The sequence below is a fragment of the Collinsella sp. wc0583 genome (genome assembly GCF_046116915.1).
Taxonomy (GTDB): Bacteria; Actinomycetota; Coriobacteriia; order Coriobacteriales; family Coriobacteriaceae; genus Collinsella.
In genome coordinates this window covers 114712-172382 of sequence record NZ_JBJXBN010000001.1, presented here as the reverse complement: position 1 = coordinate 172382, position 57671 = coordinate 114712, and the positions used below count along the sequence as shown (strand labels likewise).

Below are 57671 nucleotides of genomic sequence, written 5' to 3'. Positions count from 1 at the left end.
TGGGCGACTTTGCCGTCACCGCTGCGCGCACCCACAAGGATGCCGCCGAGCAGGAGCTCATGCGCGTGTCCTCGGGCGCCAACGACGCCGTGATGTCCGACGCCATCAAGCTCGTCCGCGAGGGCGTAACGGAGCGCGAAATTGCCGACCAGATGCTCGGCTTATATCGCAAGCACGGCTGCGAGGGCTTTAGCTTTCCGCCCATCGTGAGCTTTGGCGCCAACGCCGGAGACCCGCATCACGAGCCCGACGACACCGTGCTCAAACGCGGCGACGTGGTGCTGTTCGACATTGGCGGACGCCGCTGCAACTACTGCTCGGACATGACGCGCACGTTCTTTTGGGGCGAGCCGGACGAAGAGACGGCGCGCATCTACGACATCGTGCGCCGTGCCAACGAGGCCGCCGAGGCTCTCATCGCACCGGGCGTGCGCATGTGCGACCTGGACCGCGCCGCACGCGACGTGATTGAGGAGGCGGGCTATGGGCAGTACTTTACGCATCGCCTGGGACACTCGATCGGTCTGCAGGACCACGAGCCGGGCGACGTCTCGCTCGCCAACGAGCAAGTCGTAGAGCCCGGCATGACGTTCTCCATTGAGCCGGGCATCTACCTCCCCGGCCGCACCGGCGTCCGTATCGAAGACCTGGCCCTGGTCACCGAGTCCGGCGTCGAGATCCTCAACGCCTACCCCCACGACCCAGTCCGCCTAGACTAGCCTGGTCCCCAAGCCCCCAAACTAAGTTGCGGTGGAATAGTTCCCAGATTAACCCACAGAGGCATAATCCAGGAACTATTTCACCGCAACTGCTAAAGGGCCAAGTCGACCAATTTGACAGTCTAGAGATGCGCCACGAAAAAGGGCTATCTACTACGTTTAACCCGCATGGGTCAACCATGCGGGTCTTTTTTGAAAATTGGCAAGCCATCTACCTGCGGTTTTGATTTCGCAATTCTCGGCGTGGTCGAGGGCAACCGGTCAAACGTAGTAAATAGGCCCATTTCGTGGCGAGCAGGGCAACCAGCTGCCCTACAGAAAGGCTCTAGCGCAGCAGGCCGGCCACTTCGCCGGCTAGGGTGATGGTGCCGGCTGCTACGAAGGGCTCGCCCGCGGCATCGAGGGCCGCGAGGGCTTCGGATACGCTGGGATACACACCCGCGAGCTTATCGGCGTCCACCAGGGCAGCGAGCTCATCTGCCGGCAGGGCGCGATCGGAATCGGTCTGGGTCACGACCACGCGCGGGAAGGCCGGAATCAGCACATCGACGATGCCCGCCACGTCCTTGTCGGCCAGCGCAGCACACAGCAGCGTGGGGCGATTCTCTACGCACGTATCGATCTCGTCCAGTGCGCTCACAAAGTTCTCGCAGCTCTGGGGGTTATGGCAAGCGTCGATCAGTTTGAGCGGATCGGTTCCCAGCACGTCAAAACGACCCGGCGTGGGGCAGCCCATAAGCGAAGCGTCGAGCGCATCGTGGTCGAGCTCGCGACCCAGATAGCCCTCGCACAGCATAATCGCGCACGCAGCATTCTGCGGCTGATACGCCGGCTTGACCATCCTCGACGTATAGATCGCGCGCGGTGTGGTGCAGCTAAACTCCACCGTGTCGCCCACATGCGCCGGCACCTTAGTCGTGACATGATTCACCACGAGCGGCACAACACCGCACTCGCGGCAACGGGCATCCATCACACGCTGAACGCTCGCCTCATGCGTGCCCTCGCCCAAAACAACCAAACGCCCAGGCTTAATAACCGCAGCCTTCTCCCCCGCAATAGCCTCAAGCGTGTCGCCAAGGACCTTCGTATGGTCGAGTCCAATGCCCGTAATGGCGACGGCCACGGGATCGGTCGCACTCGTAGCATCCCATCGTCCGCCCATGCCAACCTCAAGCACGGCCACGTCCACGCAAGCCTCGGCAAACATAGTCAAACCAGCCACGGACAAAAGATCGAAGGGCGTAATAGAACGGAGCTCCTCGCCCGCCGCCTCACGACGTGCGTTGAGACGACGACCCGCCTCATACGCCGCAGAGACACCATGGGCAAAGACCTCGTCTGAGACGACCTTTCCGTCAATCTCCATACGCTCGGGATAGCGCACCAGATGAGGCGACGTAAAGAGTGCCGTCTTAAGGCCCTCACCACGAAGAATGGCAGCCGAGAATCGCGTCGTCGAGGTCTTTCCATTGGTACCCGCTATCTGGACGCAATCGTAGAACTCGTCAGGACGACCAAGCTCATCGAGCATCTCGACGACGGTCTCGAGCAGCGGCGTGGAATAACGCGCAATCTTGCCCGTATCGGCCGCAAGTGCAACAGCCTCATCAAAAGAAAGCTCCGGAACCTCAAACGGCACCGAATACAACCCAGAACGCTTTGCCATAGCCAAAGTCTCCTCAACATAAAAAGAGGCCCGTAAGCAACAACGAGCCCCTCCCATTCAAAATATCAGCCAAACAACGCTTTACAGCAGAATCAAGGCCACAACCCAGTGGCCCTAACGCGCCAGATGCAAACAACCACGTAAACGAACTAGGAGCGGCCCGACGCTTTGCTCGATACAAGTTCCGCACGCAAAGGACAGCACTTAATGTGCTGTCCGTCTTGCGCAGGACTGTCCGCAGTAGCGAGCAAAGCCCCAAACCGCGCCCCTCAGTACCGCCTACGAGAAGTCAGCAACCTGAGCAGTCAGTGCCGTCACGATCTCCTTGAGCTCAGCTGCACGGTCCCTCTTCTTCTGGACCACCGCGGGCGCGGCCTTGGCCACAAAGCCCTCGTTGGCAAGGGTCTTCTCGCAGCCGGCGAGCTCCTTCTGGGCCGCGGCAATTTCCTTCTCCAGGCGCGCCTTCTCGGCCGAAAGGTCAACCTTGCCCTCGAGCACCACAAAGACCTCGACGCCGCTATCGACCACGGCAATACTCGCGGCAGGCTTCTCAACATCGGTGCCCATGACCAGCGAGGCGGTATTCGCCAGCGGCTCGATGGTCGAGCGCAGGCTCTCGAGCTTCTCAATGTCCTCGGCACCGGCGCGCACGACCACGTCGAGCTCGGCCTTGGGGCTCAAGCGGTAACGCGAACGCGTGGCGCGGGCGGCAGACACGACGGCGCGGCACAGCTCAAACGCACGCTCGGCGTCCTCGTCAACATACTTGGCGTAGTCGGCGGGCTCGGGCCACTTGGCAATCATAAGTGCCTCGGCGCGGTCCACGTTGCCCTCGGCGTCCAGGTCGAGCACGCTCGCCGGCATGTTGTCCCAGATCTCCTCGGTGACAAACGGCATGAGCGGGTGCATCAGGCGAATGGAGGTGTCGAGCACAAAGATCAGGTTGCGCTGCGCCTGCAGACGGCCCTCGCCCTTCAGGTGGGCTTTGGTGACCTCGACGTACCAGTCGCAGACCTCGTTCCAGAAGAACTGCTGCACGCCGCGGGCCATGTCGCCAAAGGTGTAATTCTCAATGCCCTCGGTGACCATCTTCACGGCCTTGGCCAGGCGGCTAAACATCCAGGCGTCGGCCGGCGTCTCAACGACAGGCTCGCCGGGCGTGTAGCCCTCCATGTTCATGAGCAGGAAGCGGCTAGCGTTCCAGATCTTGGTCACAAACGACTTGGCCTGGTCGGTGCGCGGGCTGTCGATAAGCTTCTTGGTCTTCTTGTCGATGTTCGCGTCGAACTTGACGTCCTGGTTGTTAGTGCACAGCGTGAGCAGGTTGAAGCGCATGGCGTCGGCGCCGTACATACCGATGAGGTCCATGGGGTCAACGCCGTTGCCCTTGGACTTGGACATGCGGCTGCCGTCCTTGGCCAGAATCGTCGGGTAGATGACGACGTCCTTAAACGGCACCTCGTCCAGGAAGTACAGCGAGCTCATGACCATGCGGGCGACCCACAGCGCGATGATGTCGCGCGCAGTGACGAGCGCCGTCGTGGGGTGATGACCCTCGAGCAGCTCGGGCTTTTGCGGCCAACCCTGCGTGGCGAAGGTCCACAGCTGCGAGCTGAACCAGGTGTCCAGCACGTTCTCGTCCTGATGCACGTGATGGCCGCCGCACTTGGGGCACACGTCGGTGTCCTCGGTAAGGGCGTCCTCCCAGCCGCAGTCCTCGCAGTAGAACACGGGGATGCGGTGGCCCCACCACAGCTGGCGCGAGATGCACCAGTCCTTAAGGTTCTCCATCCAGGTGGTGTAGGTCTGCGTCCAGCGCGCGGGGTGGAAGGTGACCTTGCCGGAGTTGACGGCGTCGAGCGCCGGCCCCTTGAGCTTGTCGACGGCGACGAACCACTGCTCGGACAGCCACGGCTCCAGCGCGGAGTCGCAACGGTAGCAGTGCATGACGGAGTGATCGAGGTCCTCGACGTGATCGAGCAGGTCGTGCTCCTCGAACCACTTAATGACGGCCTCGCGGCACTCGTCGCGGTTCATGCCGGTGAACTCACCGTAGCCCTCAACGACCACCGCGTGCTCGTCGAAGATGTTGATCTGCGGCAGGTCGTGGGCCTGGCCCATGGCGTAATCGTTGGGGTCGTGGGCCGGGGTGACCTTGACAAAGCCGGAGCCAAAGTTGGCGTCGACGTGCCAATCCTCAAAGATAGGGATCTCGCGGTCCACGATGGGGAGCTTGACGGTCTTACCCACAAAGGCGGCCTTCTCGGGGTCCTTCGGGGAGACGGCGACGCCCGTGTCGCCGAGCATGGTCTCGGGGCGCGTGGTGGCGACGACGATGTAGTCCTGGCCGTTGACCGGCTCGGTCAGCGGGTAGCGCAGGTGCCACAGGTGGCCCTTCTCGTCCTTGTACTCGGCCTCGTCGTCCGAGATGGCGGTAGTGCAGTTGGGGCACCAGTTGACGATTCGCTTGCCGCGATAGATCAGACCGTCATGGTACCAGTCGCAGAACACCTTGCGCACGGCCTGGGCGTAGTCCTCGTCCATGGTGAAGCGCTCGTTGTCAAAGTCGACGGAGCAGCCCATACGCTTGATCTGCTCGACGATGATGCCGCCGTACTCGTGGGTCCAATCCCAGCAGGCGTCGACAAACTTATCGCGGCCGATCTCCAGACGGCTGATGCCCTCGCTCTTGAGCTTCTTGTCGACCTTGGTCTGCGTGGCAATACCGGCGTGATCGGTGCCGAGCACCCAGCGCGTGGACTTGCCGCGCATGCGGGCCATGCGGATGATGGCGTCCTGGATGGAGTCGTCGGTGGCGTGACCCATGTGGAGCTTGCCGGTCACGTTGGGAGGCGGAATGGTGACGGTGCAGTCGCCCACGCCCTCACGGCGCTTGTAGTAGCCGCCGTCGAGCCACTTCTGCAGGATCGCCGGCTCGTTGGTCGACGGATCGTAGTTCTTGGGCATTTCTTCCATATATCTCTCCCTGTCCCGCCGGGGAGGAATGTAGGCCCGATTTTCGCTCGGTCAGGTCCTGGGCTCGCTCGAAGACCACATTACGTGGTCTTCGGCTCGTGCGGAATCTACGAAAATCGGGCCTACATTCCTCCCCTTAGGTGTCGATTACTTCAGTCTGAAGGTACTAACTTGACAATCTCACAGAATAGCACAGGCATACCTGCCGAAAAGGGACAGGTTTATTTTGGCAGGTTTTATCAGGGGAAACGACATTTGCCCATATAAAAACGACCAAGATAAACCTGTCCCTAAAAGGCAGGCCCCGCGGTAGTTGCCGCGGGGCCTGCATTCAAGCTATTTCCCGTAGATGCGTTGGGGCTGTTCTTCGCCCTTTACGGAGGCTTCGGTCACGATGACCTTGGTGACGCCCTCCTCGCTGGGCAGGTCGAACATCGTCTGCTGCAGCACGTCCTCGCAGATGGAGCGCAGGCCGCGGGCGCCGGTCTTGCGGGCAAGTGCCATGCGGGCGATCTCGTGCAGGGCGGCATCCTCAAACTCAAGCTCAACGTCCTCGAGCTGGAACATCTTGCGGTACTGACGCACCACAGCGTTCTTGGGCTCGGTCAGGATCGACACCAGGTCGTCCTCGTCGAGCGCCTGCGTCTGGGTGACGACGGGCGTACGTCCCACAAACTCGGGGATCATGCCAAAGGCGTTGAGGTCCTGCGGGAGCACCTGGCGCAGCAGATCGTTCTCGTCGACCGAGGTGGGGCCGGCGATCTCGGAGTTAAAGCCCACGCCCTTGTTGCCCACGCGATCGGCGATGATCTTGTCCAGACCCACAAAGGCACCGCCGCAGATAAACAGAATGTTGGTCGTGTCGATCTGCAGCAGCTCCTGTTGGGGATGCTTGCGGCCGCCGGTGGGTGGAACGCTTGCCACCGTGCCCTCAAGGATCTTAAGCAGCGCCTGCTGAACTCCCTCGCCCGAAACGTCGCGGGTGATGGAGAGGTTCTCGGCCTTGCGGGCGATTTTGTCGATCTCGTCCACGTAGATGATGCCCACCTGTGCGCGCTCAATATCGCCGTCGGCGGCATTGATGAGCTTAAGCAGGATGTTCTCCACGTCCTCGCCGACGTAACCGGCCTCGGTGAGCGCGGTGGCGTCGGCGATGGCAAACGGCACCTCGAGGATGCGCGCGAGCGTCTGGGCGAGCAGGGTCTTACCGGTGCCGGTGGGACCGAGCAGCAAAATGTTGGACTTGGCGAGCTCCACCTCGTCCATATCATCGTCAAGCTGCGAGTCCAAGCCATCGTCAAAGGCCGAAAGCGCAGCACCGCCCTCGATCACGCGGCGGTAATGGTTGTACACGGCAACCGACATGGCGCGCTTGGCGTCCTCCTGGCCCATGACATAGGCCGAAAGCTCGTCATAGATCTCGTGCGGCGTCGGCACGTGCGTGATGACCTGACGGTCGTCCTCGAGCTCAAAACCCTCGGTCTCGGGGTCCACGGCGGGCTGGGATGCAGCCTGACCGTGGTCGTTGAGGAAGCCCGGTAGCTTGCCGTTGCGTGCGGCGTCCATAAAGTCCGAAGCCAGCGACTCCTCCAGGATCTCGGAGCAGGCGGCAACGCACTCGTCGCAGATAAAGATATTGGTCGGGCCCTTCACCAGGCGGCGAACCTGACCCTGCTCTTTTCCGCAGAAGGAGCAGCGGATGGGGTTGCCGTTCTCGTCGAAGCCGTCCTGCATGTTACCGGCCATCCTAGGCGTCCTTCGCGGCGAGGTCGCGCGAGGTGACAATACGGTCGATCAGGCCGTAGTCGAGGGCCTCGGCAGCCGTGAGGTAGTTATCGCGCTCGGTGTCGGCCTGAACCTTCTCGATGGGCTGGCCCGAGGCGTCGGACAGGATCTGGTTGAGCTCACGGCGGGTCTTCTTGATCTCCTCGGCCACGATCTCGATCTCGGTCTGCTGGCCCTGTGCACCGCCGCTGGGCTGGTGAATCATGACCTTGGAGTGCGGCAGGCAGAAGCGCTTGCCCTTGGCGCCGGCCGAAAGCAGCACAGCGGCCATAGACGCGGCCATGCCGACGCAAATGGTGGAGACCTGCGGCTTAATGAAGTTCATGGTGTCAAGAATCGCCAGGCCGGAGTAGACCTCGCCGCCGGGCGAATTGATGTAGAGCGAGATATCCTTCTCGGCATCCTGGCTCTCAAGATGCAGCAACTGGGCAACGACCAGGTTGGCGCTGACGGAGTTGATCTCCTCGCCCAAGAAGATGATGCGGTCGTTGAGCAGGCGCGAATAGATATCGTAGCTGCGCTCGCCGCGCGGCGTCTGCTCGATAACGTATGGCACGAGGGCGGAATCGAACTTGGCGATCATACGCATCTCCATTTCTCTCTTGCGGACCAAATTGGTTCTAGATAAACGTACGGTGCCCGCATGCTATGCATTGGCTGGCACCGTACGAAGCAACCGGATAACCGGTGTATAACTTTACCCCATCACGGGCGCACCCATGCGCTCGCGGGCAAGGTGGCGAGAATTACTCGGCGTCCTTGGCGGTCTCGTCGACCTCGGTCACCTTGGCGTTCTCGACCAGGTGGTCGACGGCCTTGGAGCGACGGATGGACTCGCGGACGGCAGGCATGCGGCCATCGGCGATGAACTCGGCCTTGGAAGCCTCGACGTCCTTGACGCCGGCCTTCTCGAACTCGGCGTTGATGTCGTCCTCGGTAACCTCAATCTTGAGCTCACGGGCGAGGGCGTCCAGAGCCAGGGACTCACGGGCAACGTCGTTGGCCTGCTTGTGCAGGTCGCCGATGAACTGCTCCATGGTCAGGCCGGAAGCGGGCAGCCAGGTGTCCAGCGTCATGCCGCGGGCAGCGAGGTTGGACAGGAAGTTCTGGCCAAGCTCCTCAAAGACGGACTGCTCGTAGTCGGCGTCCATCTCGTCGAGCTGCAGGCGCTCGGCGAGAGCGGAGACGCAACGGTTCTCCTTCTCGGCCGGCAGGCGGGAAGCCTTGTCCTGCTCGATCTCGATCTTGATGGCGTCGCGCATGGCGTCGATGCTGTCAAAGCCAAAGTCGGACTTGACGAGCTCGTCGGTGAGCTCGGGGGTGTTGCGGACCTTGATGCCCTTGACGGTGACCTCGACGGTGTGGGTCTCGGCCTCCTCGCCCTCATCGACCTCGTCGGTCCAGGTGACGGTCTTGACGTCGTCAACGTTAGCGCCGATCAGGGCCTCGTTGAACTCCTTGGGGTTGCTGTCGCTACCGGCGATGAGCATGCGGCCCTCGGCGGCAAAGTTGTCGGCGTTCTCGACGGCCTTGAGGTCGACAGTGACGTAGTCCTCGGCCTCGACGGCGCGACCCTCGACGTCCTCGAAAGTGGCACGGTAGTTGAGGAGCATCTCGACCTGGTTGTTGATCTCGGACTCGGTGACCTCCGCAGGGGGCATCTCGATCTCGACGGCGTCGAAGGAGGAGAGCTCAGCGGCGGGACGCAGGGAGAACTCGACGATGTAGGTGTAGTCCTCGTGATCCTTGGCGAGGTCGAGCTCCTTGTAGTCACCGCTCTTGGTGGGGACGATGTCCAGCTCGTTGAGGACGGCGGGCTCGTTGGCGGCGATCAGGTCGTTGGTGGCCTGAGCGAGGGTAGCCTCGGCGCCAAGAGCGGAGTCGATGACCGGACGGGGAGCCTTGCCGGCACGGAAGCCCGGGAAGCGATACTTCTTGGCGGTGTCCTTGTAGGCCTTCTTGATCGCGGCGTCGACGTCGACGGCCGGGATGGTGACCGTAGCGGTGAGCTTGGCGTCCTTGACGTCAGAAGCGGTGATGTTCAACACGTTCCTCCTCATACTGCCCAGCTTATCTGAGGTGCTGGTACCTTTATGCAACAAAGAGTCGCAACGGCCGAAGCCGAAGCAGATGCGTTGGTGCGGGCGAAAGGACTCGAACCTTCACGGGAATCCCACCAGAACCTAAATCTGGCGCGTCTACCAATTCCGCCACGCCCGCATGAGCGCACAGACTAGGAATGATAGCAGATACGAACGGTAAGCGCACGCACACCTTTTACAAGCTCACGACCTCACCACGAGAGCAAGCCAATAGAGCACGCCACCCCATCTCATAAGTTGCGGTGGAATAGGGACTGTTTGGGGCTCCAGTCCTCCAAAACAGTCCCTATTCCACCGCAACTTCGGTGGGACTCGGCAGCCTGGCGATGCTGGCCATGCGCCGGAAAGCGTGTCCCGGTTTGGGGCCTCGGAATGGGATGCAATTTCCGCTATAGCCATCAACCGGAAACTGCAACCCGTTTTGAGCCCCTATTCCGGGATGCACTTTCCGCCAAGGCCCTCAAACGGAAACTGCAGCCCACAATTCAGTTGAAAAGTGGGCTGCAGCTTCCCAGGGCTAGGCAAAGAGCGGCGGATGCGTCGCCTCGCCTACTCCCCCAGCAGGGCCTTCTCGGGCGTGATCGGCAGCGAGCGAACCTGATGTCCGGTAGCGTGTGCCACGGCCGAGGCAACGGCGGCGAGCGGCGTGTTGATGACGACCTCGCCGATCGACTTGGCACCAAACGGACCCGTCGGCTCGTAGCTCGGCTCAAAGGCCACGCGAATACTGCCGATATCCAGGCGCGTGGGCAGCTTGTAGCTCATAAAGTTGCCGGTGCGCAGGCGGCCGCGCTCATCATGCTCGACGATTTCGTAGAGCGCGTGGCCGATACCCTGGGCAATGCCGCCCTCGGCCTGGACGCGCGCGAGCGCCTCGTTGATCACGGTGCCGCAGTCCACAGCCGCCGCGTAGTCCACCACAGTCACCTTGCCGGTGGCCTTGTCGACCTCGACCTCGGCAATGCCGGCCATAAACGGCGGGGGCGAAACGGGCAGGCAGGCTGAGGCGTGCGAGGTGAGCGCGTCGCCGCCCGCGATGTTCTTGACGCACAGGTTGGCAAAGTCGCGCAGCGTGAGGTAGCGGTTCTGCTCGCGCGCGGCACGCTCGTCGGACAGGCGCACGTACTGACCATCAAAGACCACGTCGGCGGCGTCCACGTCCCACATCTGGGCGGCCTTGGCGCAGATCTTCTCACGCAACTCGGTCGCGGCGTTCTTGGCGGCAAGGCCCGTCACGTACGTACCCGAGCTCGCGTACGAGCCGGCGTCGAACGGCGACACGTCGGTGTCCACGCCGCGCACCACGATAAGCGAGCTCTCCACGCCCAGCTCCTCGGCGGCAATCTGCGCCAGAATCGTGTCGACGCCCATGCCGTTATCGGTGGCGCCGGTGCCGATGGTAATGAAGCCGTCCTCTTCCAGGCGCATGTCGATGCCGGCGATGTCCACGTTGGAGATGCCCGAGCCCTGCATAGTGAGCGCGCAGCCCAGGGCGCGCACGCGGTCGCCCAGGTCCACGGCCAGCGGCTTGTCGCGCCAGCCGATCATGTCCATCGCGCGCAGCAGGCAGCGGTCGAGCGCGCAGGCGTTGAGCTTCTCGTTGTAGTACTGCGGCATGACCTCGCCCTCGCGCACCATGTTTTTAAGGCGCAGGTCGGCGGTGTCCATGTGCAGCATGTCGGCGAGCTCGTTAACGGCACTCTCCACGGCAAACTGGCCCTGGGTGGCACCGTAGCCGCGATACGCGCCGCCACGGTTGGTATTGGTGTAGACGGCGTCCCAGCTAAAGCGGCTCGCCTTCACGTGGTTGTAGATGGGCAGGCTCTTATGACCCGAAAGGCCGATCGTCGTGGTGGCATGCTCGCCATAGGCGCCGGCGTTGGACAGCGTATGCAGATCGATGGCCGTGATGGTGCCGTCGTTCATGGCGCCCAGCTTAACGGTCATCTGCATCTGGTGGCGCGAGTTGCCCGCGGTGATGGTCTCCTCGCGGGTGTAGCAGCAGTAGCTCGGACGGCCGGTCTGCTGCGTCACAAACGCAACGAAGATCTCACAGCAGCCCGTCTGCTTGGAGCCAAAGCCGCCGCCGATGCGCGGCTTAATGACCTGCACCTGCGACTGCGGAATGTCGAGCGACTGCGCGACCATGCGGCGCACGTGGAAGGGCACCTGTGTAGAGGTGGTCACCGAGATGCGGCCGAACGCGTCGGTCGTCGCGAAGGCGCGGAAGGTCTCCATGGGCGCGGTCTGCGTGGCCTGGCTGGTGTAGGTGCGAGTGAAGACGATGTCGCTCTGGGCGAAGGCCTCGTCCAAGTCGCCAAAGTCGCTCGTGCCACTGCACACCAGGTTGCGAGCAACGTCGCCGCCCTGCGGGAACATAAAGGTCACATCGCCCTCGGGGTGGACCACGATGTCATTATCGAGCGCCTTGGTAAAGTCGAGCAGCGGCTCGAGCACCTCATAGTCAACCTTAATGAGCTTGAGTGCCTTGTCGGCGGCCTCCTCGGTCTCGGCGGCGACGATCGCCACCTCCTCGTTTTGGTAGCGCACCAGGTTCTCAAGAATCAGACGGTCGTAGGGCGAAGGCTGCGGATAGCTCTGGCCGGCAATGGTAAAGCGGCGCTGGGGCACGTCCTCGTAGGTGTAGACGCCCACGACGCCCGGCACCTTCAGGGCGCGCGACGTATCGATGGAGCGGATCTTGGCGCGGGCATAGGGGCTGCGCTTGAGTTTGACGATGAGCGCACCGGCGGGCACCATATCGCCGGTGTAGACGGGACGCCCCTCGAGCAGGGCCTTCGAGTCCTTCTTGGGCTGCTTGTGAGTGATCTGCTTGTAGGAGACACCGTCGGAGCTGGTGTTATTGACCGGCAGCTCGGGCATCTCAAAGCCCACCTGCACGCCGGACTCGTTAAGGAAGCGCACGATGGCGCGCAGCTGGCTCTCGTAGCCGCTGCAGCGGCAAAGGTTGCCGGCCAGCTGGCGCGAGAGCTCCTCGCGCGTGGCGACGAGGCTCGGGTCCTCCTTGGCGGCGCGGGCAAGCGCCAGCACGTTCATGATGAGGCCGGGGGCGCAAAAACCGCACTGCTCGGCGCCTTCGGCAGCCATCGCACGGGCCAGTGCCTCGGACTCGGCCTTGAGGCCCTCGAGCGTGGTGATGGTGCGACCCTCAACACGGGCCGCGGGAACCGAGCAGCTCAGCACCGGGTCGCCGTCGAGCCACACCGTGCACAGGCCACAGTTGGTGGTTTCGCAGGCACAGCGCACCGACGCGCAGCCTTGCTCGCGCAGCAGCGCAAAGAGCATGGTGTCGGGGGCAATCTGAACCTTGACCTTGCGGCCGTTGAGCGTAAAGGAAAGATCGATGAGTTTGGCAGCCATTAGCGCACCTCGCTAGAATCGACGCCGGACACGCGGCGGCAAGAATACTCGTCCGTGGCGAACTTGGGAATCTGCACGGTCTCGAGCTCGTGGGCAAGCGCGGCCGAAAGCTCGATGCCGGCGGCACGACGCACAGCCTGGACGGCAAGCGGGGCCGAGATGCGGCGACGGTAGTCGGCCGAGCCCCACATATTGGTGCCGTAGCTCAGGGCACGCACGGATGCGGCAAGGGCGCGAAGCTCGTCCTCGGAAGGCTGCTCGCCGGTGAGACCACACGCCTCGCCCTGTAGCAAGGTCGCGCGCAGCGGGCGGGCGCCCACGGTGACGTGCCAGGAGCCGTCCCACCAGGCGGCGGTAACGTTCAGCGAGGGAAAGTCGGTCGCGGCCTTGCGCACGGCCTCGTAGCTCGCACGGTAATCGTGCTTAACGACTACGATGTGCTCGATCACGTCGCGCACGTAACCCATGTTCACGAACTCGGCGAGCGGAACGCGGCCTGCCCCCGTCAGCTCAACATAGGAATCGAGCGCCAGGAAAGCCGAGAGCACGTCCGAGAAGCCAAAGCGGCCGTAGATGCTGCCGCCCACCGTGGCGGTGTTGCGCAGCTGCACGCCCACGATGTCGTGGACGGCGAACTCAAAGACATTGTTGACAAGCGCGTTGAGCCCGGCATGACGCTCGAGCTGGCGCAGGGTGCACATGGCACCGATGCGAAACTCGGTCTCGGTCTCCTCGATCTGATCGAGTCCGCAGGCCGAAAGGTCAATCGCCGTCGCCACGCGACGCGAACCCAGGCGCATCCAGATGCCGCCGCCCACAATCTTGTTGTTGCGGTTCTTCTGCAAGAGCTCATAGGCTTCGGCCGCGTTTCCAACACGGACGTAGGTACCGAACTTGAGCACGTTCTCCCCCATCTCTTCACTTGTCCAGTACTTTTAAGTGTACCAAACGAGGAGCCGCACACCGTTTTAGGACAAAATCCACCCACCCATCCATAACTTGCGGTGATATACGGACTGATTAGCCGTTCTGGAACGCAAAACAGTCCGTATATCACCGCAAGTTATGAGGAGTCCTCCGGGATAGAAAAGGCTCCCAGCCAGATAGCTGGGAGCCTCATCACATGCTATGTCGAGCGAAGATTTAGCAGACGCCCTGAGCGAGCATGGCGTCGGCGACCTTCAGGAAGCCGGCGATGTTGGCGCCCATGACGAAGTTGCCCTCCTGGCCGTACTCCTTGGCGGTGTCGTCCACGTTGTGGAACATGCCGCGCATGAGCTGCTCGAGCTTGCCGTCGACCTCCTCGAAGGTCCAGGACAGGTGCTCGGCGTTCTGGCTCATCTCCAGGCCGGACACGAGCACGCCACCGGCGTTGGCAGCCTTACCAGGCATAAAGGCAACGCCGTTCTCCTGGAAGTAGGTCGTGGCCTCGATGGTCGTGGGCATGTTCGCGCCCTCGCCGACCACCTTGCAGCCGTTGGCGACGAGCGCCTGGGCGTCCTCGAGCAGCAGCGTGTTCTCGCGAGCGCAGGGAAGCGCGATATCGCAGGGCAGCTGCCACACGCCGCGGCCGTCGCCCTCGTGCCACGTGGCATTGGGCTTCTCGTCGACGTACATAGCGAGCGTAACGCCCTTGTCGTGACCGGAGCGCTTCTTGTTGTAGACGTGCTCGAGCACGGTGTAGTCAATGCCGTCGGGATCCTCGACCCAGCCGTGGGTGTCGGAGCAGGCCAGCACCTTGCCGCCGAGCTGGGCGACCTTCTGGACCGCGTAGATGGCGACGTTACCGGAGCCGTGAACGACGACGTTCTTGCCCTCGAAGGAGTCGCCGCGGCTCTTGAGGTACTCGTCCACAAAGTAGACCAGACCATAACCGGTGGCCTCGGTACGGGCGAGCGAACCGCCAAAGGAGAGGCCCTTGCCAGTGAGGACGCCGGTCCACTCGTTGGTCAGGCGCTTGTACTGACCGAACAGGTAGGCAACCTCGCGGCCGCCAACGCCCAGGTCGCCGGCGGGAACGTCAGTGTTGGGGCCAATGTGGCGATAGAGCTCGGTCATGAAGGACTGGCAGAAGTGCATGATCTCGTTGTTGGACTTGCCCTTGGGGTCAAAGTCGGAACCGCCCTTGCCGCCGCCCATGGGAAGGGTGGTCAGGCTGTTCTTGAGGATCTGCTCCAGGCCCAGGAACTTGAGCATGCCCAGGGTGACCGTCGGGTTAAAGCGAAGGCCGCCCTTGTAGGGTCCAATGGCAGAGTTGAACTCGACGCGGTAGCCGCGGTTGACTTGGACCTTGCCCTGGTCGTCGACCCAGGGGACACGGAACATGACGATGCGCTCGGGCTCGACGAGGCGCTCAAGCAGGGCGGCCTCCTCGTACTCGGGATGGGCGTCGAGCGCCGGCTGGATGGTGCCGAGGATCTCGGTCGCGGCCTGGATGAACTCAGGCTGCTCGGGATAGCGGGCCTTGAGCTCGTCGAGAACTTTCTGCGTGTAGCTCATGCTTCCTCCAATTGATGGAAAAGAAAAGTATCGTTCGAGGCGCCCCATGCGCCGCGAGCTTTATCGAATATGGATAATATCGCACTGTTGCGGGAAAGTTTCGCATAAGCCGACGAGCAGATGTTTCGTTTTGATTACGATGCAGGTAGAAGCGTTTTTGAGTGTCTGACATGCAAAACCCGTGTTTCAAACCTGTTTCGTCCACGTGTTCCAAGCCACCACATTGGGGACAGGCACCTTTGTGGTGATGTTGGTGGTTAGAGGACGAGCTGATGGTAGTCGGCGGGGGTTATGCGGCCTTCGGTGGCAGCGCGGAAGGCGGCAAGAGCATCGCCCGAGAACGGCATGGCCCAGCACAGCCCACAGCCGGCGGTGATGGAGCCGGGCAGCGGCATGATGCGCCCGGGCACACCGGCGGCAAGGCACAGCTGCTCGCATTCCATCACATCGAAGGTGCTATCGAACGAAACGATGATCTTGCGTTCATGGTCGAGAGCATCACCGGACGGGCCTTCGCGGTGTGCATCGCGATACGCCGCGGCGGCCGCTTCCTCTTCCGCAGTATGTCCACAGCCACCGCAACCGCAGGTACAGGGTTCGGACCCATCGCAAGTGCAAGGCTCCCCGGTATCGGGGCAAATATCATGTGACACGGCATCTCCCGTCATTGATGTGTGCAGATCTAGGCGAGCAACTCGGCCGCCGCAAACTCCTCGGGCGTATTGACGTTTTCGAAGCAGAGCGTCGAGCCCGCGGCCTTAACGATCTGCGGCTCATCCATATAACCGGCCTGAACGCGATTGATCAGGCAGCGAATGCGCTGTCGGTCGCAGGAGAGCAGCTCTTGGGCAACCGGAGCACACGCATCACGGCGCCAGACGGCGCAAAGCGGCTCAATCCCCCGCTCCTCGCGCGGCACGCACACATCGAGCACCACGGCCTCAACATGATCGGCAAGCGCGCCGATGAGTTCCGGCGAGACAAACGGCATATCGCAGGCTACGATCGCCACAAGCGGCAATCGGGCCGCGGCCAACGAGCTCGCGATGCCGCGCATGGCGCCCGCCGACCCTTCAAGGTCCGCCACCACACGCGGCACCAGGCCGCCAAACGTGCGCTCCTCAAGGTAGGCAAGCTCGCTGGGACGCGAAGTCGTCACGACCAACTCACCGGCAACTGGCGCCAACCGACCCAGCACGCGCTCGATGAGCGGCTCGCCGCAAAACGCCATGCGCGCCTTATCGCAGCCCATGCGCGAGGACAGCCCGCCCGCTTGGACGACACAAGAAAGATCGGCCCGTCTTACGGTAGTCATACGGCAAACCACCCCCATCGGCATGCTCGAAGCCCGGTGCACGAAGCTAAATACCGCCGCCGAAATAGCGACGCTACGAAAAGCTCGTGCAAAAACAAAACAGCGCCTTTGCGGCACGCAGCAAGACCGCGAGCACAAAAGCGCTGGTAGCGTATGGCGGGAACGTATGTGAATCGAACACATCCAAGACGTTTTGCACGCCTCGCAACGGTTTTGAGGACCGCGGAGCCCACCGGAGCCCATCCGTTCCCAAGTGCGGCGGTATTTTACCAAACCGAGCAGCCAATCTAGCGCAGGGAGCGCAGGCCGCCGGCGTCCTTGTCGAGCACCGTAAAGCGCACGGCATCCAGGTGCTCCAAGATGCTGATGGCACGTTTGCGCGACACGCCCAGAGCCTCACGCAGCACGCTCGTGGTGGCTGCGCCACCGGCGTCGGCAATGCCAGCGGCGACAAGCTCGCGCGCATGCGACTCCGCGGTGGCGGACAAGGCAACGTCGCGCTCGACCTTCACGATGGAGCGGTTGAGCGAAAGCTCGCGCAGCGCACGCGTCATGGTGTCGCGATCGAGCTGGAGTTGCTCGCCCACCTCGGGCAACGTCGGTGCATCGAGGCCAGCTTCGTCCAGCAAAGCAACGATGCGTTCGCAGGCCTCGCGCACCACACGCGCTGCAGCGGCAGCGGAGTGCGGGTCGAACACCTCGGCGCCCTCGGCGGCGCACACGCCACGCGAGCAGCCCTCGGAAATCAGGGCTGCGGCAACTGTATTGTCAGCGGCAGGCCACGCAGCATGGGCAACGGCGCCGGGCGTAAAGCCCGTCTCCTTGGGAGACGCCGCGTGCATAGCGGTCAGGGTCGCCGCCAGCACGTCCATGGCGGCATCGAGCACGGCGGCATTCACATACAGTGCATCGCCAGAGCCGGCAAGCTCGCAAACAGCACCTCGAGCCACCAGCTCGTTCAGCGCGGCATCGGCCTCACCGGAAACAAGATCCAGCGCCGCGGCAACGTCGGCGACCACGACTGGCAACGTCTGCAGCGCCAGCCACGCGTCCACACCAGCGACGGCATCGCCGGCCTCAAGCGCTGCAAGCAGCGTGCACTCTCCCGCCGAAAGCTCGCGCGAGCGGCGGCAGCGCGAAAGCAGCACGCGCCCGCCGCCGATGAGCATAACGGGCGAATACGACAGCACCACGGCGTGGTCTCCGGCGCGCAGCGGCAGCGGCTCCTCCAGGCGCACCTGCACGGTACGGGTCTCGCCCACCGCCATGGGGGCCTCGCCCTCCAAAAGCATGATGCGACCGACAACCTCAGCCGTGCCGGCCATCACATGCACGCGCGCACCCGACTCGAGCACACGCGGCTTGGCTCCCTCACGGCCCAGGTAGGTGAACGTCATCATAAAGCGTAACGTCTGACCAAAGCGATTCGCCACGCCCAGCAACTCGCCGCGGTCAAGCGCCGCGGCACCGTCACCAACTAGGTTGAGCGCCACACGCTGACCAGGCAGCGCGCGCGGCGTATCGCCATGCACCTGAATCCCGCGCACGCGACAGACCGTACGCGACGGCAAAGCCATCAGCTCGTCGCCCACCGCAACCGGCGCATCGTGCAGCGTTCCCGTTACGACAGTGCCGACGCCCTTAATCGTAAAGCAGCGGTCAATCGGCAGGCGCGGCGCGGCATCGGTGCGCTCGGCACGGTCGCGGCAGGCATCCCAGCAGGCACTTACCTGCTCGTCGAGCACCGCAAGCAGCCCGTCGATCCCCTCGCCCGTCTTAGACGACACGGGCACAATCGGCGCGCCCGCAAACACGGTACCCGACAAAAAGTCATCGACATCGAGCTCGGCAAGCTCGGTCATCTCGGCATCGGCAAGGTCGCACATCGTCAGCGCGACCACCATATGCGTAACGCCCAGCAGCTCCAGCACGTGCACGTGCTCGCGCGTCTGCGGCATCACGCCCTCGACGGCAGAGACCACCAGCACGGCAACGTCGATGCCCGTGGCGCCCTGCACCATGGCGCGCAGGTAATGCGCGTGGCCCGGCACGTCGACCAGGCCGACGATCTTGCCACTCGGCAGCGCCAACTCGCCAAAGCCCAGCTCCACGGTCATACCGCGACGGCGCTCAACCTCCAGACGATCGGGATTCTTGCCGGTCAGTGCCTCGATCAGTGCCGACTTACCATGGTCAACGTGACCCGCCGTGCCAACGATAACGGGACACTCCACCAGCGCCTGAACCTCACTCATCGAGCAATCGCCTTCTCAACGCATGCGGCAAGCGTCGACGCCGCCGTCTCGATATCGCGGTCGCCCACGAGCGTGCGCACGTCAAATAGGATGCGATCGTGCGAGGTTCGCGTGACGACCGGCGTGTCGAAGTCCTGGACAAGCGAGCGCTTGAGCGCATCGACCGTCAGGCGCGCGTCAACAAGACGCACGGCAACGCACATCGTGGGCAGCTCCACGGTAGGCAGCGAGCCGCCACCGGGGGTCGACGACTCCTCGACGATTTCCACCTGCACGGCACACGGGCAGCCAGCCTTATCGAGGCCCGCCACCATCAGCTCGCGCAGCTTGCGTGCGCGACGCTCCAGATGAGCCTGCGGCAGCGTAAGCATGCTGAGCACCGGAATATCACGATGGGCAACATCGGCACCGTCCATGTAGATACGCAGCGTGGCCTCGAGTGCCGTGAGCGCCAGTTTGCCCGGACGCAGAGCACGCATGAGCGGATGTGCGCCGCAGGCCTGGACCAGATCGCGACGGCCCATGATAATGCCCGCCTGTGCGGCACCGAGCAGCTTATCGCCCGAGCACGACACCAGATCGAGCCCTGCCGAAACCGAAGCCGGCGTGGTTTCTTCGCCGCCGCGCACCAAGATGTCGTCGGGCAACAGCGCGCCCGAGCCCTGGTCCTCGTAGAACAGCAGGCCATGCTTGTGAGCAAGCGCCGCAAGCTCCCGAGAGCCCACCTCCTCGTGAAAGCCCTCGATGCGATAGTTGGAAGGATGGACCTTAAGGATCATCGCCGTATCGGGCGTAATGGCTTGCTCATAATCTGCCAGGTGCGTACGGTTGGTGGCTCCGACCTCGACGAGCTTGGCGCCCGAGGCCGCCATGACGTCGGGGATGCGGAAGCTGCCGCCAATCTCGACAAGCTCGCCGCGGCTGACGATGACCTCCTTGCCCGCGGCATGGGTCGCCAGCACCAGCAGCACGGCGGCCGCGTTATTGTTAACGACCAGCGCATCCTCGGCACCGGTAAGCGAGCGGATCAGCTGCGCGGCATGCTCCTTGCGCGACCCACGCGAGCAGCTGTCCACGCTGTACTCGAGCGTGCTGTACCCGCGCGCAACCTCGGCCACGGCCTTGGCGACCGACTCCGCAAGCGGGGCGCGACCCAAGTTGGTATGGATAACCACACCCGTGGCGTTGACGGCGGGACGCAGGCTCGGCAGCGCAGAGCGATGCGCACGCCACTCGATGGCCGAGGCCAGCTCGCGCTTGGAACGCGGGGCGGCGCCAACACGAATCGCGGAGCGCTCCTCGTCGAGCTCGGCCGTGACGGCGGCATGCACCACCGCGTCGCAGGTCTCCCCCGCCGCCTTCACTACCGGCCACTCGGCTAGCAGCTCGTTGACGGAGGGAATGGCGCGCAGGCGGGCGCGCACCTCATCGGACATGTTCTGGCTATCGCTCATGTGCGGCCTTTCAAAAAAAACGTGGATCAGTCGAATACATCAGCTGAGTCAATTACTCGTTATTATCCTCGCGCGCCGCGATCTTTTCCACGCGAACGGCGTTTTCCTGGGTGAGCGCGGCACCCGTCAACGGATCCCAACGCAACGGCGTATGGTCGAGCGGGCCCACGCCCAAGGCTTGAGCGCCACCGGCATCGGCGACAAACGAACGCCCGCCGGGGGCGGCCGACGTAAAGATGCACGCCGGATGCAGATACGGCGTCGTCTCCACGCGCACGCGGTCGCGGCCCATATCGCTCACGAGTTCGACGATCTCGCCGTCGGCGATGCCCATGTGCGCAGCAGCATCGGCATTCATCTGCACGGCATCCAGGTCCAATCCAGCCTCGGCGGCACCTTGGGCCGCAAGCCTGCGCGAGGTGTGCGACTCAAAGGGACGGTTGCCGCTAATGAGGCGAAACATCCCCGGGCCGGGCTCCACCATGGGCGCGATCCAGTTGGGTACACGACCCAGGCCGGCTCGTTCCCATACGTCGCTTGCCAGCGCAATTTTGCCGCCATCCAAGGGAATCGCCGGCTCGCCCGTACGCGACGGCAACGCGACACCTGTGTCGGCCCAGCCGCGCTCCTTGAGCTCGTCAAGATTGATCCCAAAAGGCGCCACCTGGGCAGCCGCCAGATCGTCAGACGTAAACTGGAAGTACTCGCCCACACCGCACGCCTGTGCCAGACCAGCAAAGATCTCCCGACCGGGACGCGTGTCGTCATGCTGCACGGGCAGCACGGCATTACGGTAGAATACGCGCGCATCGTTGGTGCCTATCACCGTTCCCACGCCGCGGTCGGCCTCCAGATACGTCACGTCGGGCAGCACGAAGTCAGAAGCGCGCGCTGTCTCGGACCAGCGAATATCAACGGTCACGAGCAAGTCGAGCTGCTGCAAAATACCCAACCAAGCCTGCGCATTGCCATAGCCAGCACCGGGGTTACTGGCATAGACGATGAGCCCACGCAAATCGCCGGCAAGAATCGACTGACCGATAGTCGTGCACAGGCCGCGCACCGGATCGACCAGCGGATAGCGCTCGGACCCCAGCTTGGGCCCGCGCGGCACCGGCGGCGTCGCAAAGCGTGCGGGATCGAGGTCGCCCAACACAAGCGGCGTGGGCGGGTTGAGGGCACCGCCCGCGTGTCCGATGCAGCCCAGCAGCACGTCGACCAAGCAAATAGCGCGCGCGGTCTGGGTGCTATTGGCATACGCGATTCCGATGCCGCCATGAAAGCCCGCATCCACCACGGCGGCAGGCGCGGCGCCAGCGAGATCGCGCGCCGTGGCGACAATCTCTGCGGCTGGCACGTCGCACATCGACTCGGCCCACTCGGGCGTCCAAGCACTGGCCGCCTGTGCCAGCTCGTCAAAGCCTGTGGTGTAGCGGTCCACGAACTCGTGATCGTACAGGCCCTCGGCAATCAAGACGTGGACAATACCCAACAGCAGCGCCAAGTCGCAGCCCGGGCGTACGCGGAGCCAGCGATCGGCAAGCGCGGCCGAGCCGCTGCGCCGGGGGTCAACCACGATGATCTTCGCCCCGCGCCGGCGCGCATCGTTGAGCGCGTCAACGGCCCCCATCGTCGACGAATCGACAATGGAACGCCCCAGGTACATGATGCAGTCGGTATGCGACAGGTCGGAGGCGGGACTATAACCCAGGCTGTGCTCCCAACCGGTAAGTCGGCTTACCTCGCAGGCACCGTCGGCACCGTACACGTTGGGCGAGCCCAGCGCATGCATAAAGCGATACGCCCAGTAGCGGTCGAACGAGGGCACGCCGAGCGTCATGCCCAGTGCACGAGGCCCGCACTCGTCAACAATCCCCAAAAGACGCTCGGCAATCTGCGCGAACGCCTCGTCCCAGGTAATCGCATCAAACCCCGAGCCATCTCGGCGGCGTCGCATGGGGTGCACAATGCGGTCACGCTCGTCAAACGGCATTGCCAGGCGATGCCGTCCGCGGGCGCACAGGGCACGCGCCGCGCACGGATGCCCCGGCACCGGCAACTCGGCCACCACACGCCCATCCTCAACATGGGCCGCAAAGGCGCAATCGGCATAGCATCCCCCGCATGTCGTCACCACGAAGCGACCGTCATGCATAGTTCTCGATGCCATCTCGATTATTCCTTCCAGCTCAGGGGTTCAGGCCCCACCGCACCACAGCTCTGCCGCCAGCTGCCGCGACGCAAAGCCCGCAGCATCTACCGCAGCAAGACACGAAGAGCCTCCCAAAAGGCAAACGCCCCTCGGGAGGCCCGTACGTCATTCCGGCTTATTACGCCTCGGACTTCTTGGCGTAGATAAACCAGTAGCCGAGCGCGACCAGAACCGCGCCGCCCACGATGTTGCCCAGCGTGGCGGCGGACAGGTTAAACGCAATGCCCGCAGCGTTGAGCGCATCGGCGCCGGCGACGTCGGCACCATAGCCGCACGCGTGCATCACGGCACCCATGGGCAAAAAGTACATATTGGCAACGCAGTGCTCAAAACCGCAGGCCACAAAGGCGGCGATGGGCAGCAGAATGCCCACAACCTTATCGACCACGGTCTTGCCGGCGGTACCGATCCACACGGCCAGGCACACAAAGATGTTGCACAGGATGCCGCGGAAGAAGATCGTCACCCAGTCGACCGTCACCTTGCCGGCGGCGACGCTCACCATGGAATTGGCGACCGCCTCGCCGTTGAGCTTGTAAATGCCGGCCATGTACACCAAAAAGACGATGAACAGGGCACCGACAAAGTTACCGACCCATACGACGACCCAAGCCTTGAGCATCTGGACCAGGGTGATCTTTTTGCTCTTGAGTGCGCAGACCATAAGCGAATTGCCGGTAAACAGCTCGGCGCCGCACACCAGCACAAGCACCAGGCCCAGGCAAAAGCACAGGCCGCCCACGACGCGCTGGGCGCCCCAGCCCAGCGTGCTATCGCTCAAGAACACGGTAAAGAACAGGCCACCGAAGGCAATGAACGCGCCGGCGAACATTGCCAACAGAAAGGCCTTTGCGACCGGCAGGTTGGCCTTGGTCACGCCGGCGGCCTCGGTCTTGGCCTCGATCGCGGCGGGCGCCAGGCAATCGGGAGCGGGATATTCTGCCTTGGAATCTGCCATGTCAATCACTTCTTTCCTAATCAGCAGGGACAAGCGCTCCTATTGCTCTTGTCCCAAGCGGACAAAGTGGGAAAAGTCGTTGGCGGCCACGGCGTCGTACACGGCGTCGACGGCGTCAAAGACCTCCGGGGACATAGGGTTGTAAAACTCCGTATCGCCCGGCTGAATCCCTATGAAGACGATATCTTCGCACGATTGCTCGATTTCCTCGATCAGAATCGACAAAGGGAGCGAATGCGTGGTGAACATCGACTTGCGGGCCACATCGCGCTTATCGAGCAGGCGGATAGACCCGACGGGCAGCGCCATGTCGGCGGCATCGACCAAGACCAGACGAGGCGGACGCTCGCGCTTGACCTCGATGATGTCGTCCTCGGGCGTTTGGCCACCGTCGATGGTGTACCAACCGGCAATGGGCGCGTCCTCCATCTTTTTGGAGAGCACGGGGCCGGCGGCATCGTCGGCACGCAGCACGCTTCCTGCCGTGAGCACGATACCCGCAAACGGGGCGCCGTTCACACGTCCATCCACAACGCGACCCATTACTGCAACCTTCCCGTCAGGTACACGCCCGACACATCGCGCACGCGCTCAACCAGATCGCGGAACTTCATCAGAAACGCGACCTGCTGGGCATGCAGGCCAAAGTCGTCGTCGAACACCGAGATGCCGGCCTTGGCCGAGCCGCGAAAACCGCGCTCGTCGAGCAGCGTGTCGCAGGCCTCGAGCAGCGAAGGCACCGCCGCCTTGTCGAGCTGGCACTCGCCAAAGGAGCGGATGGCCTCGAACTTGGTCTTGGCCTCCCCCTCCGGCAACGCGTCGACGAGCGAATAGAACACATCCACCGGCACCGACAGGCGCGGCTCAAAGCAGTCGAGCACACCGGTGTGGTGGCCCACGGCGAGCGTGTAGTACAGCACGTCGCAGGCCTCCTGGGGAACGTCTTCCTCGGTCTCCACAAACTTACGTGTGAGCTCGTAGAAGACCACCTGGTCGGGCGCGTGGCCCAGGCAGGGGTCGGCGACGCCCTCGGCGGCCTCGTCGCTTGCGCGCGAGGCATCGCTAAAAGAGCCGCCGAGCATGCCGGGGCCCGCAAAGTAACCAGAGCGGTCCGTGAGCTCCATCTAGCGACCTCCGGCCAGCACCAGATCCTGCAGCGCCGAGTACACCTCGACGCGGCGCGGATCATCCTGCTTGTTGATGAGCAACGCCATGGCACCGCGGATATCGCCCTTGGGCGCGCCCTCGAGCGTATCCATGAACTCATTGGCCAGGTCGCGGCCGTAACGGTAGCCGCTCATGGCGCGAGCCTCGCGCTCGATGGCAACGCGCAGCTTGTACGGCACGCCAGGGTGCAGGATATCGGCCTGCTCGCCGGCGGCCTCCACCGTGGTCTCGACATGGAGCTTTTGGTCCAGCAGACCGAGCGCCATGGCAAAGCCGTAGATGGTCTGCGCGGGGCTGGGCGGGCAGCCGGGGATATAGACATCGACCGGCAGAATCTTGTCCGTGCCGCCCCAGACGCAGTAGTTGTCGTAGAAGATGCCGCCGGTGCAGCCGCACGCGCCATAGGACACCACGATCTTGGGATCGGGTGCAGCCTCAAAGGCGCGCAGGGCCGGCATGCGCATGGCACGCGTCACGGCGCCGGTGTACAGCAGCACGTCGGCGTGACGGGGCGAAGGCACGACCTTGATGCCAAAGCGCTCGACGTCAAAGACGGGCGTGATGGAACCGAAGATCTCAATCTCGCAGCCGTTGCAGCCGCCGCAGTCAACACGGTAGACGTACACCGAGCGCTTGATCTTCTTAAGAAGGGTCGCCTTGGCCTTCTCGATGCTCTCGTCGAGCTCGATCTTGGTCGGGCGGTACTGAAGCCGCTCGGGCAAAAGCGTGGGTTCGGCCATGGTTACTCCTCCTTCGTATCAAAATCCATGATGATGCCCTCGACCGGTGCAGGTCCAGCGGGGATCTCGGGCGCATCGGGGTTGAGCTCGCGGTCGACATACTCCGGGTTCACGCCGTGGCCGCCCAGATACTCCATGCCGGGGCCCTGGGGCTCACCGGACGCAAGCGTCTCGTTGGCAGCCATGCCGCGCGCGTTGCCGGTCTTTACGGCCGAGGCGGCGCGCAGGGCGTCGAGCTCGCGCTTGCACTCCTGGCACATACCGACGGTACGGGCGGCCTGGATGGCCTCCATGCCGCCGGTCTTTTGCAGCAGGCGCTTGGCGTAGTCGATCTCCTTATGCGGGGCAAACGGCTTGCCGCAGCGCGAGCAGTGCTCGAGCGTGTAGACGCTCTTGCTGGTGAGGTCGTCCTTGCTCATGACGGCCAGCTCAAACTCCTCGGTGAGTTTGATGGCCTCCATGGGGCAGGCCTCCTCGCAGCGGCCGCAAAAGATGCAGCGACCGTAGTCGATCGACCAGGTGATGGTATCGGCCGCAAGGTCGGTGTCCATGCGAATGGCATCGGCCGGGCACGCCACGCCGCAGGCACCGCAAGCGATGCAGAGCTCGGCATTGTGCTCGGGCTTGCCGCGCATGTCCTTATTGGTGGGGAACGGCGCAAACGGGTACTTGACCGTCGCGTCGCCGGCCTTGGCGTTAACCTTCCAAAGCTTCAGCATATTAGAGCGCCTCCTCATCGAGCGGAGCGGCCATGGTGCCCTCGCCCGCAAGCGGCGACTTGTCGCGCCAGACGTTCTCGAACTGCTCCTTGTCGAGCACGTGGTCGCGCTTGGCGGCGACATCGGTCACCGTCACGCGGTCGGTGCAGGAGTAGCAAGGGTCGAGCGAGCCGACGATTAACGCCGCGTCGCCCACGGTGTTGCCGCGGAACATGTAGCGCAGGACCGGCCAGTTGCTGTACGTGGCGGCCTTGGCCCGCCAGCGGTAGCACTTCTGGTTATTGCCGAGCATGGCCCAGTGCACGTCCTCGCCGCGCGGCGCCTCGGTGGCGCCGATGGCGTACTTGTGCGGGGTGTACTCCCAATCCGTGGTAAGGATGGGGCCCGACGGGCAGTTCTCGAGCATGGTCTCGATCATGTCGATCGAATCGTAGACCTCCTGGATGCGAACGGCGGTACGGCCGAAGGCATCGCAGGTGTCGGCCGTAGCGGCGTGCATCTTCTGGACATCCGGATCGGCGTAGCCGTCGAAGGGATGGTCAAAGCGCACGTCGCGGGCATAGCCCGAGCCACGCATGAGCGGGCCGACCGGCGAGAAGTCGCGAGCGATCTTGCGGTCCAGAATGCCGATACCGCTCGTACGCTCAATAAAGTTGGGCGTGGAGAGCAGCATATCGACGAGTTCCTGAACCTCGGAGCGCAGCTGGTGGACGGTCGTGAGCGTGGAGAGCTTCTGCTCGGCCAAAATGTCGCGACGCACGCCGCCGATCACGTTGAGGCCGTAGGTCTTGCGGTGACCGGAAAGCTTCTCGGCCAGGTCCATGGACTTCTCGCGGACGCGGAAGAACTGCTGGAAGCCGGAGTCGAAGCCCGTGTAGTGCGATGCCAGGCCAATGTTGAGCAGATGCGAGTGCAGGCGCTCAACCTCGAGCATGATGGCGCGGATGTACTGGGCGCGCGGCGGGACATGAATGCCCTGGGCGCGCTCGACGGCCTCGGCATAGGCCACCGAGTGGGCGCAGCCGCAGATGCCGCAGATGCGGTCGGCGAGGAACGTCACGGCGTCATAGTTCAGGCGCGTCTCGGCGACCTTCTCCATGCCGCGGTGCACGTAGAACAGACGGTAGTCGGCGTCGACGATCGTCTCGCCCTCAACGAACAGGCGGAAGTGGCCGGGCTCGTCGGAGGTAATGTGCAACGGGCCCATGGGGACGAGCGTGGTCTCCTTGCCCTTGGTGTCGGCCAAGAACTCGTAGTTTTCCATGTCGCTCGCGGGAGCGGGACGGAAGCGGTAGTCCATGGAGTCCTTGCGCAGCGGGTACAGGCCGCTGGGCCAGTCATCGGGCAACACCAGGCGGCGACGATCGGGCAGACCCTCGGGAATCAGGCCGAACATGTCGCGCAGCTCGCGCTCGCCCCACACGCAGGCGGGGACGAACGGCGTCACGGACGGGAACGTCATCTTGGCGGGATCGACCTCGGCGCGGACGGTCACCCAGCCGGGATCCTCCCCCTCCATGGAGATGACGTAGTACACGGCGTAACGGCCGCACAGGCTGCGCTCATCGTTGCCGATGATCACGGGAATCCAGCCGTAGCGCTCGTAATACAGGTAGTGGACGGCCTCGGGCAGCTTGTCCTGCTTGACGGTAATCGTCAGCTGGTCCTCGCACTGCCACTCGACCTTCTCGATGCAGCCCGGAACGGCGCGGCGCAGGGCCTCGACATGGCTCTCGCAGCGACGGGCATACACCTTGTTCTCAGTTTCAATCATTCGTTACTCCACCTCGCTCTGAGCGGTCTCGGTACCGAACACAGCGCGGTACATCGGCGTCGCGTGAAGTTCCTCGGTGCTCTGCTCGAGCACGATGCCAGTCGCGGTCTCCACACCGTGCACGAGAGGCAGCGGGGTGGCGATGCCAAACCACAAGATCATGACAGCCAGGATGATTTCGGGGATAAGCATGAGCGCCGGGGCCTCATGCTTGCCCATGCCCTGGGGCGCATGGCCGAATACCGACTTGAGTGCGATGCGGGTGAGCGCGGAGATGGCCACGGTAAGACCGAGGGCGACCACGACGACCAGCCACATGGGACCGGCGGTAACGCCGGCGACAAAAGTCAGGAACTCAGAGATAAACATGCCAAAGGGCGGGAAGGCGGCAAGACCGAGCAGCGCCAGGATGGCGAGCGCGGCGGTTGCGGGGGCAACCTCGACGACGCCCTGGATCTTGGCCAGGCTACGCGTGCCAAAGGCGTGCTGGATGTTGCCGGACACGCAGAAGGCAAGCGTCTTGGTAAAGCCGTGGAACACGCAGTGCAGCAGGGCCGCGGCGATACCCAGCGGGCCACCGATACCCAGGCACAGGGCGATAACGCCCACGTTCTCCACAGACGAGTACGCAAAGCGGCGCTTGAGGTCGTCCTGGCGGAACATAGAAAGTGCCGCCACCAAAATGGACAGCGTGCCGACGATCAACAGCAAAAGCTGCGGATACTCGGCGCCCACGGCCTGGATAGTAAATCCGTAGAAGCGCATGATCACAAGCATGGCGCACTTAAGCAGCACGCCCGAGAGCAGGGCCGAGACAGGGCTCGGGGCCTGGGAGTGGGCATCGGGCAGCCAAGTGTGCATGGGGAACAGGCCGGCCTTGGTGCCAAAGCCGATCACGATAAACGCAAAGGCGAGGCGCATGAGCGTCGGGTCGAACTGGTCGGCATACGGCAGCACGCACGACAGGAATGCGGCCTCGTGGGCGTTGGGAATCACGTCGGCGGCGTTGGCGTAGATCAGCAGCGTACCGAACAGGCCGAAGGCCACGCCGGCGGTGCAGACCATCGCATACTTCCAAGAAGCCTCGAGGGCCGTCTTGTTCTTGTAGATACCCACCAGGAACACGGTGGAAAGCGTGGTTGCTTCCACGGCGGCCCACGTGAGGATCATGTTGTTGGACAGGCACGCGAGCAGCATGGTAAACACGAACAGACTAAACAGTGCAAAATACTGCTTGGCGCGCTCGGCGGGCATGGAGCCCTCCTCGATATCGGCCTTTACATAGGGCAGCGAGAACAGCCCCGTAAGAAAACCGATAAAGCCGATGAGCAGCACAAAGATGGCGCCCAGCGAATCGAGGTGGAACCACAGGCCAAGAGCGCTCGCGGTTTCGCCGCTCATAAGGACGTCACCGGCCGTCATAATCGACAGCACCAGGACGGCTGCGACGGAGACCAGGTTGAGACCGGCAAACACGTTATAGGACGTGTTCTTGGGCAAAAACGCCATAACCAGCGAGAACACCAAAGGAGTCGCGAGCAGGGCGAGAATCAACGTTTCCATGGACTACCCCCTCAGCTCGGACAGGTCGCGCGCATCGAGCGAGTGGGAGTCGTCCCAAATGCGACGCACGACGATGGACATGATGATGACGGCAAAGATGGCGTCGGTGGCGATACCGATCTCGATGATCTCGGGAGCGGTGGGGGCCAAAAGCGCAAGCGTCACGTGGCTGCCGTTTTCCATAAGGCAGTAACCAAAGATCTGCTTCATGATGTTGCGCTGCGAGATGATGCAGGTGAGGCCCACAAAGAAGTGAGCGAAGCTAATAGCGAGCGCAGGCGTTGCGACCTCGGCCGTGGGCAGGCTGATCTGCGTCACGACGGCAAAGCAAATCGCGACCTCCACGGCGATGATGCAGATGGCCCACGCGGGCTTAAGGCCGGCCTTGAGTGATGCGTCGCTCGGCTCGCCCATCTTCTTGTATGCGCGGTTGAGGATATAAGGGACCAGGACGACCTTGGTGATAAAGGCAGATCCGGCCCACATAAGCAGCTCCTGCGCACCGGTGGTGGCACCGAGCGTAGCGAGCAGCCCCACGAGCACCAGCGACTGCACCGCATACCAGTTGATGGCATGTTTGATGTTCTTGGAGACGACCACCATGGTGGACGTGACGATCAGAAGGCCGCCAAGGATGTTGACGATCGAATAACCCATGTCGTTCTACCTCCTAACCGATCCAGCTGGCCGAAAGCGGGCCGCTGACGATGACCATGATGATGAGCACGATGAACACGAACGCCATCGCACGGGGAAGCGGGGCTCCCGCAGCGACCTCTTCGCTCGGCTCGCCGGGCAGGCAATAGCCCATCCACTTGAGGAACCAGGCGAAGGTGGCGACGGTCTCGGCGACCATGATGCACACGAGCACCAGGATCGCGACGTTGCCGGCACCTACAGAAAAGCCGCCGGCGATGATCTGGAACTTCGAGAAGAACGTGTTCATGGGCGGCACGCCGGCAATAGCGAGTGCCGCGACACCGAAGCCCACGCCTGAGATCGGGTACTTCTTTACGATGCCGCGAAGCTTGGGCAGCATACGCGTGCCGAGCGTAAAGGAGAACGAACCGGCGATCAGGAAGAACAGCGTCTTGGCGAAAGCGTGGTTAAAGATGTGGCAGACGGCGCCATCGAAGGCCAGCTGGCTGCCAAAGACCGAAAGGCCCAGACCAAAGAACACATAGGAGAGCTGGGCGATCGTGGAGAAGGCCAGCAGACGCTTCATGTCCTTTTGCGGCAGGTACATAAGGAAGCCAAAGAGCATGGTGACCATGGCGTCGATAATGGCGACCCAACCCACAATCTCGGGGATCTCGCCGGCAGAGACGAGTGCACGCGCGAACACGCACACGCCGACCTTAACCATCGAGGCGCCATGCAGGTAGGCCGAAACAGGCGTCGGCGCCTCCATGGCCGAAGGCAGCCACATGTACATGGGAACCTGCGCGGACTTGGCCCAGGCCGCAAACAGCACGAGCAAAAGGACGATAGCCTTGAGCTTGGCGTCGAGGCCGGCAATCGCGGTAATGGCGAAGGTACCGGTATGGGCAAACACGATGGCGGCGCCCAGATACAGGCCGAGCGCACCGATATGCGTAATGATCAGAGCCTTCATGCCGGCCTTCTTGGCCGTAGGCGTCATGTAGTAGCTAATGAGGCCCCAAGAGCACGCACCCGTGATCTCAAAGAACACGAGCTGGCCCAAAAGGGTCGAGCTGTACACGAGACCGGCCATGGCGCCGATGAAGGTCGCGAGGTACGCGTAGAAGCGACGACGCGGTGCGTCGGGATGCTCACGGTTATTCTCGCTCATATAGGGAATCGAATAGATCACGACAAGCAGGCCGATACCCACAAAGGCGGGCGCGAGCAGCGTGCTCATGCGATCGAAGGTGAATCCCATGACGAGGGTCTGCCCAAACGAGATCAGGGGGACCTGCGTGTCGGGCATGCCGGCGCCAGCGAAATTCGCGGCGAGGGCGATGGTGCAGACCGTCGAGACGGCGGCACCCAAAACGCTGAACCACTTGGCGTACGGACGGGGGAACAGGGCGACGAGCACCGAGGCCACCATCGGGGCCGCGATAGCGACCAAGCCGAGAAGGGACAGACTGACTGCAAATGACATTGTTTCTCCCTTCTCCTACACGCCGACGACCACGAAGACAAACGCCAGAACGGCGATGCCCACGACGGCCCAGGTCTGATTGCCAAGCACCTTAAAACGCGAGCGCGAGCAGGAGTTCTCGATCACGCCGCATACGACAAAATCGATCAGGCACTTCACCAGGAAGATGACTGCACCCAGAACAGCGGCGGCGCCCACGGTCGCGGGCTCGCCCCAGGGGACGAAGATCGCGCAGAACCAGGCGACGACCAGGACCTGCTTCATGGACATGGCGAGCTTGGCCATCGCAAGCGACGGGCCGGAAAGCTCGGCGAGCGGGCCCTCCTGAAGCTCCTGCTCGGCCTCGGCCTGATCAAACGGCAGCTTGCCGAGTTCCATGTAGCAGGCAATCGCAAAGGCGATGCCGGCGAGGATTACGGCGACCGGCGCGTCGATGGCGCCCGTCATGATGTGCTGACCCATGGTGGCGATGTCGGTGGAACCGCACACCAGGGCGGCGGCAAACAGCGCCAGCAGCATGGACGGCTCGATGAGCACGCTCATGAGCAGCTCGCGGACGCCGCCGATACCGGCGTAGGCGTTGGACGAATCCACGCCGCAGAGGGCGAAGAAGAAGCGGGCGAGCGCCAGGCTGTACATGATGGTGATGGCGTCACCAAAGACCGGGATGGGGCTTTGCGCCGTAAAGAGCGGCAGGCCCATCGCGAGCATAAAGGCGACGGCGAAGAACAGCGGCGGCATAATGCGCAGCGCAAAGCTCGCGTCCTCGCTCTGGGACTCGGGGCGCGCAAAGAGCTTGGCCAGGTCGCGATAGTCCTGCATGATGCTGGGGCCGCGACGGTTGTGCATCTTGGCGCGGATCACGCGGCCGAGACCGGAGAAGAACGGCGCGACGGCCATGACGACCACGCCCTGCAGAACGGCAAGTACGATGTTGTTCATGCTCTCCCCTCCTTAACCCATTTGCACGGCGAGCACGAGGAACACCACGAGTGCCGCGACGATGTAGCAGATATAGATGCTGTAGTTGCCACCCTCGAGCTTAGTCGCGAGGTCGGCGAGCTTCTCGACACCCTTATGCGGGGCATCGACGAGAACCTTGTCGGGTACGGGCTCCACAGCCTCGGCCACACCGGTGAGCTTCTGGAAGAAGTGCGCGATGGACCAGCAGACGGCCGTGCAGCGGTCGCGCAGCGTGTAGAGCGGCTGCATAAACCAGGACACCTCGGAGGCAAAGGTCGTGGCCACGACGGGCATATGCTCGTTGGGAGCATAGCCGCATGCCCACGGCTGGGACTTCTGCACCTTGCCGACGGTCTTGAGCTTGCGATAACCGCAGGCAAGACCGACGAGCACCACGAGCGCAATAGCAATCGCGGGCGTGGAGGTGGCAGCGCCGGAGTACTGGTTCATGAGCTCCATGCCCTCGGCGGCAAACACGCCACCGTACGGATGCAGCACGGACGCGGCGACATCGACCAGCACGGGCGCGATCACGGGAGCGCCAATGCCCAGCACGACGCAGATGGCCGCGAGCAGGCCCTGCGCGAACACCATGGGGGCGGGAACCTCCTTGGCATTGGCCGCAGCCTCGGAACGGGGCGCGGAGGCAAAGGAGACGCCATAGGCCTTGACGAAGCACGTGACAGCCAGCGCGCCGGTAATGGCAAGCGCGACGGCTGCGAACACGGCCACGATCATGACGGCCTTGTCGCCCTGCATGGCGGTGTTAAACAGCGACTGGTAGGTAAACCACTCGGACACAAAGCCGTTGAAGGGCGGGATGGCCGAGATGGCAAGCGCGCCAACAAGGAAGCAGATGGCCGTTGCCGGCATACGACGGAACAGGCCGCCCATCTTCTCCATATTGCGCGTACCCGTGGAGTACAGCAGCGCACCGGCGCCCAAGAACAGCTCGCCCTTAAACATCGCGTGGTTAAACGTGTGGTAGAGGGCGGCCATCAGAGCCAGGACGGCGATGCCGACCGAGTTGAGCGCCATGGCGGCCATGGAGGCGCCGACGCCGAGCAGAATGATGCCGATGTTCTCGACGGAGTGATAGGCCAGCAGGCGCTTGATGTCATGCTCCTGCAGGGCGAAAGCCACGCCGAGAACTGACGAGATCGCACCGAAGACCATGACCATAAGGCCCCACCAGAGCTGGACGCCCGAACCCGCGAGCAGGTCGAGACCGACCTTGAGGATTCCCAGGATGCCGATCTTGATCATGCCGCCGGACATGAGGGCGGACACGTTGGACGGCGCCTCGGGGTGCGCCTGGGGCAGCCAGGAGTGCAGCGGGATGATACCGGCCTTTGCGCCGAATCCGAAGAACGCGAGGACGAAGCACGCGGAGGAGACGGCGGGTCCAAAGTCATGCGTACGGAAATCACTGAAGCTGAAGGAACCGCCCACGCCGTTGGTCATGAGCAGGAAGCTCGCCATGATAAGGACAAAGCCCACGTGCGCGATGACGAAGTAGAGCCAACCGCCCCTAATGGAGTTCTTGTTCTCCTCGATAACGACAAGGAAGTAGCTCGTAAGGGACATAAGCTCAAAGGCGACCAGGAACCAGAACACGTTGTCGGCGGTGATGACGAGCATCATGGACGCCACGAAGGTGTTAAAGAAGAAGCCGGCGCGGCCCTTTTTGCCCGGGTACTCATCAAAGTAGTTGAGACCGTAGATCGAACCGGCAAACGCGAGCACCGAGATGAGCGCCACGAACAGGCCGGACAGCTGATTGAGCAGCAGCTGGAAATGGGCAAACGGGAAGAACACGATGGTGTCGACCGACGTGACATCGCCCAGCACGGCCTGGATACCGGCCACAAACGAAAGCACCGCGGCGACGGCGCCGATAAGGCAGCCGGCGGTCTTGGCGGCATTATCGGCCTTGATCAGCAGAACCGAGGCGAGCGCACCGATGCACGAGACGGCAAGCGATGCGACAAACAGCGTCATGCTATCCATTGTTTACGCTCCCTTCTGCTTTCTCGGACAGGCCCTGGGCCACAGCGGTAACGTCGACGACCGGACCGTTTTCGATCGAGCGCAGGCGCTTGGCCTCGTCGAGCTCGCGATCGGCCGCGCCGCCCATGACGGTCAGCGCCTTGGTGGGGCACGCCGCCACACAATGCGGGCCGTCCGGATCGAAGGCGCACAGATCGCACTTGACAGCGCAGGTGTACTGGCCGGGAGCCCACGTAAGAAGGCTGCTCAGGGACTTAGGATACGAAGGCGTCGGGTCGCACATGCCTGCGACACCGGCGATAGACGTGCCATCGGGATGGATGGCACCGAAGGGGCACGCGATGGCGCACAGCCTGCACCCGATGCACTCCTGCTCCTTGACGTGGATGCGGTCGCCATCGTGCTCGATGGCATTCACCGGGCAGACCTCGGCGCAGGGGGCACCCTCGCAATGGTGGCAGGCAAGGGCGGCCGAAATACCGCCGGTCTTCACGAGCGCCAGGCGCGGCGTATCCTGAAGACCCTGCATCCGGTGGGCGTCGGCACAGGCGGACTGGCATGTTCCGCAGCCGATGCACCTCTCCGGGTTGATGTCGATGAAGCGGTTCATCCCCACTTCCTTTCAAAATAACGGGCCGGGCTCCCGAACGTACGGGACGCCCGGCCCAAATAGCCAACGAGAACGGGACTACACGATTTGATTCACGTGCGTCTCGTCGTCGAACTTGGCGGCGCCAGGCTCAACGTCCTGGGGAGCGGCGGCGTCCACCAGAGCCTGCTTGAGCTCGGTGTACTGACGCTCGACCTCGCCCTCTGCCCAGACCTGGTCGGCGATAGCGTCGACCTGGCAGGCGGAGAACTTGTCCTCGGGCGTATGCGAGACCGGGTCGACCTTGTGCATGGTCAGCTCGTTGCACTTGCCGATCCACCACTGGTAGGTCATGTAGACCGTGCCCTTGTTGATGCGATCGCTAATGTCGGCGCGACTGTATACCTGGCCGCGGCGGCTGTGAATCGAGACGATGTCGCCGTTCTTGATGCCGCGGGCCTTCGCGTCCGCGGGATTCATGCGAACGAAGCCGGGCTCGTCGGCAAGCAGTGCCAGCGTCTTGCAGTTGCCGGTCATCGAACGGCAGCTGTAGTGGCCGACCTCGCGGACGGTGCACAGGATGAGCGGGTACTCATCGTCGGGAAGCTCGGAGGGCGCCTCCCAGTCGTGCGCCATAAGGTTGGCGCGGCCGTCCTTGGTGGTGAACTTGCCACCAGCGAACATATCGGGCGTACCGTGGTCGTTCACATCGGTGCTCTTGACCGGCCACTGGGCGTAGCCGCCCTCGGGAGCCATCTTCTCGTAGGTTGCGCCCACAAAGTTGGGGCACAGGCTAATGCACTCGTTCCAGATCTGCTCGGTGTTGTCGTAGTGCATGGGATAGCCCATGCGCGTAGACAGGTCCGCGAAGATCTCCCAGTCGTGGCGGCACTCGCCCTTGGGCGGAACGGCCGCGTCAAAGTGCTGGAAGCTACGGTCGGATGCGGTAAAGACACCCTCGTGCTCGCCCCAAGAGGTAGCGGGCAGGATGACGTCGGCGAGCATGGTCGTCTGCGTCATAAAGATGTCCTGGCAAATGAACAGATCCAGCTCGGAGAGCGTCTTGCGCATACCGGCCGAATCGGGCTCGGTCTGCACCGGGTCCTCGCCGTAGTTGTAGAAGCAGTGCACCTTGCCCTCGTCGACCAGGTGGCCCAGGTCGGTGAGCTTGTAGCCCTCCTCGAGCGGGAGCTTTTCCTCGGGCACGCCCCAAGCCTTGGCAAACTTGGCACGCACTGCCGGGTCGGTGACCTTCTGGTAGCCAGGGTACAGGTTGGGCAGCATGCCCATATCGCAGGAGCCCTGGACGTTGTTCTGGCCACGCACGGGCGCGAGGCCGGAATTGGGTTTGCCGATCTGGCCGGCAACGCAGGCGATGGAGGCGATGGTGTGCACCGTCTTCAGGTTCTGCTTCTGCTGGCATACGCCCATGCCCCAGCCAATGATGGCAGAGGGCTTCGCCGTGGCGTACATCTCGGCAGCTTGATGGATCAACGCGGGCTCGACACCCGTGATGTCCTGTACGGATTCGGGAGTGTAGTTCTTGATGGTCTCCCACCATTCGTCAAAGCCGTTCGTGTGCTCGGCGACGAATTCCTTGTCGTAGAGGCCATCGTTGACCAAGCAGTTGGCAAAGGCGTTGAGGAACGCAACGTTGCAACCGTTCTTGATCGGAAGGTAGAGATCGGCGATACGCGCGGTTTCGATATGGCGCGGGTCGGCGACGATGATCTTGCAACCCTTTTCTTTGGCTCGCACGATACGCCTTGCGACGATGGGGTGCGAATCGGCAGGGTTATAGCCGAAGAGGAAAATGCAGCCCGCATCCTCCATACCGGGGATGGAGCATGACATGCAACCTGAACCAACCGTGTCCATCAGACCGAGGACAGTAGGGCCGTGTCAAGTACGGGCGCAGTTGTCCACGCTGTGGGTGCCGATGCACGCACGCGTAAACTTCTGCATGACGTAGTTCGCCTCATTGCCGCCGCCTCGCGAAGAGCCGGTGGTCATGACAGCGTTAGGACCATATTCGTCAATTATGGCCTGCATCTTAGATGCGGTGAAATCCAGCGCCTCGTCCCAGCTTACGCGCTCAAGATCCGCGCCCTTAGTGCGGCGGATCATCGGGTGCAGTACGCGAGGAGTCAAGATCTTGGTGTCGTTGATGAAGTCGTAGCCGCTCATGCCCTTAAGACACAGCTCGCTCTGATTGGTGATGCCGTTGAGCGGTTCGGTGCCCACGACCTGGCCGTTTTGGACCAGGAGGTTAAACTGGCAACCGGCGCCGCAGTACGGGCAGATCACTTTATGCTTCTCCATGACACCCTCCTTCCTTTTTCTGCTACCGAATGCTCGGTACTTATTTGACAATCATTGGGCTTGTCGCCCCAACGCTTACGCCTCGTTTTCGATGGTGGCGCGGGCACGCTCGGCAGTCAGTTCTGCCAGGCGCTCCTCGTCTACCAGGGTGAGGCCCTTGGTCGGGCACGCCTCGGCACACGCCGGACCGCCGGGACGGTCCACGCACAGGTCGCACTTGAGCACGAAGCTCTTGGTCTGCGAGCCCACGCGAACGTCGCCCATCAAGACCGGAACCTGCGTGGTTGCCACGCTCACGGCGCCAAAGGGGCATGCCATTACGCAGCTCTTGCAGCCGATGCAGTTGTCCTCGTTGACGCCGATGCGATGGTTCTTTGGATCAAAGAACAAGGCGCCCGTAGGGCAGGCCTTGGCGCACGGAGCGTCCTCGCAGTGGTGACATGCCACCGGCGCGGAAATCTCGTAGGTGCGCGTTACGCGCAAGCGAGGTGCGGCGATGTTGCCGGGAATATCGTGTGCCTCGATGCACGCCGCCATACAGGTTTGGCACCCAATGCAGCGTGAAGAATCAGCCACGACTCGTTTATTGCCCATGTTGTTCACTCCCTCCTGAATCCCATGCCGGAGAGACCCTGTCGACGTTGCCCCAAGCCGCCCGTGGCCTGGCATCGACGAATCGAATGCATGCGGCGAAACATGCACTCGGTAGAGTTTCTCCAACGATATACAGGTTAAATATACGCAGTTGCAGGGGGCAAACTTGAGCATAGGCCCTGCAATACGGGTGTATTGCAGAGGTTTTGGCAGGTTGGAATTATTCTCGGATAGCTATAAAGGTGAGTGTATTACATACGTACATCCAAGGGAGATTTCACGCTCGTTTATAAAGAATGTAATACGTTTGATATATATTTCGCGCTCATTAACTTGAGTGCAATAAAGTAGTGGTTATAAGATTGGTTATTATTAGCCAATGCTGTATTTGACCATTTATATTGCACGCTCATTAAGGGAGGCCAGTGATGTCATCGACTCAAAAAAGAGCCATCCTGCAGGTGCGCATTCGCGAGGAAGACAAGCAGCATGCCGAACATCTCTACGACGCCATGGGCACATCGCTCGCCGAGGCTGTCCGCCTATTTGTCGCGCAGAGCATTTTGATGCGCAAGCTTCCCTTTCAGCCAGTCACCGTGCGCTCAAAGGTTGGCACCGCCGCCTATGGATCGCTCAAAGCATATGGTGACCCCAATCGCCGCGCCGAGGAACGCAATGCCTGGATTGAGTACCTTGCCACAGAAAACGACGATTCGATTTTGGGTCCCGAGGAAGTAGATATCCATGAGTAGCACCATCATCGACGAGACCGTCATCCTGCGCTACCTGCTTGACGACGACGAAGTTCTGTCCCCGCGCGCCGCCAAGGTCATCGCCACGCGCACCGCTCGTGTCTACCCCGAAATCATCACGCGCGTCGTGGTCACGCTGCGCGACGTCTATAAGGTTCCCCGCGTTGAGATTGCTGCGGCTATGAAAAGGCTGCTCGATGACGTCATGGTCGACGAGCCCACCGTTGTCGCCTTTGCCATCAAACTCTTTGGCAAAACCCATATGGACTTTACCGACTGCCTCCTCGCAGCCCGAACCGGCATCTACAACGATGATGTCGTGAGCTTTGGCAAGCCCATCATCCAAGGCATGATCGATTACCGCCGCCAGCGCCAAACCGCTGCCGACGCCCGCGACCGCGCCGCCGAATCCCGCAGCCGAAGCACCGACTCCACCATCGACAAGCTCCGCCACCACGGTCGCCACTAACCCCATCCCCTCCTAAGTTGCGGTGAAATACGGACTGTTTTTGCTGGTCAAACCGCAAAACAGTCCGTATTTCACCGCAACTTATTGAAGGTGGGCCGCGAACGATTTCGCTATCGGGATTCGGCGTAGGGTTTTGTTGTCGGAATGCCGTAGCCGCGCATCATGGCACCGAACGATTCTACGTCATAGGTGTCCGAGAGTTTGAAATGAATGACGTTGTGGCCCATGGCGCGAAGGTTCGCGTCGCGCATGAGGGCCGCTCGATACGTTTTTGCCGCCGCCTGCTCTGGATCATTTTGAGCTTCGTCTTCAAACTTGCCTAGCCCATGCAGCTCTGCCAGCGTCCATGAGCCGCCTGGCATCTGCCAGCCATAATCTGCTAGATAATAGCCAGCGTTTCCCGGTCGCGTTATCTCAACTTGAAGCTCGGGCGCGGCAACCCCAGCGAGAATCATCGCTGCTCTCGCCTCAGACTCGCCGCCATTGTCTGACCTGCCGTCCATATACTCAAAAACGTCAAAAGCACGCGCGATGCCATGCAACCCTCGGCAATTTGCCTGCGCGTATGCTCGCAGTTCTTCGCGTTCGACATCGTACTCACGGGCCAAGCCATCGACATAGCCCAGCGCATAGCGAAAGGCGCTCGTTCGAGCGATATCAACAACCGTTCGACACGGATCCGTCAGTGTAAACAGACCTAGCCGCCACACTTCGCCCGCCCGCCAGCGCTTGTATTCAACGAACTCATACGTATCACGCCTTGTAGACCGTGGCAGCAGTACTTGCACTTTATCCAGAAGCGTATACGCCGAGCCGATGCCGTAGAGCAGCGCTGCCGTCGATCCGCAAAACACAGCATCCGGTTCAACGACCGCAATAGCGGATGCCAGCTGAAAGATGCGATCTTCAACCCCAAGATTATTCCAATAGACCGGATCCGCATACACATGGTTGTAAAGACGAAGCATGAGCTCTTCCTGCATAAGCTCGCGCGCACGGCGTTCATCCCAAGGATCAATTGTTATAAGCAGCTGTCCATCTTGATGAATTCCAACGGCCGAGAATAGCATTCTTGCATATGACTGCGGAAAATGTTTGCCTTTATCGAGCATGGCCAACCCCATAACCATCACGGCGGAGAGAATACCATTACGCTATCGCATGCTTCCGTCCGCAGGCCTTGCCAAAAGCTGACCAAAAGCTTGACGCCGCAGGTCAGAGCTTCAAAAAATAATTCCACTCTCGGTAGACGGTCGCTACGACCCTCCCAACGGCATCAAAATCCAACCTTACAAATAGTTGCGGTGAAATACGGACTACATGGGCCATAAAAGCCGGAAAACAGTCCGTATTTCACCGCAACTTAGGAGGGGATGTGGGGTCCCCGGCATGTATATGAAAACAGCTCTGGTCCCAAAAAGAATCAGAGCCATTCATCTATCTTATGGAGCGGGCGACGGGAATCGAACCCGCGTCATCAGCTTGGAAGGCTGGGGTTCTACCATTGAACTACGCCCGCAAGATATGGTCGGGACGACAGGATTTGAACCTGCGACATCCTGCTCCCAAAGCAGGCGCGCTACCAAACTGCGCCACGTCCCGAAGGTGTTGAGCAGCTAAGGTCTAAACCTTGCGTGTCCCAAAGCGAAGGAAATTATAGGGGAGACTTCGCGCCTATGCAAGCGACGATACCCTAGCTCCTCGAATGTGCGACAAACTGGCTATGGGCCAGGCCTATCACAAAGGCCACCACGGCGACCGGCGCCCACGCGGCTCCAATGTCCGCCAACGGCAGCGCATCGAACGGCAGCCACACGCCCGCAAAGAACGCGTCGCGGACCGAGGTGATCACACTCTGCACCACGACCACGCCGCCGACCCAAACCCACACCTGCGGATGGGCGTCGCAAAAACCGTGCACCAGGCCCATCAGCACCAGCACAATGGCGACGGGGTACAAGGCGTTGAGCATGGGCACCGAGAACATGAGGATCATGTCGAGGCCCACGTTGGAGAGCACGCACGAAAACGCCGCGAACACAAAGGCGAGAACCGCAAAGGGACGGCGCATGGCCTCCTCGGAGGCCTCCGCTCCCCCTTCGACCACATACGTCTCACAGAAGTAACGCGAGCAGCAGCTGATGAGGCCGATGCACACGTTCATGCAGGCAAGGAAAAAGATCGCGAAGACCACGACCGTGCCGGCAAGGCCAAAGTGCATGGAGGCAGAGCGGGCAAGGATGGCAGCGCCGTTGGTGGCATCGGGCATAACCGTACTGAGCTGCATGCCGGCAAGCGCCAGGCCGCAGTAGATGACGGCCATGAGCGCACCGGCGATCACACCGGAGCGCGAAATCTCAAAGGCCACGCGCTTGTCGTCGGTAACGCCCAGCTCGTGGATAGTCTCGGCGATGATAATGCCGAAGGCGAGCGACGCGAGCAGGTCCATGGTCTGGTAGCCGGTCAAAAAGCCCTGCACGGCAGCACCCGCATCGTAGGGAGCCTGAGGCGCGGCAACCGGTCCCAGCGGCGAGATCACGGCAGCACCCACAACCAGCACGATGAGCGCGATAAGCGCGGGGCCCGTAATGCGGCCGAGCACGCGTGTGATGACACCCGGGCGCAGCGTGAGCACAAACGCGACTGCGAAGAACCCGATGGCAAACACCAGGCGAGCCGTGCCAAGCGAGACACCCTCGGGCAGCAGCGGCACCAACATCTCGAAGGCCGTGGAGCTCGTGCGCGGAATGGCCAGGCACGGGCCGATGGCAAGATACACCGCCGCGACAAAGAACTCGCCAAACTTGGGGTGCACGCGGCCGGCAAGCTCGCGCGCCGTTCCGGCAAGCGCCACGGCGATAAAGCCCATGACGGGCAGGCCGATGGCGGCAACCAGAAAGCCGAGCATGGCGACCGGCGTGGCAGAACCTGCCTGCAGCGCCAGCAGCGGCGGGATAATGAGATTGCCGGCGCCAAAGAGCATCGAGAATAGGGCGATGCCGACAGTGACGACATGGTCGGAGCGCAGACCACGCGGGGTGGATGAAGCCATGGGACCACCTTTCGGGTCGAAACAAAAACGGGACGGGCAAAAACACCCGTCCCGCAAGTATAAACGGTCTAGCAGCTTTAGCAGGCTAAATCGCACAGAGCATCGATAGCCGTGTCGACTTCTTCGGTCGTGTTGAAATACCCAAACGAGAAGCGAACAACACCCTGGCGCTCGGTCCCGAGCGCGCGGTGCATGAGCGGAGCGCAATGGGCACCGGGGCGCGTCGCAATCCCCCACCCTTGCATGAGCGCGTCCGAGATCTCGGCAGAGTCGATATCGCCCACGTTGAGCGACACGATCGCCGAGCGCGCGGGTTGGTCAAACGCACCGTAGAGCTTAATCCCCGGAATCTCGCGCACACCGGCAAGGAAGCGATCAGCGAGCGCACGCTCGTGGGCAGCAATCGTCTCCACCCCACCCTGGGCCTCGATAAAGTCGAGACCAGCGGAAAGGCCGGCGATACCGTGGCCGTTGAGCGTGCCCGCCTCAAGGCGCGTGGGCCACTCAAGCGGCTGCAACGCATCAAAACTGTGCACGCCCGTGCCGCCCATGGCCCACGGCGCCACGTCAATGCCCTCTGCCACGGCCAGGCCGCCGGTCCCCTGCGGACCCATGAGCCCCTTGTGGCCGGTAAAGCACACCACGTCGAGCCCCATGGGCTGCATATCGATATGCGCCGTGCCGGCAGACTGCGAGGCATCGACGATCACGAGCGCGCCGGCCGCATGGGCCATGACAGCCACGCGCGCAATGTCGACCGCGTTGCCGGTCACATTGGAGGCGTGCGTCACCACCACGGCACGCGTGCCCGGCGTGACCAGCTGCTCGAGCTCGTCGTAGTCGAGCACGCCGTTCGCGTCGCAGCCCGCATGCTCAACGGTCACACCCTGCTCTGCCGCCAGGCGGTTGAGCGGCCGTAGCACCGAGTTGTGCTCAAGCACCGTCGTGACCACGCGGTCGCCGGGGCACACCACCCCGTTGATGGCGGTGTTGAGCGCCGCCGTAGAGTTGGGCGTAAAGCACACATGGTCCGCCCGCGGGCAACCCAAAAGGCACGCGAGCTTGGCACGGCAAGCGTGAATCGTACGAGCGGCATCGAGGGCACCCGACGTGGCGCCGCGCCCGGCATTGCCAAGCGAGCACATCGCCTGCGTCACGGCATCGATGACCGTCTGCGGCTTGTGCATGGTCGTCGCCGCGTTATCCAGGTAGATCATCGCACGACCTCCCACATATCAATCACGGTATAGCCCTCGGTGGGAACGCCCGCCGCGGCAAGCTCGCCGCGCAGCAGTTCCTCATCGGCAGGCAACGCCTTCCATGCCAAACCGCAGCCGGCAGCGACCTCCCCGGGCACGGGAATCGTGCGCCCGGGAAGGCCGCGCTCGATGCACAGGGACTCGCAACCCATGGCGGCCGCCGTGGTGGGAAACGCGATAACAAGCGCCGGGCGCTTCTCCCTCATGGCAACTCCAACCAATACGCTACGGGCGCACGACGCGCACGGCCTGCTCCATCTTCTCCACGATCACGTACATGTTGGTGACCTCGCCCACCGCGAGTTGGTCTTTAATGCCATAGTGGTCGAGGCAGGTACCGCAGGTGAGAATCTCGACACCCTGCTCCGCCAGGCCCTTCAGGTCATCGAGCACCGGCGAGCCCTCGACGGTGAGCTTGGCACCGCCGTTGTAGAACAGCATGGTCGCGGGCAACTCCTCCTGCTGCGTCACGGCAAAGATAAACGCCTTCATGAGCTTGTGGCCCAGCTCGTCGTCGCCACGGCCCATGCAATCGGTGTAGACGGAAATGACGAGTTTGCCCTTGCCGGCGCTGGCATCACAGAAGACAGCGCCATCCTGCTCGGGATCGGCCACGGCAACGGCGCCAGAGGTCGCCACGGTCACGTGCCACTCGGCGTCAGAAACCTTCTCGACCGAGGCCGTGCAGCCCTTCTCCTGCGCCATCTTGGAAATGTTCTTGACGGCGGTCTCGTTATCGACCGAGGTCACCACGGCACCCTCGCCATCAAGCTGTTTGAGTGCCTTAAGCGTCTTGACGACGGGCAGCGGGCAGGCATCGCCCATGGCATTGACTTCAATCTTGGTAGACATAGTATTTCCTTTCGAATTAATCGTTTTAGAACGGTACAGAGCTCAATAAACGTGTCGTTAACGGACAACGTGGACGGCAGGACCGCCTGGCACCGGCTCGCACACGCGACCGACAACGGCGGCGATACGCCCCTCGGCATCCAGACGGCGCGCAAGCTCATCCACATCCGGCGCGGGCGCCGCAATAAGCAAACCGCCTGAAGTCTGTGGATCGTACAGCGCATCCAACATGCCCGGCTCAAGGTCCTCGTCGGCAGCCACGCGCGGGCCAAAGAAGTCCTGGTTGCGGTAGGCACCGGCAGGAATAATGCCCAGACGCGCCATATCGAGCACCTGGTCAAAGAGCGGCACCGCCCCCGACGCAAGTTCAATCTGCACGCCCGAGCCCTCGGCCATCTCGCACGCATGCCCAATCAGGCCAAAGCCCGTAATATCGGTGCAGCCGTGAAGCTCGAGTCCCTCGGCCAGACGAATCGGGGCCTCGTTGAGGGTGCACATCGAGTCAAACATGGCTGCGGCCTCGTCCTGCTCGATAAGCTCGCCCTTAATGGCCGTGGTGATGATGCCCGAGCCCACCGGCTTGGTGAGCAGCAGTACATCACCCGGGCGCGCCCCACCGTTGGCAAGCATGCGGTCGAGCTGCACAAAACCCGAGACGGACAGGCCGTACTTGGGCTCATCGTCGTTGATGGTGTGGCCGCCCGCGATGGTGCAGCCCGCCTCGACGCACTTGTCGGCGCCGCCCGCCAAGATCTGACCGGCCACCTCCACCCCTAGGCAGCTGGGGATGCAGAGCAGGTTCATGGCATGCGAGGGAGTGCCTCCCATGGCGTAGATGTCCGACAGCGAGTTGGCCGCAGCGATCTGGCCAAACAGGAACGGGTCATCGACCATCGGTGGGAAGAAGTCGATGGACTGCACGAGCCCCAGGTTCTCCCCTACGCGGAAGACGCTCGCATCGTCGGAGGTATCGAACCCCACGAGCAAGTTGTCGTTATGCACATTGGGTAAGTCGCCCAGGACCTGGGCGAGGGCTCCGGGAGCCAACTTAGCGGCTCAACCGCTCGCGGCAGTCATAGACGTGAGCTTAATCTGATCGTCAGCCATCGATACCTCCTCTCTTCGGTCAATCATTTTCTCCCAGTATACGCATGAATGCGAGCCTGCGGCGGATGCATTAATTGAGCGCCTGTGCGCGAATCGCCGCGCCGATGGCACCGGCAAAGCGAGCCTGGGGCGAGGTGGTCACCGGCGACCCCAGTAGCTCGCCCAACCGCTCCACCACGAAGGCGTTCTCGCACAGGCCGCCGGTCAGGTAGTACGGGGCGCCCGCCGCCTGCCCGGCCATGGTCGCCACACGCGACACGACGCTCTCGATCACACCGCGGGCGATGTTCTCGCGCGGCTCGCCGCGGCCGATCAGGCTGATGACCTCGCTTTCGGCAAACACCGTGCACATGCTGCTGATCTTGGTGGGCTCGCCGGAACGCGCCAGGTCGGCCATCTGCTGCTGGGTAATGCCCAGGCGGTCGGCCATGATCTCCAAAAAGCGCCCCGTGCCTGCGGCGCACTTGTCGTTCATGGCAAACTTGGCCACGCGGCCGCCCTTGAGTTGGATAACCTTGGTGTCCTGGCCGCCCACGTCAATCACCGTGCCGTGATCGCCAAACAGGCGCACGGCACCGGTGCCGTGGCAGGTGATCTCGGTCACGACCTTGTGCGCATAGGGCACGGCGACACGACCGTAGCCGGTCGCGATCACGCGCACGTCGTCGTCAGCCACGTCATAGCCAGCCGCTGCCAGTGCCTCGCGCAGCCGCTCGGAAGCATCGACCGACGAGAACCCGGTTGGCTGCACGCACGTCCACGCCACCGAACCCTCCCCATCGACCACAGCGGCCTTAGCCGCCGTAGACCCGATATCGATCCCGATCCCTATCATGGCTCTCTCCCAATCTAAACATCAAAGGTAGCGGCGCGTTCAGGCGCCTTAGCTCTTGGTTTCTCAGGTGCCGGAGATTGCCCCGAAAGAGGAGCGCAGCGTACTTTGGTACGCAAGCGACGGTTTGAGGGGCAAGATCCGGTGCCTGAGGAAGCTAGAGGGTCTCGATGAAGGCAGCAATGCGCGTCTCGATCTGACCCATGTCGCCGTTGCTGTAGTCGGTCTCGATCTTCATATACGGAATGCCCGCACCCTCGACGCCCTCCTGCATGCGCGCGCTCTCAACGTTAAAGGTGTGGCATGCCTGCAGCACGCTCTCTACCACGCCATCGACATGGTACTTCTCGCACATGGCCAGTGTGTTCTCCATGCGGCTGTCGTTGGGCGTCATGACCGAGCAGTTGATATCCAGATAACGGTCGGCGATAGCGCGCAGAATGTCGGGCGCGTCCGGGTCGACCATCATGGCCGCCGTGCGCTCGCCCGAACAGTCGTCCATGCACACGACCACACCGCCGTTGGACTCGATGGTGCGGCCGATCTTGTTGATCACACCGCCCACCGGGCAGCCAGTGATCAGAATGCGCTTGGCATCCGCCGCGACCGGGCGTTCGCCCGCGTCGTAGGCCTCGCGCAGCTTGGCAACCTTTTGCTCCAGTTGCTGCGTATAGGCCTCGATATCAAAGCTGAACGTACCGGCAAACATGGTGCTCATCAGATCGACGCCGCTCATGGCCGCCGGCTGGTTGGCCTGCAGCGCAAACATCTCGAGCTGGGCAGCACGCAGGCGATTGCGACGACGGACGGCGGCGCGCAAGTCGTCATCGGTGATCGTAATACCGTAGAAGTTCTCGAGCTCCTCCTTAAGCAGACGGCATTCCTCGTACCAGCCTTCACGCTCGTAGGCGCGATCGCGACCCTGCGGCAGGTGCAGAATGTGCGTGCGCTTGAGCTCGTTGAGTAACTCGTACATCTTCTTCTTGCCGTCGCAGGTGGTCTCGCCGATGATCATGTCGCTAAAGTACGTAAACGGGCACTTTTGCGAGTAGGCAAAGCCGTACGTCGATTTGATGAGCGGACACAGATTTGCCGGCAGCACCTTCTCGGCCTCGGGAATCACCTCGTCGGACGTGCCGCACAGCGCCACGCTCGCAGCCCCCGCGGCATCGATAATCTCGAGCGGCGTGTAGCTGCACAAAAAACCAATCAGGCGATTACCGGCCTGCTTGTAATCCTTGACGCGAATAAACGACGCCTTGCGCTGCTCGTTGAACTCCTCAAACGTGGACGGCAACGGCTGCTCAATATATTCCGGCATATAGCTCCTTAACAAACCTTTTAACCAACCAAGGAAACGGCTTTCCCAGGTGCCCGAGGTTGCCGTGAAAGAGAAGCGCCGCGTACTTTGGTACGCAAGCGACGGTTTGAACGGCAAGACCGGGTGCCTGGGGAAGCCGCCGAGACGGATAGCTCTAAATGGTTTCCAAGAAAGCCTCGATCCTGGTTTGCAGCTGACCTGCGTCCTCGCCGGCGTAGTCGGTCGTGATGTGCATAAACGGAATGCCGGCCTCCTCGGCGGCCTTCTCCACGGCAAACGACTCCATCTCGTAGAGCGTGCAGAACTGCAGAGCCACGTCGACGATGCCGTCGGCATGCAGGTCCTTGGCCATCTGGACAATGTCCTTCATACGCTGGTCGTTGGGCGTAAAGACGGCGCAGTTGATCTTAAAGTAGCGCTCGGCGATGGCATCGAGCATCTCGTCGACCGTCTCGCCGGACTCGTCGACCAGGTCCTTGTAGTAGCGCGAGCCCGTGCAGGACTCCTCGCCTACCACAACGCCGCCGGCCTTCTCGATGAGGTTGAACAGCTTCCAGTTGGGCACGGCCATGGGCGTACCGGTGTACAGGATGCGCTTGGTCCCCTTGGGCGCCACGCCCTCGCCGGCCTCGACACGCTGCTCGCACTCAGCCGCCATATCGTTAATGGCTCCGGTCAGACGCGGCGTGTCGTCCATAAAGGCGGCCTGAACGGTCAGCAGGCTGTCGAGACCGCTGATGGGCGCCGGGTCGGCAGCGCGCGTGGCAGCGAGGCGCTGCAGGGCGCGACGCTTCTCATTGACGGCGTGGATGGCGGCCTTCAGACGCTCAGGCGTAATCGTGACGCCGCACTCTTCCTCGATCTTGGCGGCGAGCTTCTTGACCTCGGCCTTCCAGGTCACGAGCGTCGACTCGTCGTGTACGTTGGGAATATCCATGACGTACATGTTCTTTTGCGTGGCAAAGAACTCGTAGGCTTTCTTCTTACCGTCGCAGGTGTTCTCGCCTACCACCAAGTCACTCGACTCAATGTAGGGGCAGACCTCGCCCAGCTTAAAGCCGGCAAAGCTCTTGATAAGCGGACAGGTGTTGCGCGGCAGGTGCTCCTCAACCTTATCGGTTGCCCAATCGGCACCAGAGCACAGACCCACGGGGATACCGTCGCAGGCGAGCACAATCTCCTCGGGCACGTAGACGCAGAACGAACCGACGATCTTGGTGGCCTCGCCGGCCTCCTTCTTGTCGAGCATCTCCTTAATACGGCCGCTGTGGATGTTGGTGGCGACAAAATCCAGGTAGGACGTGGACTTGGGGCGATTGCTCTGCGACAGGAACATGTCCCCGTACATCTGCCCCACGGCGCCCAGCAACATATCGTGGTCGGCAAGATTCATGCCGAGGCTCTCCCACATCGGATGGAAATCAAATTCTTCAGCCATGACGGTTCCCCTCTCGAACCAAAAACGGATAACAGCGGTATCGATGCACGACGGACGGCGATTGCCCGGCCGTGCTTAAACCCGGAATTTTAGGGAACCTGCTTTGCGGTCGATTATTTAGTTGTGCGTCGTCTCTCCCGGAGCCGTGAACATACCTGCTCATATGCGACTCCGGGCCATATATAGGGCACGCGCGGCAACGCGGCGAATGTATGTCGTCTGCGGCATGTGCGCACCCTCCTTTACAAGTTGATGTCAACTATATCAACGGTCATCGACTAAGCGAACACCGTAGACATTCGTACGACAGCGTCGTGTGCCGGCGTTTAATAAATAATTATCTTGATTGATAAGAGTTTGTCATCCCTCATTCGGCGAGCGGCAAGACAAAGCTGCCGAGGCTTATATCCCCGACGGCATTACCCGGCGCTATCGACAAACCAAATGGATCCTGCTGGCATCAAAATGCATGCGCAGCGTCTCGCCTGCTTGTGGCAGCTCGTCGACAGGCATGCCCACTTTGTTGACCTTCCACTGCAGGCGCGTGGGTGCATCGGCCCGCGGCGCATCCAACAGCACCAGGCGCTCAAAACGCGAATCGCTCACGCGCGCCACGTGCAGGTCGTAGCTGTTGCGACCCCGCTCGGCACGGTTGTCCATATGGAAGTAGCTCGCGCGAATGCCCAGGTACACCACATTATCGGGAACCTCGCGACCCACGTTAAAGGTCATGCCCCAATCGAGCGCCTCAACTTCCTCGGGCCCGATCTTTCGCGCGCGGCTTGTGTTCTTGCAGCCCGTCAGGCGCAGCGCCGCCAGCGTCTGCGGACGGCGGACCACGTCCTCAACGGAGCCGATCTCCTCAACATGCCCGTCGTGCATCACGCAGATACGCCGGCACAGGCGGCACGCTTCGTCGATGTCGTGGCTCACGTAGAGCACGGTGCGGTTGCACACATCGAACAGGTCGAGCATGTTCTGCTCGAGTGCGCTCTTAAGATAGGAATCGAGCGCGCTCATGGGCTCGTCGAACATAAAAATGCCCGGATGCGCCGCCACCATACGGGCAAGCGCCACGCGTTGCTGCTGCCCGCCCGAGAGTCGCGCGGGGTAGCGGTCGGCAAAATCGGCCAGACCGAAAATGCCCAGATAGCGCTCGGCCAGCCTTTTACGCGCCGCGGCGTCGCCCGCGTCCTTTACACCGGCGCATACGTTATCGGCCACCGTCATATTGGGAAACAGCTGATAGTTTTGGAACAGCAGGGCGCATTTTCGCTCCTGGGGCGACAGGTTGATGCCCGCGTCCGAGTCAAAAAAGGTCACGCCGTTGACGACGATCTTGCCCGCGTCGGGCGTCTCCACGCCGGCAATGCAGCGCAGCGTGCAGCTCTTGCCGCAACCCGAGGCGCCGAGCAAGCCAACGCGCTCCTCGCCGGCTACGAGTTGGATGTCGAGGGTGAACCCCGGAAAGCGCTTTTTGATATCCAGGACAAGCGACATGGCCTATCGACCTCCCTTCGAGACGGCGTCATCGCGCATGAGCTCGGCCAGCGCCTCGCGATCGATACGCAGCGCATCGCCGCCGACTGGGTCGAGCGAATCGGCCTGGCCACCCAGCTGCTTGGCCTGCTTGCGCTCCGCAAGGGAAAGGCCCCGCTCGCGATACTTTTGCGAATGAGCGGTGTACATATTGATGAACAGAATGACCAGGAAGCTGAACGCAATTACGACCACGACCCAAAAGAGGGCTACCGACGTGTTGCCCCCCATCCACTCAAAGTAGATGGCGATGGGAATGGTCTGGGTAATGCCGGCGTAGTTGCCCGAAAAGAACAGGGTGCAGCCAAACTCGCCCATGGCACGCGCGAAAGCGAGCACCGTGCCGGCGGCGATGGAGGGCCAGCCGAGCGGCATCATAAGCTTGGCAAAGATGCGACGTTCGGACCATCCCAGGGTTCGCGCCGCATCGAGCATCTGCGTGTCGAGGCTCTCGAAGGCTCCGAGCGCCGTGCGGTAGACCAGCGGAAACGACACAACGACGGCCGAAATGACCGCCGCGGGCCAGGTAAAGACGATCGAGATGCCGTGCGCGATGAGCCACCGGCCCACCCCAGTCGAGCGGCCAAACAGCATGAGGAGCAAAAAGCCGCAGACCGTGGGCGGCAGCACCATAGGAATCGTAAAGACCGAATCGAGCAGGCCCTTGATGCGACTCGAGGTACCCATAGTCTTCCACGCGGCGAACAGGCCCAGCGCAAAGGAGATCAGCAGGGCAAGGCCGCACGTTTTAATGGACACCCAAAACGGGCGATAGTCGATGTCGCCCAAAAAGGAGGCCAGAGTGGTCAAGGGGCCCTGCTCATCCCGCAACACGACAGACGATGCTTCTACCATTTGAGCGCTATCAAGCCAACGCGCGCCGCTCTTGGCATCACCCGAGGCTGATGCGATCACCACATAGCGGTCCCCATCCGCACCTCGTTCGTCAAAGCCATAGGTATACCCGCCGGCATCAAACGTTGTTTCCGCCGTAACATACCAAGGAAGATCCACATCCCCTAGCTGCGCACCCCCCATGCAGTTTGCGCTGTCGAGCTTACAGACGAGGGCCTTGAGACCCGATACGCACTCGTTGTCCTGCGGATCCAATCCAAACTTCTCGACCGCCTTGGGCGATATCCACACCACAACGCGATCGGCAGCAGGCGCCACCACAAGGTCCACGTCCTCGTCAACGGGAAACCGGTAGCCCTCAGGCTGGCCTTCCATGGCACGAGCGGTCCCCTTGGCCAACCGCTCAAAACCCTCGATCCCATAGGAAAGCCCATGAGCGGTCGCAGCAACCTGGGCCCCGTCCTCAGCATCCCCAGCCAACGCAAATCCCGGCACACAGCAAAGCGCGAAGGTCAAAGCACAGGCGACAAGCATGCGGAATCTATTAAGCACGAAAAGCTCCAAGCGAATACAAGGACGGAGTTAAACACAAAACGATGGAATTATCGCGCCAAGCCGCACTACGCGGAAAGCTCAAAGCCGTACTTAGCCCAAATCTTCTGAGCCTTCTTGCTGGTCAAACAGAAGTCGATGAACGCCTTGGCCTCGTCGGCGTGCTCGGAGCTCTCGGCAACGGCACCCGGGTACACGATGGGCTTGTGCGAATCCTCGGGGCACACGAAGGCCTCCTCGATGCCGTCGTAGCGGAAGATGTCAGAGCTGTAGACAAAACCGGCCACGCAGTCGCCTGTGGACACATAGGCAGCAGCGGTACCAACTTTGTCTGCCAGTGCGACCTTGTCGGCGATCTCGGGCGCATACTCGCCGTCGTCGCCCTCGGCGCCGGTGTAGAGGCCCACGGAGGCCAGGGCCTGGTTGGCGTACTTGCCGGCGGGGACGGTCTTGGCGTCGCCAATGGCGATCTTGCCGTCCAGATTCGCGACGTCGGCGATGGCCTCGACCTTGGTGTCGGAGCCCTCAGCGCGAATGATCACGAGGTCGTTGACGAACATATCCTCACGCGTGTCGGCATCGACGAGCTCGGCGGCCTCAGCGTCGTCCATGGTGCCCTTGGAGGCCGTGATGAGCACGTCGACCGTGGCGCCGGCACGCATCTGCTCGACGAGGTCGCCAGACGCTCTAAACTGCGTGTCGGCAAAGGTGGTACCGGTCTGGTCGGTGTAGAGCTCCTGAACCTCGGGAAGGGCCTTCTCGAGCGAGTTGGCAGCAAAGACCTGAAGCTCGACAGCTTTCTTGGAAGATGCCTTAGCAGAACCGGTAACAGATCCGGCCGGCTCGGACGCCTTGTTGCTCGAGCAGCCGGCAAGCCCAAGACCGGCAGCGACGACAGCAGAAAGCGAGATAAAACCGCGGCGAGAAACCATATCGAACATGTTCAACCCTTTCGAAGGCTACGCCCAGGCACCCCGCCGCAGGCTTTATTCTGTTACTAGATTATACTTCCGTGCGAATAATATTAGTGATAGAGATTTCTCGTCTGATAATTTTCTTTCGCTCATAGCCTCAAGACGTACCGCGCTGTCGCTGCATAAGAAAGGCGGAGCGACTCGCAAGGTCGCTCCGCCGCAGGTAGTGCGCTTATTTGGCGTGACCGCCGCCCGCCGTCATTTGGGCCGCGTGCTCCAGCTGATCGCTCACGGCTTCCCAACTTTCGCGGGCCGCTTTCGTGGATCCCGGAAAGTTGATGACAAGCGTATACCCACGCTGCATGCACACGGCGCGCGAGAGCATAGCGCGGCGCGTCTTGGTCATGGAGTACGCACGGATTGCCTCTGCAATACCCGGCACATCGCGGTCGCAGACGGCACGCGTCGCCTCGGGTGTCACGTCGCGCATCGAAAGCCCCGTGCCGCCACAGGTGAGCACGACATTGGCGTGACACGCATCGGCGGCTTCCACAATGGCATCACCGATTTCGCTAACGTCGTCGCGCACGACCACATGTGAGGCGACCGTCCAGCCCTGCGCCACGATAAGTTCCTCGAGTGCGGCACCCGCCTCGTCCTGGGCAAGGTCGCGCGTATCCGAGCACGTCACGATCGAAATCTTCAACTCCATAGCGTTCCTCCTATAGCACCGTTCCCTCAGGCAGGTCGACGCGCACAACGTCCACGACATCTCCCGCCTTGAGCTCACACGGCCCTTCGTCAATACGCAGCAGGCAGTTGGCCCGCTGCATCGTGCCGAGCAGCGCCGAATTCTGCGTCTTGGCCTCGGTCACCAACAGCTCACCGGTCTCGGGGTCGCGCAAAACCGTGGCGCGATCGAAGAAGCGTCGGTCCTGGCGCTTCTTCACGCCGTGCGTCAATATCGCCTGCTGCACGGGACGCGCACCCTCGGCAAAGCCGCGCATCTTGCGAATCGCCGGGCGGGCGAGCATCTCAAAGCCCACATACGCCGCCGCGGGATTGCCCGAAAGCCCCAAATACGGCTTACCCCCGAGCAAGCCAAACGTGATGGCCTTGCCGGGACGCATCGAGATGCGGTCAAATAGCACCTCGCCCTCGCGCCGAACGAGCGCCGTCACGTAGTCGTAATCGCCCGCCGAGGCGCCACCGCTCGTAATGACAAAATCGCACTCCTGCACGGCACGATGTACCAGCTCGGCAATCACCTGCTCATCATCGGGCGCAATGCCGTAGAACACGGGCTCGGCGCCGGCATCGAGTGCCTCGGCCATCAACGCCGAGGAGTTGGAGTCGCGAATCTGCCCGCGCGCCGGCAGCTCACTCGGCGCGACCAGTTCCGTCCCCAGCGAGATAATGCCCACGCGCGGGGCGGCATGCACCTTCACGCTCGCATACCCTGCGCTCGCCAGCAGGCCGGCGCCGGCCGGAGCCACAACCTCGCCAGCACGCATCACGACGTCGCCGGCATGGGCCTCCTCGGCGGCAGAGCGAACGTTCTCCCCCACCTTGGCAGGCGTCGAGAAGCTCACGTGTGAGCCCTCGTTGCCATCGCCGTCAAGCACCTCGACGATCTCGTATTTCACCACGGCATCCGCACCTTCGGGTACCGGCGCACCCGTCATGATGCGGACAGTCTCGCCCGGGGCGATTGCGCCCTCAAACACATGGCCCGCGGCCTCGTGTCCGATAACGTCGAGCGTCACCGGCGCCTCGCCAGACGCCTGCACCAAGTCCGCCGAGCGCACGGCATATCCGTCCATAGCGCTGTTGGCAAACGGCGAGATGTCGATATCGGCCACCGCGTCCTCGGCCAAGGGAAGACCGGCGGCCTGCCACACGGGAATCTCGATGAAATCCGTCGGAACAACATGCGACAGAACAATCGACTGCGCGTCCTCCAGCGGAATGAGTTTCTCTGCCATATGCACCTCTTAATGCCACGGCGCACAACAGGAGCGCCGATTCTTTATGCTTGTCTCAGTATAATCCCCCGACGCACGACCGCGACTCGGCCTGTACCCGCAAATACACCTGTCGGTTGCAGGCCGCGAAACAGAATGGAAACCAACCCACCGGCTCGTCGCGTTTACCGCGTTTTATAATGCTTGCGTTACAACCTAAAAGAGGAACATATGGCTCATAACGACAAACCCGAAAGCGCAAACGAGGCGCAGGATCATTCCCAGCCGCTCGACGACGGCGGTTTTTTCTCCCTGAACGACGTCATCATGGCTGGCAGGCATCAGATCACCCGCTCCGAGCATCTCTTAGCTGCCGACACGCGCCGCAATGTCCGCAACCTACTCGCAAGCGCCAAGTTGCTCGCACTCGTCGTCATCGTCTCGCTCGCCATGGGCGTTGCCGCTTGGGCGTTTTTGGCCTCGCTGAATATCGCGACCGACTATCGCGAGCACCACGCATGGATTTACGCGCTGCTTCCCGTTGTGGGCATGGCCACCGCATGGGTGTACAAAAACCACGGCCTTGCCGCCAAACGAGGCAACAACCTGGTCATCGACTCCGCTCTGGGCACACGTCTCATCCATATGCGCATGGCCGTCCTCACCTTCGTCTGCTCCACGCTCACGCACCTAACGGGCGGATCGGCCGGTCGCGAGGGAGCCGCGGTACAGATTGGCGGCACCATCGCCAGCAACATCTCGAGCCTCGCCCACCTCAAAAAGCATGACCACCACGACCTCATGCTCGCCGGCATCTCGTCGGCCTTTGGCGCCGTATTCGGTTCGCCCCTTGCCGGAGCTTTCTTTGGCATGGAGATGTGCTTTATCGGCAAGATCGACTACACCGCGGGAATCTACTGCCTGGTCGCCTCGTTTACCGGCTACTTTACATCACTCGCCCTGGGCACCGAGTACGAAGCGAATGTCATCGCCAGCGTTCCCGCCATGTCGCCCAAAACGGTCGTCATCGTTGTTATCAGCGCCATTATCTTCGGTCTGACGGCACGCCTCTTTGCCTGGTCGGTTCGAACCGTCAAGAGCCTGTACGGTCGCTTTATCACCAATTACCTTGTTCGCGCATTCATCGGCGCACTCGTGGTTTTGGCCGCCTATGCCCTCCTCGACGCCTGGGACTACGCCGGCCTTTCCACGTGGCTTTCGGGCGCCGGATTTGCGAGCAACACCACCCTGGCGGACGCAGCCATCAAGTTGGTCGTCACAGCGCTCACCCTGGGCGCCGGCTTCCAAGGCGGCGAGGTCACGCCTCTGTTTGGCATCGGTGCGGCGCTCGGCGGCTGGATCGGCTGCCTCGCCGGAATCGACCCCAGCTTTCTGGCGGCTCTCGGCATGCTCGGCGTGTTCTGCGCCGGCCTTAACGTGCCCATCACCACCTGTATGATGGCCATCGACCTGTTCCACGGCACGGCCGCAGGCTTCTTCGTGATCGTGGCGTTTATCAGCTATCTCGCCGGCGGCCACCGCGGCGTGTACCCCGCCCAGCGCATTGTCTCGCCTAAACGCCGTTCGCTTATTGTGGATGAGGGCGGTACGGTAGCGGATGCTATCGAGCGCCACAACGACCTGATAGAGTAGACGTTAGTATTCGCCGTGCAGCCACAATCGGGGGCAATTCGACCTGAGCGCGACCGCACCGTCACGTCATACGCCAGGAGTCGCCCCATGCACGCAACTGATTTTGGTCGCACGCTCATCATCGCCAACCCTGCCGCCCAGTCGGGTGCGGCGCGCGAGGTCGCTGAGCGCCTGCAGCGCTTTTTGGACATGACCGCGCGCTCATCCCAGTTTGACCTGGTGCTGACTGAGCGCATGGGACATGCCAAGGAGCTTGCCGCGCAGGCTCAGGGCTATCGCACCGTTATCGCCCTTGGCGGCGACGGCGTGATCCACGAGGTTGCCAATGGACTCATGAAGCAGGATGAGGCGGTCCGTCCCGCCCTTGCCGTCCTACCCGTAGGCTCCGGCAACGATTTTGCCCAGACCCTCGGTATCGACGATTTCTCCGGCAAAGATTTTGGCGCGCTGCTCACCTGCGAGCTGCAGCGCCAGGATATCGGACGCATTCGCTCATGGAACCCCGCAAACGGCAGCGGCGAGGCTACCGTTGAGTACTACGACCAAACGCTTTCGGTCGGCATCGATGCCGCCATCGGCCTGGGCACCACCGAGCTGCGCAAAAAGACGGGCCTCGCTGGCGCTCCGCTCTACACCCTCTCGGGTCTGGAGCAGTTTGGTCTGCGCTACCGCAACTACCCCATGACGGTCAGCTTTGACGGGGCGCCCGCCGAGCGCGTAAGGGCGATCATCATGGCGATTCAGCTGGGCCCCACGTATGGCTCGGGCTATCGCATCTGCCCCGATGCCGACCCCTGCGACGGCATGCTCGACGTCTGCTACGCATGCGGCCCCGTCCCTCGCGCGATTGCCCTGCCTATGTTTCTTTCGGCCAAGGACGGCCACCATACCAAGCTGCCGCCGGTTCGCATACGCCGCTGCCGCCATGCCGAGCTCACCTTTGAGGAGCCCGACTACCCCATCCAGGCCGACGGCGAGCCCATCGTCGCCTCGCGCATCGAGGTCGACGTCCTCGGCGGCGCCCTCCACGTCTGGCACCCCATCCGCTAACCCAACCTAAGTTGCGGTGAAATAGGGACTGTTTATGCAGCAAGTGCCGCAAAACAATCCCTATTTCACCGCAACTTATGAGGAGGCTATTCGTCGCTGCCCGGCTTGCGACGGTTGGCCTTTTTAATGGCGTTGAAGTGCTTATCATTGAGCCTGCGCTGGCGAGAG

At 62.2% G+C, this 57671-nt stretch carries 46 protein-coding genes, 4 tRNA genes and 1 pseudogene (2 of these 51 only partly in view); 5 read left to right on the top strand and 46 right to left on the bottom strand.

All coding sequences use genetic code 11. The annotated features are described in order from the left end of the window. Nucleotides 1–719 carry the 3' portion of a M24 family metallopeptidase gene (locus tag ACKUUJ_RS00755; protein WP_409064324.1) on the top strand. It extends 370 nt beyond the left edge of the window, so only the last 719 of its 1089 coding nucleotides appear in the window; its start codon lies off the left edge, out of view; the stop codon is at nt 717–719. A gap of 325 nt (nt 720–1044) precedes the next feature. Here the strand turns inward: ACKUUJ_RS00755 and ACKUUJ_RS00750 are convergent, their stop codons facing one another. From ACKUUJ_RS00750 to ACKUUJ_RS00610, 29 genes are all read right to left on the bottom strand, one after another. Next, nucleotides 1045–2388 (bottom strand): bifunctional folylpolyglutamate synthase/dihydrofolate synthase, encoded by a 1344-nt coding sequence (locus ACKUUJ_RS00750; RefSeq protein WP_409064323.1) that lies wholly within the window; start codon nt 2386–2388, stop codon nt 1045–1047. 279 nt (nt 2389–2667) lie between these two features. Continuing rightward, complete coding sequence (locus tag ACKUUJ_RS00745) at nt 2668–5364, bottom strand: valine--tRNA ligase (protein WP_409064322.1); 2697 nt, start codon at nt 5362–5364, stop codon at nt 2668–2670. A gap of 336 nt (nt 5365–5700) precedes the next feature. Continuing rightward, a complete protein-coding gene (gene clpX / locus ACKUUJ_RS00740) occupies nt 5701–7110 on the bottom strand; it encodes an ATP-dependent Clp protease ATP-binding subunit ClpX (protein WP_409064321.1) in 1410 nt (469 codons plus the stop codon). A 1-nt stretch (nt 7111) separates the two neighbouring features. After that, nucleotides 7112–7732 carry an ATP-dependent Clp protease proteolytic subunit gene (locus ACKUUJ_RS00735; protein WP_022095182.1) on the bottom strand — a complete coding sequence of 207 codons (621 nt, stop codon included), beginning with the start codon at nt 7730–7732 and terminating at the stop codon, nt 7112–7114. A gap of 163 nt (nt 7733–7895) precedes the next feature. Next, nucleotides 7896–9197, bottom strand: a complete 1302-nt coding sequence (tig, locus tag ACKUUJ_RS00730) for a trigger factor (protein WP_409064320.1) — start codon at nt 9195–9197, stop codon at nt 7896–7898. An 88-nt stretch (nt 9198–9285) separates the two neighbouring features. Continuing rightward, a tRNA-Leu gene (locus ACKUUJ_RS00725) sits at nt 9286–9369 on the bottom strand. Between the two features lie 431 nt (nt 9370–9800). Beyond that, nucleotides 9801–12632 (bottom strand): molybdopterin-dependent oxidoreductase, encoded by a 2832-nt coding sequence (locus tag ACKUUJ_RS00720; protein ID WP_409064319.1) that lies wholly within the window; start codon nt 12630–12632, stop codon nt 9801–9803. After that, a complete protein-coding gene (locus ACKUUJ_RS00715) occupies nt 12632–13534 on the bottom strand; it encodes an FAD binding domain-containing protein (protein WP_409064318.1) in 903 nt (300 codons plus the stop codon). Before ACKUUJ_RS00715 ends, ACKUUJ_RS00720 begins: the two co-directional genes overlap by 1 nt. A 241-nt stretch (nt 13535–13775) precedes the next feature. Continuing rightward, entirely contained in the window at nt 13776–15131 is a 1356-nt protein-coding gene (gene gdhA, locus ACKUUJ_RS00710) for an NADP-specific glutamate dehydrogenase (protein ID WP_099431586.1), read from the bottom strand. A gap of 257 nt (nt 15132–15388) precedes the next feature. Continuing rightward, nucleotides 15389–15784 carry a DUF3343 domain-containing protein gene (locus ACKUUJ_RS00705; protein ID WP_195361366.1) on the bottom strand — a complete coding sequence of 132 codons (396 nt, stop codon included), beginning with the start codon at nt 15782–15784 and terminating at the stop codon, nt 15389–15391. A gap of 29 nt (nt 15785–15813) precedes the next feature. Then, on the bottom strand, nt 15814–16446 hold the full coding sequence (locus ACKUUJ_RS00700) for a molybdenum cofactor guanylyltransferase (protein WP_409064317.1): 633 nt from the start codon (nt 16444–16446) through the stop codon (nt 15814–15816). A 154-nt stretch (nt 16447–16600) separates the two neighbouring features. Beyond that, nucleotides 16601–16697: transfer RNA gene (locus tag ACKUUJ_RS00695), tRNA-Sec, on the bottom strand. A 36-nt stretch (nt 16698–16733) separates the two neighbouring features. Then, nucleotides 16734–18701 (bottom strand): selenocysteine-specific translation elongation factor, encoded by a 1968-nt coding sequence (gene selB, locus ACKUUJ_RS00690; RefSeq protein ID WP_409064316.1) that lies wholly within the window; start codon nt 18699–18701, stop codon nt 16734–16736. Next, complete coding sequence (selA, locus tag ACKUUJ_RS00685; protein ID WP_409064315.1) at nt 18698–20155, bottom strand: L-seryl-tRNA(Sec) selenium transferase; 1458 nt, start codon at nt 20153–20155, stop codon at nt 18698–18700. The genes selB and selA overlap by 4 nt, the downstream gene beginning before the upstream one ends. A 52-nt stretch (nt 20156–20207) precedes the next feature. Then, on the bottom strand, nt 20208–22325 hold the full coding sequence (locus ACKUUJ_RS00680) for a molybdopterin-dependent oxidoreductase (protein ID WP_409064314.1): 2118 nt from the start codon (nt 22323–22325) through the stop codon (nt 20208–20210). 160 nt (nt 22326–22485) lie between these two features. Further along, complete coding sequence (locus tag ACKUUJ_RS00675; RefSeq protein ID WP_409064313.1) at nt 22486–23325, bottom strand: formate/nitrite transporter family protein; 840 nt, start codon at nt 23323–23325, stop codon at nt 22486–22488. 39 nt (nt 23326–23364) lie between these two features. Continuing rightward, a complete protein-coding gene (hycI, locus tag ACKUUJ_RS00670) occupies nt 23365–23868 on the bottom strand; it encodes a hydrogenase maturation peptidase HycI (RefSeq protein WP_196025392.1) in 504 nt (167 codons plus the stop codon). After that, nucleotides 23868–24449, bottom strand: coding sequence for a formate hydrogenlyase maturation HycH family protein (locus tag ACKUUJ_RS00665; RefSeq protein ID WP_409064312.1), 582 nt, complete (start codon nt 24447–24449; stop codon nt 23868–23870). The genes hycI and ACKUUJ_RS00665 overlap by 1 nt, the downstream gene beginning before the upstream one ends. Next, the gene (locus tag ACKUUJ_RS00660; RefSeq protein WP_409064311.1) at nt 24450–25232 is read right to left on the bottom strand and encodes an NADH-quinone oxidoreductase subunit B family protein; all 783 of its coding nucleotides are present in this window, start codon (nt 25230–25232) and stop codon (nt 24450–24452) included. 2 nt (nt 25233–25234) lie between these two features. Next, nucleotides 25235–25951 (bottom strand): formate hydrogenlyase complex iron-sulfur subunit, encoded by a 717-nt coding sequence (locus ACKUUJ_RS00655; RefSeq protein ID WP_409064310.1) that lies wholly within the window; start codon nt 25949–25951, stop codon nt 25235–25237. A gap of 1 nt (nt 25952) precedes the next feature. Next, on the bottom strand, nt 25953–27725 hold the full coding sequence (locus ACKUUJ_RS00650; RefSeq protein ID WP_409064309.1) for an NADH-quinone oxidoreductase subunit C: 1773 nt from the start codon (nt 27723–27725) through the stop codon (nt 25953–25955). A 3-nt stretch (nt 27726–27728) separates the two neighbouring features. Further along, entirely contained in the window at nt 27729–29288 is a 1560-nt protein-coding gene (locus tag ACKUUJ_RS00645) for a hydrogenase 4 subunit F (RefSeq protein WP_161145199.1), read from the bottom strand. A 3-nt stretch (nt 29289–29291) separates the two neighbouring features. Next, complete coding sequence (gene hyfE, locus ACKUUJ_RS00640; RefSeq protein ID WP_022095199.1) at nt 29292–29945, bottom strand: hydrogenase 4 membrane subunit; 654 nt, start codon at nt 29943–29945, stop codon at nt 29292–29294. Nucleotides 29946–29958: 13 nt separating this feature from the next. Next, a complete protein-coding gene (locus tag ACKUUJ_RS00635; protein ID WP_022095200.1) occupies nt 29959–31416 on the bottom strand; it encodes a hydrogenase 4 subunit D in 1458 nt (485 codons plus the stop codon). A gap of 15 nt (nt 31417–31431) precedes the next feature. After that, nucleotides 31432–32358, bottom strand: coding sequence for a respiratory chain complex I subunit 1 family protein (locus ACKUUJ_RS00630; protein ID WP_022095201.1), 927 nt, complete (start codon nt 32356–32358; stop codon nt 31432–31434). A 12-nt stretch (nt 32359–32370) separates the two neighbouring features. After that, nucleotides 32371–34389 (bottom strand): hydrogenase 4 subunit B, encoded by a 2019-nt coding sequence (hyfB, locus tag ACKUUJ_RS00625; protein WP_409064308.1) that lies wholly within the window; start codon nt 34387–34389, stop codon nt 32371–32373. Further along, a complete protein-coding gene (locus ACKUUJ_RS00620) occupies nt 34382–34999 on the bottom strand; it encodes a 4Fe-4S dicluster domain-containing protein (RefSeq protein WP_022095203.1) in 618 nt (205 codons plus the stop codon). Before ACKUUJ_RS00620 ends, hyfB begins: the two co-directional genes overlap by 8 nt. A gap of 78 nt (nt 35000–35077) precedes the next feature. Further along, nucleotides 35078–37300, bottom strand: a complete 2223-nt coding sequence (gene fdhF / locus ACKUUJ_RS00615) for a formate dehydrogenase subunit alpha (RefSeq protein ID WP_409064307.1) — start codon at nt 37298–37300, stop codon at nt 35078–35080. Nucleotides 37301–37375: 75 nt separating this feature from the next. Next, nucleotides 37376–37894: a 4Fe-4S dicluster domain-containing protein gene (locus tag ACKUUJ_RS00610; protein ID WP_022095206.1), complete on the bottom strand. Its 519-nt coding sequence runs from the start codon at nt 37892–37894 to the stop codon at nt 37376–37378. Between the two features lie 428 nt (nt 37895–38322). On the opposite strand from ACKUUJ_RS00610, the gene ACKUUJ_RS00605 reads away from it, so the two are divergent. Next, nucleotides 38323–38646 (top strand): type II toxin-antitoxin system RelB/DinJ family antitoxin, encoded by a 324-nt coding sequence (locus ACKUUJ_RS00605; protein WP_409064306.1) that lies wholly within the window; start codon nt 38323–38325, stop codon nt 38644–38646. Next, the gene (locus ACKUUJ_RS00600; RefSeq protein WP_409064305.1) at nt 38639–39115 is read left to right on the top strand and encodes a PIN domain-containing protein; all 477 of its coding nucleotides are present in this window, start codon (nt 38639–38641) and stop codon (nt 39113–39115) included. The genes ACKUUJ_RS00605 and ACKUUJ_RS00600 overlap by 8 nt, the downstream gene beginning before the upstream one ends. 110 nt (nt 39116–39225) lie before the next feature. Here the strand turns inward: ACKUUJ_RS00600 and ACKUUJ_RS00595 are convergent, their stop codons facing one another. The 16 genes from ACKUUJ_RS00595 to glp form a co-directional block, all read right to left on the bottom strand. Beyond that, nucleotides 39226–40227, bottom strand: coding sequence for a hypothetical protein (locus tag ACKUUJ_RS00595; RefSeq protein ID WP_349114466.1), 1002 nt, complete (start codon nt 40225–40227; stop codon nt 39226–39228). Nucleotides 40228–40560: 333 nt separating this feature from the next. Continuing rightward, nucleotides 40561–40634 (bottom strand) — tRNA-Gly (locus ACKUUJ_RS00590). 6 nt (nt 40635–40640) lie between these two features. Further along, a tRNA-Pro gene (locus tag ACKUUJ_RS00585) sits at nt 40641–40717 on the bottom strand. 91 nt (nt 40718–40808) lie between these two features. Next, nucleotides 40809–42167 (bottom strand): branched-chain amino acid transport system II carrier protein, encoded by a 1359-nt coding sequence (gene brnQ, locus ACKUUJ_RS00580; protein WP_349128483.1) that lies wholly within the window; start codon nt 42165–42167, stop codon nt 40809–40811. A 77-nt stretch (nt 42168–42244) separates the two neighbouring features. Continuing rightward, complete coding sequence (locus tag ACKUUJ_RS00575; RefSeq protein WP_409064304.1) at nt 42245–43384, bottom strand: aminotransferase class V-fold PLP-dependent enzyme; 1140 nt, start codon at nt 43382–43384, stop codon at nt 42245–42247. After that, nucleotides 43381–43632: a DUF3343 domain-containing protein gene (locus ACKUUJ_RS00570; protein WP_409064303.1), complete on the bottom strand. Its 252-nt coding sequence runs from the start codon at nt 43630–43632 to the stop codon at nt 43381–43383. The genes ACKUUJ_RS00575 and ACKUUJ_RS00570 overlap by 4 nt, the downstream gene beginning before the upstream one ends. 19 nt (nt 43633–43651) lie before the next feature. Next, the gene (yedF, locus tag ACKUUJ_RS00565) at nt 43652–44278 is read right to left on the bottom strand and encodes a sulfurtransferase-like selenium metabolism protein YedF (protein WP_409064302.1); all 627 of its coding nucleotides are present in this window, start codon (nt 44276–44278) and stop codon (nt 43652–43654) included. Between the two features lie 57 nt (nt 44279–44335). After that, nucleotides 44336–45385 (bottom strand): selenide, water dikinase SelD, encoded by a 1050-nt coding sequence (gene selD / locus ACKUUJ_RS00560; RefSeq protein ID WP_409064301.1) that lies wholly within the window; start codon nt 45383–45385, stop codon nt 44336–44338. Nucleotides 45386–45455: 70 nt separating this feature from the next. Further along, entirely contained in the window at nt 45456–46220 is a 765-nt protein-coding gene (locus ACKUUJ_RS00555) for an acyl-CoA dehydratase activase (protein ID WP_409064300.1), read from the bottom strand. Nucleotides 46221–46374: 154 nt separating this feature from the next. Then, complete coding sequence (locus ACKUUJ_RS00550; RefSeq protein WP_409064299.1) at nt 46375–47538, bottom strand: double-cubane-cluster-containing anaerobic reductase; 1164 nt, start codon at nt 47536–47538, stop codon at nt 46375–46377. Between the two features lie 154 nt (nt 47539–47692). Beyond that, on the bottom strand, nt 47693–48976 hold the full coding sequence (locus tag ACKUUJ_RS00545; protein WP_409064298.1) for a double-cubane-cluster-containing anaerobic reductase: 1284 nt from the start codon (nt 48974–48976) through the stop codon (nt 47693–47695). Nucleotides 48977–49405: 429 nt separating this feature from the next. Continuing rightward, nucleotides 49406–50476 carry a sulfate/molybdate ABC transporter ATP-binding protein gene (locus ACKUUJ_RS00540; protein WP_409064297.1) on the bottom strand — a complete coding sequence of 357 codons (1071 nt, stop codon included), beginning with the start codon at nt 50474–50476 and terminating at the stop codon, nt 49406–49408. Nucleotides 50477–50479: 3 nt separating this feature from the next. Then, nucleotides 50480–51922, bottom strand: a complete 1443-nt coding sequence (gene modB, locus ACKUUJ_RS00535; RefSeq protein WP_409064296.1) for a molybdate ABC transporter permease subunit — start codon at nt 51920–51922, stop codon at nt 50480–50482. Nucleotides 51923–51990: 68 nt separating this feature from the next. After that, nucleotides 51991–52863 (bottom strand): molybdate ABC transporter substrate-binding protein, encoded by an 873-nt coding sequence (gene modA / locus ACKUUJ_RS00530; protein ID WP_409064295.1) that lies wholly within the window; start codon nt 52861–52863, stop codon nt 51991–51993. Between the two features lie 205 nt (nt 52864–53068). Further along, complete coding sequence (locus ACKUUJ_RS00525; RefSeq protein WP_409064294.1) at nt 53069–53548, bottom strand: molybdenum cofactor biosynthesis protein B; 480 nt, start codon at nt 53546–53548, stop codon at nt 53069–53071. Nucleotides 53549–53558: 10 nt separating this feature from the next. Then, nucleotides 53559–54821, bottom strand: coding sequence for a gephyrin-like molybdotransferase Glp (glp, locus tag ACKUUJ_RS00520; protein ID WP_409064293.1), 1263 nt, complete (start codon nt 54819–54821; stop codon nt 53559–53561). Between the two features lie 210 nt (nt 54822–55031). Between glp and ACKUUJ_RS00515 the strand changes: the two genes are divergently transcribed. Together ACKUUJ_RS00515 and ACKUUJ_RS00510 are read left to right on the top strand one after the other, a co-directional pair. Then, nucleotides 55032–56453 (top strand): chloride channel protein, encoded by a 1422-nt coding sequence (locus ACKUUJ_RS00515; protein ID WP_409064292.1) that lies wholly within the window; start codon nt 55032–55034, stop codon nt 56451–56453. Nucleotides 56454–56540: 87 nt separating this feature from the next. Beyond that, nucleotides 56541–57503: a diacylglycerol/lipid kinase family protein gene (locus ACKUUJ_RS00510; RefSeq protein ID WP_409064291.1), complete on the top strand. Its 963-nt coding sequence runs from the start codon at nt 56541–56543 to the stop codon at nt 57501–57503. An 86-nt stretch (nt 57504–57589) separates the two neighbouring features. Here ACKUUJ_RS00510 and ACKUUJ_RS00505 read toward each other — a convergent pair. Continuing rightward, nucleotides 57590–57671: pseudogene (locus ACKUUJ_RS00505) on the bottom strand (peptide chain release factor family protein) (its annotated part continues 227 nt past the right edge of the window); the annotation flags it as partial.

Coding starts and splice junctions, on each gene's coding strand:
- ACKUUJ_RS00750 (WP_409064323.1), bottom strand. CDS start 2,388: ATGGCAAAGCGTTCTGGGTTGTATTCGGTGCCGTTTGAGGTTCCGGAG.
- ACKUUJ_RS00745 (WP_409064322.1), bottom strand. CDS start 5,364: ATGGAAGAAATGCCCAAGAACTACGATCCGTCGACCAACGAGCCGGCG.
- clpX (WP_409064321.1), bottom strand. CDS start 7,110: ATGGCCGGTAACATGCAGGACGGCTTCGACGAGAACGGCAACCCCATC.
- ACKUUJ_RS00735 (WP_022095182.1), bottom strand. CDS start 7,732: ATGATCGCCAAGTTCGATTCCGCCCTCGTGCCATACGTTATCGAGCAG.
- ACKUUJ_RS00720 (WP_409064319.1), bottom strand. CDS start 12,632: ATGGCTGCCAAACTCATCGATCTTTCCTTTACGCTCAACGGCCGCAAG.
- gdhA (WP_099431586.1), bottom strand. CDS start 15,131: ATGAGCTACACGCAGAAAGTTCTCGACGAGCTCAAGGCCCGCTATCCC.
- ACKUUJ_RS00700 (WP_409064317.1), bottom strand. CDS start 16,446: ATGACTACCGTAAGACGGGCCGATCTTTCTTGTGTCGTCCAAGCGGGC.
- selB (WP_409064316.1), bottom strand. CDS start 18,701: ATGAGTGAGGTTCAGGCGCTGGTGGAGTGTCCCGTTATCGTTGGCACG.
- selA (WP_409064315.1), bottom strand. CDS start 20,155: ATGAGCGATAGCCAGAACATGTCCGATGAGGTGCGCGCCCGCCTGCGC.
- ACKUUJ_RS00680 (WP_409064314.1), bottom strand. CDS start 22,325: ATGGCATCGAGAACTATGCATGACGGTCGCTTCGTGGTGACGACATGC.
- ACKUUJ_RS00675 (WP_409064313.1), bottom strand. CDS start 23,325: ATGGCAGATTCCAAGGCAGAATATCCCGCTCCCGATTGCCTGGCGCCC.
- hycI (WP_196025392.1), bottom strand. CDS start 23,868: ATGGGTCGCGTTGTGGATGGACGTGTGAACGGCGCCCCGTTTGCGGGT.
- ACKUUJ_RS00665 (WP_409064312.1), bottom strand. CDS start 24,449: ATGGAGCTCACGGACCGCTCTGGTTACTTTGCGGGCCCCGGCATGCTC.
- ACKUUJ_RS00660 (WP_409064311.1), bottom strand. CDS start 25,232: ATGGCCGAACCCACGCTTTTGCCCGAGCGGCTTCAGTACCGCCCGACC.
- ACKUUJ_RS00655 (WP_409064310.1), bottom strand. CDS start 25,951: ATGCTGAAGCTTTGGAAGGTTAACGCCAAGGCCGGCGACGCGACGGTC.
- ACKUUJ_RS00650 (WP_409064309.1), bottom strand. CDS start 27,725: ATGATTGAAACTGAGAACAAGGTGTATGCCCGTCGCTGCGAGAGCCAT.
- ACKUUJ_RS00645 (WP_161145199.1), bottom strand. CDS start 29,288: ATGGAAACGTTGATTCTCGCCCTGCTCGCGACTCCTTTGGTGTTCTCG.
- hyfE (WP_022095199.1), bottom strand. CDS start 29,945: ATGGGTTATTCGATCGTCAACATCCTTGGCGGCCTTCTGATCGTCACG.
- ACKUUJ_RS00635 (WP_022095200.1), bottom strand. CDS start 31,416: ATGTCATTTGCAGTCAGTCTGTCCCTTCTCGGCTTGGTCGCTATCGCG.
- ACKUUJ_RS00630 (WP_022095201.1), bottom strand. CDS start 32,358: ATGAACAACATCGTACTTGCCGTTCTGCAGGGCGTGGTCGTCATGGCC.
- hyfB (WP_409064308.1), bottom strand. CDS start 34,389: ATGGATAGCATGACGCTGTTTGTCGCATCGCTTGCCGTCTCGTGCATC.
- ACKUUJ_RS00620 (WP_022095203.1), bottom strand. CDS start 34,999: ATGAACCGCTTCATCGACATCAACCCGGAGAGGTGCATCGGCTGCGGA.
- ACKUUJ_RS00610 (WP_022095206.1), bottom strand. CDS start 37,894: ATGGGCAATAAACGAGTCGTGGCTGATTCTTCACGCTGCATTGGGTGC.
- ACKUUJ_RS00605 (WP_409064306.1), top strand. CDS start 38,323: ATGTCATCGACTCAAAAAAGAGCCATCCTGCAGGTGCGCATTCGCGAG.
- ACKUUJ_RS00600 (WP_409064305.1), top strand. CDS start 38,639: ATGAGTAGCACCATCATCGACGAGACCGTCATCCTGCGCTACCTGCTT.
- ACKUUJ_RS00595 (WP_349114466.1), bottom strand. CDS start 40,227: ATGCTCGATAAAGGCAAACATTTTCCGCAGTCATATGCAAGAATGCTA.
- brnQ (WP_349128483.1), bottom strand. CDS start 42,167: ATGGCTTCATCCACCCCGCGTGGTCTGCGCTCCGACCATGTCGTCACT.
- ACKUUJ_RS00575 (WP_409064304.1), bottom strand. CDS start 43,384: ATGATCTACCTGGATAACGCGGCGACGACCATGCACAAGCCGCAGACG.
- ACKUUJ_RS00570 (WP_409064303.1), bottom strand. CDS start 43,632: ATGAGGGAGAAGCGCCCGGCGCTTGTTATCGCGTTTCCCACCACGGCG.
- yedF (WP_409064302.1), bottom strand. CDS start 44,278: ATGTCTACCAAGATTGAAGTCAATGCCATGGGCGATGCCTGCCCGCTG.
- ACKUUJ_RS00555 (WP_409064300.1), bottom strand. CDS start 46,220: ATGATAGGGATCGGGATCGATATCGGGTCTACGGCGGCTAAGGCCGCT.
- ACKUUJ_RS00550 (WP_409064299.1), bottom strand. CDS start 47,538: ATGCCGGAATATATTGAGCAGCCGTTGCCGTCCACGTTTGAGGAGTTC.
- ACKUUJ_RS00545 (WP_409064298.1), bottom strand. CDS start 48,976: ATGGCTGAAGAATTTGATTTCCATCCGATGTGGGAGAGCCTCGGCATG.
- ACKUUJ_RS00540 (WP_409064297.1), bottom strand. CDS start 50,476: ATGTCGCTTGTCCTGGATATCAAAAAGCGCTTTCCGGGGTTCACCCTC.
- modA (WP_409064295.1), bottom strand. CDS start 52,863: ATGTTCGATATGGTTTCTCGCCGCGGTTTTATCTCGCTTTCTGCTGTC.
- ACKUUJ_RS00525 (WP_409064294.1), bottom strand. CDS start 53,548: ATGGAGTTGAAGATTTCGATCGTGACGTGCTCGGATACGCGCGACCTT.
- glp (WP_409064293.1), bottom strand. CDS start 54,821: ATGGCAGAGAAACTCATTCCGCTGGAGGACGCGCAGTCGATTGTTCTG.
- ACKUUJ_RS00515 (WP_409064292.1), top strand. CDS start 55,032: ATGGCTCATAACGACAAACCCGAAAGCGCAAACGAGGCGCAGGATCAT.
- ACKUUJ_RS00510 (WP_409064291.1), top strand. CDS start 56,541: ATGCACGCAACTGATTTTGGTCGCACGCTCATCATCGCCAACCCTGCC.